The following is a 57237-nucleotide window of genomic DNA, read 5'->3' on the forward strand; positions in this document are numbered from 1 at the left end:
CGCCAGAGACCGTGATGTCAGCGACATCATCGCCATCGACATCACCATCGATGGTCACATCCGAGGTCAGCAACAAGTGTCCTGTCAACGTGATGGTTTGGCCGGCCAAGCTTGCGTCAAAAGTAATCGCGCTGGCATCTGCGTTGGAATTGGCTAAGGCCAACGCCTCGCGAAGGGAGGTTTCGCCATCACGACTATCGACAACATCCGAAGTGGTGTTGACAATCAGGCTCGGTGCTTCGGTAAGCCCTTCCAACGCTCCAAGATCACTGATATTGGCCCCGTTGTTTGCGACCGCCGCGTCATCGATGCGCGTTGCGCCGGATGCGTCGGTCGCAGGTGCAATGCTGTCATCGCCCGCATCCAGCGCGGGGTTTGCCGCGTCAAGCTTCAATGCAATCGTCTGCACCGGTCCGCCATTGTCTGCCAGCAAACCGCCAGTCCCATCCAATGTCGCAAAGACGTCTGCTGCCACCACGCCGCCGCCACCGGTCAGCGATGTCGTGGCCGAAACAGCACCGCTGATCTCGGCTCCACTGGTACCTGCCGTATTGCCAAGAACGATGCTGTTGGTCAGATCGATTGCGTTGGGGCTGCCATTTGAAAGCCCGCCGCCGAACCGTCCGGCAGAGTTGCCGCTGACCGTGCTGTTGGTGAGTGTCGTCGTCGCGTAGTCACCCGCGCGTATCCCACCGCCATCGTCGACGGCAGTATTACCGTTCAGCGTACTGCTCACCAATGTGGCCGAGCCAAGGTTGTGTATCCCACCTCCGGCAATCGCAGAATTGTCGTGCAGTGTGCTGTTGGTCAGCGACACAGTGCCAGAGTTCGCGATCGCGCCGCCGTAGGATCCGAAGTTGTTGCTGAGCGTGCTGTTGGCAATGTTCACATTGGCGCCGCTGGTGACATATAAACCGCCGCCACGCCCGCCAGTGTTTCCGCTAATCGTAGCGTTGGTCAGCGTTGCCGTACCGGTGTTATAAATGCCAGCACCCGAATGAACCGCGTTATTCCCGCTGACCGTGCTGTTGGTCAGTGTCACCGTGCCTTCGTTGCGGATACCCCCCCCGCGATAGGCGCTGTTTCCACTGATCGTGCTGTTGATCAGATGAACGTCAGAGCCACTTGTGATCTTCAGGCCGCCGCCGTTGTCGGATCCCGCATCGCCGTTGATGAGTGTCAGCGATTGAAGCGTTGCGTCGCTGCTCACAGACAACACGCGCGATGCATCATTGCCCGAGATCGTGATGTCCGCGATATCGTCGCCGTTGAGATCACCGTCAATGATCATGTCACTTGAGATGCTCAACTGTGTTCCACCCAGAACAATGGTCTGGCCAGACAGGCTTGCATCAAACGTAATCGTGCTGAGATCAGCATCCGAATTGGCCAAAGCCAGAGCTTCGCGCAGTGAGGTTAATCCATCATAACTATCTACAACATCCAAATTGGTGGTCACGTGCAGGCTGTCGGCTTCCGGCGCTTCAACAGCCCCCAGATCGCTGAAATTCGCGCCGTTGTTGGCAACATCCAGGTCAACACGCACGTTACCGGCAGCATCCGTCACCGGCGCCGCACTGTCATCCCCCGCATCCAGCGCCGGATTGGTCGCGCTTGTATTGAGAGCGATCGTCAGAACCGGCCCGCCATTGTTGGCCAGAAATCCGCCGCCAATGCCGTCCAGAGCGGCAAATACATCTGCCGCTATTCCGGAGGTGATAGAGTTGGTTGCGGTCACCGAGCCAGAAACATCATCGTCCCCTTCCCAAGCAGAATTGCCCAATACGATACTGTTGGTCAGCGCCGCCAGGCCATAGTTGTAAATCCCGCCGCCATGTCTCGCCGTATTGCCGCTGAGCGTGCTGTTGGTCAGCGCCGCCAGGCCATCGTTTAAAATCCCGCCGCCATATCGCGCATAATTCCCGCTGAGCGTGCTGTTCGTCACGTACAGAATCGCCGTGCTAGTGTTGTCAATCCCGCCCCCTTCCCATTCCGCCCAATTCCCGCTGAGCGTGCTGTTGGTTAGCGTCGCCGTGCCCTCGTTGATGATCCCGCCGCCATATCCCGCATAATTCCCGCTGAGCGTGCTGTTGGTTAGCGTCGCCGTGCCCTCGTTGATGATCCCGCCGCCATGGCGGCTCGCGCCATTCCCGCTGAGTGTGCTGTTGATAAGCGTCGCCGTGCCCTCGTTGAAGATCCCGCCGCCGTTGTACGCGCCATTCAAGCTGAGCGTGCTGTTGATAAGCGTCGCCGTGCCCTCGTTGAAGATCCCGCCGCCGAAGTCCGCGTCATTCAAGCTGAGCGTGCTGTTGGTCAGCGTCGCGGTGCCAGCAGCGCCATTGAAGAACCCGCCGCCGTAGTTCGCTTCATTCCCGCTGATCGTGCTGTTGGTCAGCGTCGCGGTGCCAGTGTTCACGATCGCGCCGCCGTAGGCCGCTTCATTCCCGCTGAGCGTGCTGTTGGTCAGCGTCGCGGTGCCACGATTGAAAATCCCGCCGCCGAAGTCCGCGACATTCCCGCTGAGCGTGCAGTTGGCCAGATCGACTGTGGCGCCGGAGACAACGAAAACGCCACCACCGGCCCCGGCGTAGCCATCCGTGATCGTCAGGGCGTGCAGGGTCGATGTTCCACCAGTCGCACTGAACACGCGGGAGGCATCGTTGCCCGAGATCGTGATGTCGGCCACATCGTCCCCGTCGATATCGCCGTCGATGGTCACATCAGTGGACAGAACCAGCTCGGTTCCGCCCAGCGTGATCGTCTGACCGGATAACGCGGCATCAAAGGTGATCGTGTCAACTCCGGCAACCGCATCAGCAAGGGCAATCGCTTCTCTCAGCGAAGTAACACCGTCAGCTGCATCCACGACATCCGAAGTTGTATCAACTATGAAATTGGCCATCAGGATACCTCTCCAAAAATGAAGGCATCCCCAGATCGGCATTGCTGCGCCCGGTACGGGCCATCAACAAGCGAATGCTATTTAAACTTGAAGAAGGTTAACGGAGCAGTGTTAACAAGGCAAAGAATATTTTGACAACAATGTCAGCACCTTAATCCTTGATCAAGATTGGCCCGTCGCGCTGATCACCCTTTCACAGTTGTCTCAGCGGCTTCCTGCGGTTTGGCAACAATACGGAAGGCGGCGCAGTTCTGCAGGTCCTGCCAGAACGACAGCCCGGCGTATTTCTCGAACACGTCGGGCGGCAGGATGGTCTTGCGCGGGCTCGGCTCGACCTTGGCACGCACCCGGTGCAGGCCGTCCAGCCCCAGTTGTTCGTCAAAGGCGGGCGCATCATGGGTCACCGCTTCGAAATCATGCGCGAACCGGGGCTCGCCGATATTGAGCGCGATATAAAAATTGTATCAGCCCATCCGCGCAGGGGGCGGCAGGGGCGTCAATCGAGAAAGCCCGGACAAGTGTGTGAAGCCGAAACGCACAGAGCACCGACAAGGATACCCCGTTGGACGCGAAAGTCGACTGATCTGGGATTGAAGTGGTAGCGGAGGAGGGACTTGAACCCCCGACACGCGGATTATGATTCCGCTGCTCTAACCACCTGAGCTACTCCGCCACGGTGAGAGGCGATTTAGGGGAGTCGGCAGGGAGGGTCAAGAGGGTATCTGGACTTAAGCGCGGATTGTTGGTCCACCTGTAATCCCGCACGATCTCAGGTGGTCCGTCCGACGCATCTTCTGGCGCAGGATGCGGCCATGCGACGGATGAAAGCCTCGCATCCGTCTGAAGCTGTGATCGGGATCATGTGGCCGGTACCGGGCAGCGTTTCATAAACCATTCCGTAGGCCGCCATAGGATCGCCATGCTTGGCCGGGGACAGCACGTTATCGTCGCCGCCAAACAGGACCCCGCCGGGGATCTTGAGTTCAGCGCCATAGCGGGGGGCCAGTCGTCGGATCGAACTGTCAGCCGCCACAAAATCTCCTGACGCTGTGATAAACGCTTTCGGCTTAAGGCCCAGGGCAGCGCCGCCACGGATCATGAAATCATCGGGGCAGGTATCGGGCCGAAACACCATCTGAAGCACTGCGGGGGCTGTACGTTTGGCCATCGGCACCGCAATTGTGTTGCCGATCAAGCGGCGCAAGAATGGTGATGTGACGGCCAGCCCCTTGAACGCGTCGGACGGGCTGTCTTCGGGATGTGTCAGCGGGCAGATCAGAGCCAGTCCGGCGGTTTTTTCGGGCCGGTTCAGCGCCATGGCAAGTGACACGCCACCACCCAGCGAATGGCCGACCAGAACCGGCTTGTCGACCTTTAGCTGATCCAGCAATTCGCCGATCATCCGCCCCTGATCTTCCAGATCTGCCAGCGCGTCACTGTCTCGTTCAGAGTATCCGCAGCCGGGTCTGTCCACCGCGATGACGCGGTAATCCTTGGCCAGTGCGTCGCTCAGGGCATAGGTCATATGCTGCATCTGCCCGGAGAGCCCATGGATCAGCACCAAAACCTGCCCGTCGCGGGGGCCGGTATCGATATAGTGCAGGGTGCCGCCATCAACCTTGGCAAGCTGGCCGAGTTGCGGCACCAGTGTCTCGGCATCTCGCCCCAGATATCGGGTCCACAGAAACGCGGCGGCCAGCAACAACAGAACGGCGAAGATCAGATAAAGCAGTACGGTCATAACCTAAAAACCTCTCATCAGGGCTCGATTTCGACAGGGCGGTATTGCTCTATCCCGGCGGCCCGCATGCGTTTGCGGTATTCACCAACAGTTCCGGGCCACAGCACCGGAGTATGACCGCTGGCATCCTGATACCAGGATGCACATCCCCCATTTTGCCAGACCGACTCTGACAGCCTGTCTGACATTTCACCAGCAAAGTCAGCCTGGGCGCTTTCCAGCGGTTCAATCGCAGCTGTGCCGCTTTGTTTCATCTGATCCAACAGACGGCAGATGTGTTCCACCTGCGCCTCGATCATCAGCACGACCGAATTGTGGCCCAGCCCGGTATTAGGCCCCAGCAGAAAGAACAGGTTCGGAAACCCGGCTACACTGACACCCAGATGGGCTGAAACGCCATCTTTCCAGGTCTCGGCCAGACTGTGCCCGCCGTCGCCCGTGATATCCAGACGTTCAAGGGCATCCGTGACCTGAAACCCCGTGCCCCAGATCAGAACGTCGGCTTCAATGCTTTCACCGGTTGCGGCGATCACGCGGGTCCGATCAATCCTGGCTACCCCGCTGGGGATCAGATCGACGTTGTCGCGTGCCAGCGCCTTGTACCAGGCGTTCGAACTCAGGATGCGTTTGCAGCCAATGCGATAATCCGGCGTCAGCGCGTTGCGCATCTCCGGGTCTGTGATCGACCGCTCCATTCCCTTGCGCCACAGGTTCATCGCGAAATTGACGGCCTTTTCCTTGCCCATGAAGACGCCATGGCGCATCTCCATCATGTGATAGATCGATTGCCGCCGCAGCTGACGCGTGAAGGGCAGGGCGCGGTAAAGCGTGCGCCAAATGGGCGAAATCGGGCCGTCAGGCCGCGGGATCACATAGGGCGCAGAGCGCTGGAACACACTGACCCGGCCAGCAGTCTTGGCGATCTCGGGCACGAACTGGATGACCGAAGCACCGCTACCGACAACGGCCACCCGTTTGCCCGTCAGATCGACGTCGTGATCCCATTGTGCCGAATGGAAGCACGGCCCTAAAAAACTGTCAGCCCCGGGGAGGGCAGGGATCTGCGGCACATGCAACGGGCCAAGGGCCGATACGAACACCTTCGCCGACCAGCGTTCGCCGCCTTCGGTGTCGATTTGCCATTGTGCGCCGTCCCATTTCGCTGATTTGAACGTCCGCTTGAACCTGCAAAGATCATACAAGCCCTCGTCCTGTGCGACGCGCTGGATATAGGCCTGAATTTCGCCGCCACCGGCATAGGCCGTCGTCCAGTCAGGATTGGGATGTGACGCCATCGAATACAGATGTGAAGGCACATCACAGGCGACGCCGGGATAGGTGTTCTCACGCCAGGTGCCACCAACCTCGTCAGCTTTCTCAAGGATGACAATGTCCCGGATCCCACGTTTTCGCGCTTCGATCGCCATGATCAACCCGCCAAAGCCTGCGCCCACGATCAAAAGGTCGGTCGTATTCTGGCCGGGCATGTCAGGGTCCTCGGATCGCGCAAAGATTGAATCAGTTTAGGCAATCTGCAGAGCAATGAAAGAGCGCATACCCGTGGTGACCCAACGTTGCCGGGGCTCAGGATGCGCCATCGGTTTCCAGCTGATCCAACGCGGGCCGAGGCAAAAGATCCAGCAGTTCGAACACCCGCGCGCGGCAGGTGGCTTCTGGCCAGTCCGGCGGGAAATAGTCGGCAGGCAAGTTCGGATGACGCAAAACAACCCGGCGCCAGCGATGTACGATCAACGCCCGCAACGTCGCGACCTGGCTGGGCGTCAGGGTGTGAGGGGCAGGGTGCAAGGCCAATACATGCTCAACATCCGCCAGCAATTGCGCGCATGCCCGCCTCAGGTCAGGTGGGCACAATCTGTTGCGCAACCACTCGGGAACCGACAGCGCCGTCACGTTCAGAACCAGAAGGTCGTCACAATTGTCGGGAATGGCGCCATGACCCAGGGCCGCGTTGCGCCCGACACTGACATAGTCGGCGGACAGCAATAGGTCGTCCAGCGTGGATTGTCCGGTCGCCTCATCCGCGATCAGAACGTGCCAGGATTTCGGAGTTTCGGGGTTTCGGTCATAGATGCGGGGTGTGACCCCGGCACTTTGCGCCCGGCCAAAGGCGGTCAGGAAATGCCTGCTGGTCCGACCGCGGCGCATGCTTTCGATCCAGCTGTCCTTGCGCAATCGATGCAGCGCCACGCGGATTGCATCCGGTTTCAGACCCATCGGCATCATGATGCGGGTCAAAGCGCCGCCGCTCAGCGTGTCACCGTCGCCTTGCGCCAGATCCCCAAACACCGACACGATCACCGACCAGACCCGCTGGTTCTGCGGGTCAGACAGGGTGCGTGCGGCCAACGTGAACCAATCTGGCGGGGCGTCGTTCATCGCGCGAACTTAAGTCGGAACCGGCGGCATTGCCATATGCGCATCCGCGTCGCGCGGGCACCGTGCGACGCCCGGCCCAACCAAAGGCGCGGCCCGTCAGGGCCGCAACGATGGGCGGGAGCGCTCACGTGCCCGGAACAAGGCCCAGCCTAATCAAAATCGCCCCGGTTTCATTTTCCCAACGGGCGCGCAACGCAGCGTTTTCCGTCTTGCGCAACCCCATGGATTTCAGGCTGTCTGCCCGCGACGACGCTGCAGACCCGAACGAGGCTGCCACCCGTGGCCACCAATAGTCGACACTGGCCTGCACGGCTTCAGGGTCGCTTTGCATCAACCGCTCGAAACCTTCTTGCGCCAACTCGGCATGGCGGGCTTCGAGCGGGATAACCGCGCGAAATGCTTCGGCCAACGGCTGATAGGACACCTGCGAAAACTCGGACAGTTGCACTCCAACAGCACGGCCCATCAGCAGGTTCATCACCACAGCATCGGTCCAGCCCTGCAATGGATAGTTGAACACGGCCAGCCGCATGTCATGTTCCGACCGGGTGGCCCCAATATCAGCGTCCCGCGCCAACCGGGCGGTCCAGGGGTGATGCGTGGCATAGCGCGCTGTATCGGCCCCGAAGTCGCCCATGATCTGCAAAACACGATCGGCATTGTCGGTCTTTTCCAGAACGATTTTGGCGGCCGCGATGCGTTCCTTGATGCCGGGACCCTGATTGATGATGTCGGCAAACCCGGCAGCCCCTGCCAGCTCACTGTCGACAAAGGTTGCCATCAGCTTCATCAGCTCAGCACGATAGCGTGGCGGCACATTGGTCGGGTTGGTCAGAACGCCGCCCGCAGCCAGATAGCTTTCAATGCTCATGTCTTCGGCCATGATCGGTCCCCCTCTATTGGTCGTAATCCACGACGACTTTGTCGGTCAGCGGGAAGGACTGGCACGACAGGACATAGCCCTGCGATACCTCATAGTCCTCCAGCGCGTGGTTTGCGACCATTTCGACCTCGCCCTCCAACACCTTGCAGCGGCAGGTCGAACAAACCCCGGCCTTGCAGGCATAGGGCGCGTCCATCGCGTTCTGCAATGCGGCATCCAGGATTGACACATCCTTGGGGCTGGTCACGGTCTGGGTCGCCCCATCCAACGTGATCGCTGCCGTCGTCTGATTGGCGCTGCTCGCAGCATCCACCGACACGACCTTGCGCTTCAGCCGACCAGGTTGGGCACTTGCGAACAGTTCGAACTTGATCTGGCTGTCGCTCAGACCTGCCGTACGCAACGCCGCCGCGATGCCCAACATCATCGGTTCCGGCCCACAGATGAACGCGGTGTCGACACTCTTGATATCAATCCAGTGTTCAAACAGCTGCGCGCATTTCTCTTCCGTCACCAACCCGGTGAACAGTTCGATATCCTGCGCATCGGATTCCAGCACATGGATCACGTTCAACCGTCCCATAAACTGGTTCTTCAGATCCTCCAGCTCTTCGCGGAACATGATCGTGTTCACACCCTTGTTGGCATAAACCAGCGTGAAACTCGACTTTGGTTCTCGTGCCAACGTCGTCTTCAGGATCGACAGGACCGGCGTCACGCCTGACCCTCCGGCAAACCCCAGATACTGCCGGGCAATGCCCGGATTGATCTCGGTAAAGAACGATCCCATCGGTGACATCGCCTGAAGCGTATCGCCGACCTGCAGATGCTCGTTCGCCCAGGTCGAAAACGCGCCGCCCTCGACCCGTTTTATGCCGACCTGCAGGATGCCGTCATCCTTGCCCGCACAGATCGAATAGGACCGGCGCAGTTCTTCTCCGTCGAAATCCCGACGGAAGGTCAGGTATTGGCCTTGGGTGAAATCGAACGCGTCTGCCGCGCCGTTTTCGGGCTTTAAAGTCACCACCACCGCATCGCGAATTGTCTTGTGGACGTCGGTGACGGTCAGGTCATGAAAGCGCGCCATGAGTGCTCCTTCCTCAGATGCACTTGAAATAATCAAAGGGTTCCAGACAGTCCTGACAACGCCAATGCGCCTTGCAGGGGGTCGAGCCAAACTGGCTGACCTTCTGGAGGTTCTTGCTGCCGCAATTGGGGCATTTCGCGGGCCCACCCGCCGGTTGCGGCGGGGCGATGCCATAGTCTTCCAGCTTTTTGCGGCCCTTCTGCGATAGCCAGTCGGTGGTCCACGCGGGCGACAACTGACGCCGCAACTCCAACTTGTCGATCCCATGGCCGCGCAAAGCGGTTTCGATGTCCAGGTTGATCACGCTGGTCGCCGGGCACCCGGAATAGGTGGGTGTGACCGATACGACCAGCGTGTCCTCCTCCCAGCGGACATCCCGGATGATGCCCAGATCGACAAGGCTGATCACCGGGATTTCTGGGTCGGGGACGTCATCCAGCCAGTCCCAGACCTGTTCTGTGCTTACCTGCGCCATGTTGCGTATGTGTCCATCCCGGTCTCAACGCCAAAGATTTTTCGACGAAAAATCTCGGCACCCAGTATTTAGGTTCTACCAGCTTGCGCCCGGATAGGCGCGTTGCAGCCACTGCATCTGCGTCAGCAGATGGCCCAGATGCTCGGTATGCATCCGACCGTCGCGTCCGCCCTTGTGGGTGAACCGGCCATCCGGCAGGGTCAGCGTCGCTGTGTCCACAATGCGGCCAACCAAAGCGTCATACTCATCACGCAATCCGGCTGGATCCGGGGCAATCCCCGCGGCGACCATTTCGGCGTCGGTGGCATCGCTCAGAAACATCTCACCCACGTAGGGGTACAGATAGTCCAGCGCTGCCTGCATCCGGGCATGGCTTTCTTCGGTTCCATCAGCCAGACCGACAACCGTGTCGCCGGAGCGTTCCAGATGGTACGCAACCTCTTTGGACGCCTTTTCGGCAATCTCGGCCACTCGCGGGTCGGACGACGTGATCAACCGGCCCAGCATGATTGAATGCCAGGCATCAAACAGGAACTGACGCATCAGGGTCTGACCGAAATCGCCATTCGGCATTTCCACCAGGAGCACGTTGCGAAAATCCCAGGCGTCGCGCAGAAACGCCATGTCATCGGCGGTCTTGCCGTCGCCTTGCACGTCGGCCGCAAGGCCCAGCCACAGCTGAGTCTGACCGATCAGATCCAGCGCCGTGTTGGCCAGCGCGATGTCTTCTTCCAGCACCGGCGCATGGCCACACCATTCGCTGACCCGGTGGCCAAGGATCAGGGTGTTGTCGCCCATCCGCAGCAAGAACTGCAGCAATGCTTCGTCGTGGGTCATCACATCGCCCCCACGTCGTCGGGAATGTCGAAGAATGTCGGGTGCCGATACACTTTGGACTCGGACGGCTCGTACAGTGGCCCTTTTTGCGATGGTGACGACGCTGCGATGTTGGCGGCCTCCACCACCCAGATCGACACGCCTTCGTTGCGGCGGGTGTACACGTCGCGGGCGTTCTTGATCGCCATCTCGGCGTCGGGCGCATGCAGCGACCCGACATGCCGGTGGCTCATGCCATGCTGGCCACGAATAAAGACTTCCCACAGGGGCCATTCATTGTTCATCAGGGGTCCTCCTCCTGGTCCCGTGCCTGCGGATGCTGGCCGGGTTTGGGTCGTTCGGGGCGGCAGGCAGAGTTACTCAGCCGCCATCCGGGATACGTTTTTCTTGCGAGCGTGGGCAAGCAGGCCGTCCCGGACCCATTTGCCATCGTCCCAGGCTGTGTTGCGGGCCGCCATGCGGTCTTTGTTGCAGGGGCCATTGCCGCGCAGCACATCAAAGAACTCGTCCCAATCGGGTTCCGAAAAATCGTAATGCCCGCGTGCGTCGTTCCACTTCAGGTGCTCATCGGGAACGGTCAGGCCCAGATATTCGGCCTGCGGCACGGTCTGGTCGACGAATTTCTGGCGCAGCTCGTCATTGGTGTTGATCTTGATGCCCCAGGCCATCGACTGGGTCGAATGCACGGATTCCTTGTCAGAGGGTCCAAACATCATCAGCGACGGGAACCACAGCCGATTCAGCGCGTCCTGCGCCATCGCTTTTTGCGCGGCAGTGCCCTGCGCCATCTTCATCATGATGTCATAGCCCTGCCGCTGGTGAAACGACTCTTCCTTGCAGATGCGGATCATCGCGCGGGAATAGGGGCCATAGGATGTGCGCTGCAGCGGCACCTGATTCATGATTGCGGCACCATCAACCAGCCAGCCAACCGCGCCGATATCGGCCCAGTTCAGCGTTGGATAATTGAAGATCGACGAATACTTCATGCGGCCGTCCAGCAGCATCTCGGTCAGCTCATCCCGCGACACACCCAAGGTTTCGGCGGCGCAGTACAGGTACAACCCATGCCCGGCTTCGTCCTGTACTTTGGCCAGCAGGATCGCCTTGCGCTCCAAAGTGGGCGCGCGGGTGATCCAGTTGCCTTCCGGCAACTGACCGACGATCTCGGAATGGGCGTGCTGACCGATCTGGCGGATCAGCGTCGCGCGATAATCTTCGGGCATCCAATCCTTGGGCTCGATCTTTTCGCCGGCGTCGATCCGGTCCTGAAAATGGCGTTCTTGTTCGGTCATCTCGGACGAGTCTTTCACGCCGGTTCCGGCGGTCTTGATCATCTGTGCATACATTTCAGGTTCCTCCCGACACATGTTGCAGGGTTAAAGCCGGGGGTCCCGACGCATGCAGCCTAGCACGACTGCCGCGCATTGCGCAGCGTTAAGACCCGGTTTCATATCCTGCGCAGCCCACCATAAGGCGACCGCTTGGTCGGGTTTTATGCCTGGCGCCGATTCGGATCAAGAGAAATGTTACCGAAAATGTCAGATCAATAAAATTCAGTAACGTATCGTCTCCATCATCCCGCCCCCACAATCGCAAACGCGGCCCAGTAAGACGGATGATGATGAAACGCAGGGCGCGCAGGATCGTCCAGCACAGACAGCACAGAGGCCCGCAACGCTGCAGCATGACTTTTGCCCGGATCGCGGGCCAAACTGTCGAACAGTCCGGTCGTGATATCGACGGCAGCTGCGGAATAGACCGACCAATGCGTCACCAACAACGACTGCGCCCCGGCCTGAAAGAACGCCCGCGCCAGCCCGGACAGCCCATCCGCATCCCGCCCGTCCCCGGCAGCCGTGTTGCAGGCGGACAGGACGACCAGCCCGGCATTCAGATCCAGCGTCGCGATCTCGCTGGCGCTTAACAACCCGTCATCCGCACCCGTCGCAACGGTTGGCGGGGTCAACACCAAACCCGGGCTGGCCGCGCCAGTTTCACCCGCCGTCAGGCCATGGGTGGCAAACACCAGAACGTCATATTCTGCCAAAGCGCCCGAGGCGTCCAAAGTCTTGACTTCGGTCTCGGTGGCGGCATCGCCCAGCACCACGCGGGACGTGTCATCAAACGCGGTCCGGATCGCCTTCAATTCGCATCGCGAATCCGCCAACCGGGGCAGGCTGGTTAGAAATCCGACATCGGCAAGGGGCAAGCCATCTGGTGTCGCCTGATCCGACAAAGGTGTCTCCAAAGGCGGGATTCCACGCAGCGCGGCCACCTCGATGCCGCCGCAGTCGACCGACCCACCTGTTCCAATCACCGGGTCGCCGAATCCCAGCATCGATGTGAGCGCCCGGTCCGGTCTGTCCCCGCCCCGCAACGCCCGCAGGCTTGCGATTGACGGAAGAACCGACACCGAATTGCGACGGATCAGCCAATCGACGTCAGAAAGAGCATCAACCGGTTTGTCCGAGGTCACCAACGCCTCGTACGGCAGACGCAGCATGTCGGAAGGGGGCACGATGATCAGATGCGGATGATCGGCCAGCACCGCGTCGACACCTTGGAACAGATTGGAATACAACTCAAAAGCCGCGTCCAGATCGAAAAAACCACCCGGCAGAACATCGTCTTCCCCGCCCAGCATCGCGCCGCGTAGCCCCACGGCGCCACCATTTGCACACCCCGGGTCACTGATCGCCACGTCACACCGAAACGCATTGATGCGCTCGTTTAACCGGCGACGGCTGATTTCACCCATTTGCGCCACGTGAACTGCGCTCCGGGTCACCACCAGAACGTGGTTTGATGACCCGTCGACCCCCGGGATCACGTCAGGGTTCAGGCTGGGCAGCAGAAAGGTCACCAGCACTTCGTCCGGGGCCAGCAACGCCTGCGCGTCGGCCAATGCCAGCGGATCGACCTGACCGACCCCGCTGGTATCCAACCCCAGGGCGTCCAGCGTCGAATTCACCTCTGCCAGCTGGTTGTCGATCCCGGTCAATTGGGCGGATAAATCCTGAGCCGCAGGTTCTGCCCCCCCAGTGCGCGTCGCAGCCAGTCGGGATTGGACGTCTTCGAACGCGGCCACCAGATCCTGCCTCCGGCGCAACAAAGCCCCGCGCCCCGGATCATCAATCGCCAGCCGGGTTTCCAGAACGCCAAGCGCTTCGGCGGATCGGGTGATCTGGGTCCATTGCAACGCTTCAAAGGCCTCGGCGACACGCGCCTCAGTGCGGGTGTCGGGATCGGCCAGAAGCGCCCAGGCGAACAGCTCAAAATCCCAAGACACTTCCGGCAAACGATCGCGATAGGCCGGGGACTGTCGGGCAGCCGTCAGGGTCCGCAAGTTCTCGATTGTGGCCTCGTGATCCCCCAGCAACAGGTTCAACTGTTGCAGCATGGCAAATGCGTCCAAGGCCGCAGGCGTTGTTGCGGGCAGGGTCGTCGTGTTGATTGCGACGGCCTCTTGCACCAAAACGCGGGCGTCTTCAAACGCGCCGGCCATCGCCAGAGAGTTGGCCGCGTTTGCAAGATTCAGCGCGAACTCGGCATCCATCCCGCCGCCCAGCCGACGTTGATCGTCCAGGGCGGCCATCAGCTTGTCGCGGTCAATGCCGGGCTCACCCAGATCAGCGTTAAGCAGCGCCTGCAAGTTCAAGTATCGGATCTTCAGGGCCGATTGGCGTCTCGACACCGGGTCTGCCGCCAACAAGCGCCCAGCCTTGGCCATCCAGATCCGGGCCGAGACCAACTCGCCCAGATCAATGTGAAACTGCGCACGGTCAAGAGCCGATCCAGCGGCATCAAGTGGGGACATCGACAGGGCAGGGGCAGCATCACTTTGGGCAAACAGGACAGCCGCCTGATCCGATTGACCCAGAAGGTGCAGGTACCAGGCAAGTTCGGCCTGTGCTTGCGACAGGTCGGCCTGGCCTGCCTCACTGCGTGCCAGGATCGCCACCGCATCGCTCAAGTAATCAACGGCGCGCTCATACTGCCCAAATCGCGCTTCAGCGAGGGCCACAGCCCGCAAGGCTTGGCCCAGATCAACGTCCTCGGGCGCCTCGACCCCGCGCAACATGGTGATTGCAGTGCGTGCGGTTTCTAATTCGTCGAGGGTCCGAATTTCGGCCCCGTCGGCAAAGGCTTTGGCGGTGGACAAAATGCTGGTCACAAAGTCCTGTTCATCCGCGCTTAATGGCCCGGATGTAAGCCAAGCCGTCAACGCGTCCCGGGCGCGATCATGCTGGCCGGCCTGATGCAGTGCGAAGTACCGCTGGAACCGCAGGTTGCGGATGGCGCTATCCCTGTCTTCGGGCGCCACAAAGATGCGGGCGATGATGATCTTGGCTTCGATCAGCGCCGCCAGATCGCTTGCCCGGCCTTCGGTCTCGGCGTCTTCGATCAACTGGCTTAGCTTCACATAGGCGTCACCATAGGAGTTCCGGATCAGCTCAGGGTCCAGAAGCGCCATCTCCGAAAACGCGACAACGGCATCCTGATAGGCGCCCATGTCCAGCAATTGTGTGGCAGCGGCCCCAGCCACTGGGGCCTGAAATTGCGTTCCACGCGCGTCGCTCAAAGCCAGCGCAATCCGCTCCGCGGCAACTGCAGTCCGCCCTTGCCGGGCGTCCAGTGCGGCCAGTTGCATGGCCACGGTCAGCCCCGCCTGCGACGCGCGCAGATCGCGGGCGGTCAGAAACGCCAGCGCTTCCGCCCAAAGCGCTTCGGCTTCTGCGGTGTCCTTGCCTGCAGCAACCAGCAGAAACGCCACATTGTTCAACGCAAACGCATAGGCCTCCGGTTCCGGAGCCTCTATCCGGCGCGCAGTCTCCAGCGCGGCGCGCGCCCGGTCCATCGCCAGTTCCGCATCGCCCGACTGAAACGCCTCAAGCGTCGCGTCGTGCATCGCCTGAAGGTCGGTTTGCGCCGCCGCTGTGAATGCCGATAGTGCGAGGGCCAGTATCGGCCCGGCCCACCGCATCAGCATTGGCTCAGAACCCAGAGGGTTCTAAGCGCAACCCGGCCATCTGCCAGGCCTGCAAACCGCCGCGATACCAATAGACGTTGGTGAACCCAGCCGCCACCGTGCGCAGAACGGCGTTGTAACTCAGCCAGCAATACGGGTCGGCGCAATAGAGGATGATCGGGTAATCCGTGTCGCCTCGGGTGATCTCGCCCAGCCAGGTCTTGGCTTGCTGCTGCAGTCGGTCATTGAAGTGACCGGGGGTCGACAACGCCGGGGCCATCAGTGCACCGGGCAACCTGTAATCGCCGCCCAGCACATCGACCAGCACCAGGTCGATGCCGTCATTCATTGCCTGAACCAGACCCGAGGTGCTGACCACGGACGCGCCCGGCACAGTGCTGGGGGTCGGCGCGTGCATCTGACCCGACCGCAGTTGCGATGTTGGCGGCACACCGAAATCACGCCCTTCGAAATGGGCAATTGAATCGTCCACAGGTGGGCGTTGCGGCGGTGTGGGCTCTGGTTCTGGCTGAGCTTGTTGTTCAGGCTCTTGGCCGGGTCTGGGCGGGACAAAATCAGATTCAAAGCCGCCGCCCGAAAACCCGCTTCCACCGCCAGCATCGGGCTGAGACGGCGCCCCATTGTCAAAGCTGCCGCCAAACCCGTCATTCGTGCCTTGCGGAGGCGACTGCGGCACCGGTTGCGTGGTTGGCGGGGTAAAGCTTTCGTCAAAGCTCCCGCCGAACGCGGATTGTGCGCTAACGCTTCCAGAGATCAGCACAAAAGCAAGGGCCAGTTGCGCGGCCCGGGCGCTTGCCTTACCCCCGGACATGGCCGGAAATCCAGTCAAAGTACTGCGATACGCGTGTGTAAACACCATACAGGCTTTCGTGGCCGCATTTCCGGTCCGACCCGATCGGCGACCGGTTCCAGCTGACCACTCCAACCTGCACCCAGTTCCCGTTTGGCGCCTTGACCATCAGCGGCCCGCCACTGTCGCCGTTGCACATGGTGCGCTGACCCGATGATGTCCCGGCGCAGATCATGTTCTCGGTCAGTGAGTTTCCAAGGTTTTGGGACAGGATGGCAAAGGCCTGCTCCAGCGTTTCCAGCGGGATCCGGTTGACCTCGCCCATGCCCAGAAGAAAACCGCCCATGTCGCGCCGGGTCTGTTCTGCCATGCCCTGATTGCAGGTTCCGTTCGGCACGATGTCGATATCTGTTTCCATCAGTTGAATGGGAAACTTGCCGTCTTCCATCCGGCCCCACCCGATCACTGTCGCAGGTCCGACCGGGGGCTGTTCGCCCTGGCTCTGGACGTTGATCGCCCCCACCGGCCCCGAACTTTGCGTGATCGGTTCGGCCAGCTGAACCAACGCGATGTCATTATCGATGGTGACCGGATTGTAATCCTCATGCGGGATCACGCGACTGACTTTACGAAAATCGCCGTTGCGCATGTCAACCGCGCCCGACCGGATCAGGATGCTTTCGGGGGCCGAGGGCCGTCCGTCATCACCAACGACGCAGTGCGCCGCCGTCAGCACCCACTGGCGCGCAATGATCGTGCCACCACAGAACTGCGACTGAAACCGGCCTTCGGGCGACCCATCCACGGCCTCGGCCGAATGCAGCGAAACCTGTGCGGGCCATGTCCCGTCTTGCGCTGCGCGACCACCGAAGATCCGGGTGACGTCGTCTTGCATGCCGGCTTGCTGTTTCAGCGCCAGAACATGGGCGCGGACCTGAACCTCATTCGCGCCTTGTGGGATTGCAATGTCCTTAAGCCCACCATCCTGTGCCTCAGCACTGAACGCCAGACACCCCAGCAACAGACCAAGGACAAGTCGCTTGGGTTTGGCAAATCCGGTTCCGGTCATAAGATCCTCCACTTTATTCTGATATTCTAATCTTACCTGTCATTTGTTCAGGGCGATCCCGGCACGGGCAAACGCCTCGGGTTTGGGCAAGACCCGCCAGTCAAAACGGCTGACCCAGATGTTTTCCACCCCGACCGATCCGAAATTGCCGCGTGTGCCGGGCCGCTCGGATAGCTTGGCAAGAAAATCAACCACGTCGTTCTGCGCCGCACTGCGGGTTGTCCGGCCAAGCTCTCCGCAGGTTTCGACCAGACCCTGCAGGTTCAGGGCCTCGGCATTGGGTTTGGCTTCGGTGACGATCACGAACATGCGTTCTTCCCCGGCGGAATACCCGTCAGGGCAGTCCGAACACAGCGTCATATCCGTCCCCAGACGCCGCGCGGCGTTGGCATCTTCGATTTGTTCATAAGCCGCGTGCACGCAGAACTTGGCATCAATATGCACCCGGTTCACATCCCGCGCACCAGAAACGACCCCCCGGGCCAGAACCGTGACCTGATCACATTGCTTCAGATCGGCGCTGGGCGGCAGCGGGCCCGATTGCCCCTCAACGGCGCGCAGAGCCGCGCGACATTCGCGGCGCGGTGACACACCCGCATCGGGCAGCGCCAGATCGGCGGCATTGACCTGCACCAAATCCACGTCAATTTCGACCGGATTGGGGTTCAACAGCGATCCGCCGCCCGACACCGACCCCAATAGCCGGGCCAAATCTTCGGCCCGACCAATCCGGGTCAAGGCCACAACAAGCGTGCTGGCCTCGGGCGCGACGTTCAGACCGACCGGCTGGCCGCCAATCTCAGCCCGTGGACCGAACCATAATTCAGTGCCATCCCAGATGCTTTCGATATCGAAAGTCGCGCCGTCCAGTTCGATTTGTGCGGCCCCCGAGGCATTGACGGTTTCGACCGCCTCGCGCAGCGCTTGAACCGGCGCAGATCCTGGATCCAGCAATGCTCCATCCATCAGTCCGCGGGGTGGGGCAACGCGGATCACAAGGTCGACAGGCCGGGCGACAACCTGTGCATATGTCGCCGCAACCGGCAGCGCGCCGTCCAGCGGGCAGGGTGTGGCCTGCGTAGGTACACAATCGCCGGACACCGGGCGCAGAAACGCGCGGGTGGCTTCGGTGTCTTCCATCTGGGCATAGCCGATGATCGCATCCGGCGCATCGGCGGCGTCGGCCACAAGGCCCAAAACCGTCCCGTCGCCCATGCCATGCACCAGCCCGGCCATGACCTCATCCCCTTGAACCGCAAACCGGCGCACACCTTTGGTCGCCCGTCCGCCGAAGACAGCGGCATCAATCATCGATCCTTCCCACAAGGGGGTCTGCAACCGCGCCCCGCCGGGAAGGCCGGTGTCATTCATGTCGCTCAGCACCGCCTGGAACAGCTGCCGGTACGACAGCCCCGAGGTCTCGGCCAGTCGCGCAGCCAGTTTGGCCGTGAACAGGCCGTACCAGGCGGCATCATCGCCTTCTCCGGCAAAATCGATCTCACGCGCCACTTCTGACGACCGCGCGGCATAAAACGCCAGCAATCCACCGGGTGGTTCCGGCCCGTCGGTCTCGATAATCTCGGCCTCGGTCTGGCGGCTGGCATCGACATCCACGCCCAGAACCTTTGGATCGACAAAGCGTGACGCAGTGCGCGGGCTGGCCGCGCGCAGGCCGGACCCCGAATGACAACTGTCCAGCACCAGCCAGACATCCGCCCCGGTTTGCCGGATCGCAGTGACCGCGCGGCCCAGTTCATCATCGACAATGGCGTTGGGGATCATGTTGCTGCCCGCTTCGGCCCGGGCCGTGTCGGCGGGCAGGAACACTTCGTCCAACCCGTCGGTCTCATCGCCTTCGCGATCCGCCTGCCGGGTGCCATGACCGGACATGTGGATATAAACCAGATCGCCCGCACCGGCGCGCCCGGCCATGTCGGCGAACGCCCCCAAGATCGCGTCACGGGTCGGTCTGGTGCCGCCGTCAACGGCATCCGCCAGAACCGTCAGGTCGCTTACACCCCGCTCGGTCAGGATAGTTTGCAGCAGGCGCACGTCATTTGCCGGACCCTGAAGATCTGCCAGATTGATGGTGTCATCATAGTCGGACACCCCGATAAGAATCGCGCGGGTCTCGGCCGAAACGGGCGTAGAAAACGCGGCCATCACGGTGATCAAAAAGGCCAGAACCGGCACAAAAAAGCGTTTTTCACACATAGTCATCGTCATAAATCAATTCTTATGTTCAAGATCATGGCACAGAAAACTGCTCTGTGCATATTGATTCGAATTGTCATTGAGCATGACATGGGACAGCGGGAATCCTGAAAAATTTTTCGGAAAGGGTGCAAAGTATCGTGAACAGAGCATTTTTCGGAGCCATTCTGGCCTGCGGGCTGGTCCTTGGATCGGGCGTAGACGTCAAAGCCCAGGAAGATCCCGGTTTTGCCACGCTGGCTTATCTTGTCGATGCCGACCCCGACGCAGCACTGGACCGGATCAGCGATTTACTGGACGCCGCACAGGCCGAGGCAGACGCTGACCCGCGGGTGATTTTTGACCTCTACCGGCTTGCCGCCGACCTTCTGATCGAAGGCGCCCAGATCGAACAGGCCGCGCAGATCATCGCACAACTTGCCGCTTTTGCGGTCCGGTTCCGGGACACGCTTGACGTCGACCCGGTGCCCTTGTTCGCCGAAGCTGCTGCTCTGATGGAAAGCGAAGATAACCAACGCGGCGCGCGGGACGTTTTGATCACAATGCTGGACCAGCAGCGTGACGGGGCTGAACCTGCCACGGCAATCGCCGACACCATCCGCGACATCACCCGCCTGTCCGAGGCGTTGAACCTGCCGCTGCCTCCGTCCGCACAGATAGCAGCAGAAGGGGCCATTGACGGCACGCGCAGCGATGGCACAGGCGGCTTTCGCGAGGTCGATGTGTATTACGCCACCGACCGGGCGCAGTCTGGCAAGGACAGGCCCTCCGAATTTTACGGCAACGGCCGGGGCGATCTGGAACTGGGCGTCGCAACCGTAACCGTGCCCGAGATCCACACCCCCGGCGTGCTAGAGGCTCCGTCGATCTGGCGGTTGGAATTCCGGGCCGACCCGGCCAAGCATGTGGTTTTGCAAAGCATCGAACCGCTGGACCCGGACAGCTTTTATGGCCGCTTGCAGGGGGAATTCACCGACCGCCCCGAACGCGAGGCGTTCGTGTTCATCCACGGCTACAACGTGCGTTTTGATCAGGCCGCCCGCCGGGCCGCGCAGATGGCCTATGACATGAACTATGATGGCGTGCCGGTTCTGTATTCCTGGCCGTCGTTCGGATCGACCGTGAAATACGTTGCCGACACCGCCGTCGTGCGTCTCAGCGGGCGTCGGCTTTCGACATTCCTGGAAGAGTTGCTTGAACGGTCAGGGGCCGAAACCATCCACGTGGTGGCGCACAGCATGGGCAATCGCGCCCTGACCGATGCGCTTGAACTGATGGCGCTGCGCATGGGCATCAAGGAAGGCGACGAGCCGCTGCTGGGGCAGGTGGTGTTTGCGGCACCTGACGTCGACGCCGGGCTGTTTCAAGAGATGTTGCCGACCATCCACCCGCTGGCCGAACGGCTGACGCTTTATGCGTCCGATCAGGACTGGGCGCTGACCGCGTCACGCAAACTGCATGGCAACGCCTTGCGGGCCGGTCTGGGTGGGCCGTTTACGCTGACCAATCCTGTTGTCGACAGCGTGGACATGTCCCAGCTGGGCGATGACATGCTGGCGCACAGCTATTTTGCCGACGACAGTTCAGCGCTGGCCGACATGATGACCCTGTTCTGGCAAAACGCAGATCCGATCGAGCGTTGCGGCATGCAGGAAGACCGCGATACTGACGATGGCCTGCCAATCTGGCGCTATCAAAGCGGTGTCTGCGCCGACCGCAACTTGCTGAGCGTTCTCGCCCATCTCAGGCGCGCGCAGGTGACGTCGCCGCTGGAAGTGCACGAGATCATTCTGGACACGGTTCTGGACGTTGACCTGGCTCAGAAATTGGAAAGCGTCGTGTCGGGCATTTTGGGCGAATAGTCCCCATAGATCAGGTCCAGATCCCCAAACAGCGGATACAGCACCAGATAGCTGATCACGCACCACAGCACGATCAGAATGGCAGCGCGCCGCTTCAGGTGCCACGAAAAGTTGCGGGTCTCAAGCCAGCGGCGCACCTGTCCTTCTGATCCGCCCATGGCACGGACATCCTCGACCGCAGCGCGCAGCCCCTGAAACGCCTCGTTAAAGGCGACAAAGGTGATCACCGTGTTCATCGAATAAAAGAACATCACCAGCAGGCGCGGAATGGTAAACGGATAATCGTTGTTCGGGTCGGCAAAGAACACCAGAACGCCAACCATGATCGCATGGGCATAAACGACCCGATGCCACAGCGTGTCGATCCTCAGGTTCAGCTGCATCGCAAGCGTCAGCAGGTCTTTCAGCTCAAGGCCGGGCTGATAGGCTCCAGCGCCTTGTACATCGTCCTGTGACGCGTCTTTCATCCCCAAACCTCCGCTGGCTTCTGGCCCGAGCTTATCAAAAACCCGCGCCCGAACCAATCGGGCTCAAAGTTCGCCGGCTTCTTCCAGAACCTTGCGGGCGGCGCGGAAGCATTCCAGCCCCTGCGGCACCCCGCAATAGATCGCGACGACGTGGATGATGGCGCGGATTTCCTCTTTCGAGACGCCGTTGTTCAGGGCACCCCGGCAATGGATCTCCCATTCGTTCATCTTTCCAAGCGCGCCCAGCATCGCCAGATTCATCATCGAGCGAGTCTTGGGTTCGATCACATCGTCGCCCCAGCCAAACCCCCAGCACCAGGCTGTCATCGCTTCCTGAAACGGGCGGCTGAAATCGTCGGCTGCGTTCAGCGATTTCTGGACGTATTCATCGCCCAATGTCCCTTTGCGCTGCTCCAGCCCCTTCATGAACAGGTCTTCGTTGAACAGATCGGCCATGGCGCATCTCCTCTTGCGTTGCGTTTGATATTCCATTCAGAGCCATTCCGCGCATTTGGAAAGCGCGAAACCGTGGCTTGTCCATGGTTCGCATCCGATGATGCACAATCGCAACCCTGTTGCCTTTGCACTTGCAGCATGACTAAATCGAACCATGACCAGTGACTTACCCGAACCAGACCATCAATGACGCGTCCCGACCTGATCGTGTTTTCCGACCTTGATGGCACCCTGCTGGATCACGACACCTATTCCTTTGACGCCGCAAAACCGATGCTGATCCGACTAAAACATCTGGGATTCCCGGTTGTCCTTGCCAGTTCCAAAACCGCGCCCGAGATGGTTCCGATCCGTCAGGCCATGGCGCTGGGACCGGTCCCGATGATCTGCGAAAACGGCGCGGGGTTGGTTGACGCAGATGTCCAAACCGTACGAACCGGCCCGGAATATGTACGGTTGCGGTCCGGTTTGGACGCCATCGACGCCCGCCTGCGCGCCATGTTCGAAGGGTTCGGCGATATGGGCGCTGAGCGGATCGCGGACGTGACCGGCCTGACCCGACAACAGGCCGACCTGGCCGGGCAACGCAGCTTTTCCGAACCCGGGCTGTGGCACGGATCAGCCGACCAGCAGGACCGTTTTGTTGACGCGTTGCGCGGACAGGGCATAGCCGCGCGCATGGGTGGGCGGTTCCTGACCCTCAGCTTTGGCGCAACCAAGGCGGACCGGATGCACAATATCGCGGCAGACTATCAAAATCCGCCAAGTGTCGCGCTGGGCGACGCTCCGAATGATCTTGAGATGCTGAACACCGCCGATTATGGCATCATCATCGCCAACCCGCACCGGCCCCCGCTGCCAGAGCAACCGGGCGAGGCGCAGGGGCGAATCTGCCGCACAACCCAAGCTGGCCCCGCCGGTTGGACCGAAGGTCTGACCGCGTTACTGTCAAAACTGAACATCGAAGATTAGGAGCGCTTGCCGTGGCAGACTTTCAACAGAACGGGAATATCGCGACCCTGCACAACCTGCGCTCAACCTCGCCCGATGCGATGACCCACGCGGTGTCGACCTTTGCACAGTTTCGCAAGATCACGCTGATCCTGCCATCGCTGTACTCGGAACTTGAAGCACCGGCTTTGTCGCATATCGTCGACGAGCTGTCCCAGGTGCCTTACCTGCACCGCATCATTATCGGGTTGGACCGGGCTGATCTGGATCAGTACCGCCACGCAGTCGACTATTTCAGCCGCCTGCCGCAGGATCATGTGGTGATCTGGAACGACAGTCCGCGCCAGAAAGAGATCGGCAAACGCCTTGAACAGATGGGTCTGGGCCCAACTGAGCCCGGCAAGGGCAAGAACGTCTGGGGGTGCCTTGGCTATCTGATGGCGTGTCAGGACAGCGCCGTGGTCGCGATCCATGATTGCGACATCACCACCTATAACCGCGATATGCTGACCCGGCTGGTCTATCCGGTGACCAACCCGAATTTCCCCTATCAGCTGTCCAAGGGCTATTACCCCCGCATTGGCAACGGGTCGATGAACGGGCGGGTCACGCGCCTTCTGGTCAGCCCGTTGCTGATCGCCCTGAAAAAGGTGATCGGAGATCGGGATTACATCGATTACCTGCGCAGCTTCCGCTATCCGCTGTCAGGTGAATTCGCCATGCGCACGTCGATCCTGCCGGATCTGCGGATGCCGTCCGACTGGGGGCTGGAGATTGGCGTGCTGTCCGAAGCATGGCGCAACCTTGCGCCGAAAACGGTCTGTCAGGTCGAAATTTCGGACGCCTATGATCACAAGCATCAGGATCTGAGCCCCGAAGACAAGGATGCCGGGCTGAACCGTATGTCGACGGACATCTGCAAGTCGATCTTCCGCAAGCTGGCCGCCGATGGCACCGTGTTCACCACCCATGTGTTCCGCACGCTGAAAGCAACGTATTACCGCTCGGCGCTGGATCTTCTGGAAAGCTATTACAACGATGCTGCGATGAATGGTCTGACGATTGATCGACATAAAGAAGAGCAAACGATCGAGCTGTTTGCCGAAAACATCATGCGCGCCGGAGAAGTGTTCCTGTCGAATCCGTCCGAAACCCCGTTCATCCCGACCTGGAGCCGTGTGCACGCGGCCGATCCTGACCTGATGCGCGACATGCTGAAAGCCGTGGCGGACGACTACGACGATCTGGGGTAGGGGCCGGCCGGCGGGCCGGTTGGGGCGCTGCCCCAAACCCCGGAGTATTTGCAAAGAGAAGAAAGGGATCAGGTCCGGTTGGTGATCCACCGGCACTGGTAGGGGCTAAAGCGGATCGGCGTATCGATCGGGTTCACGCGCTCGCCGCTTAGCAGATCTGTCCATGTATCGCCATCGATCATGTTCAGCGCCACCGGGTCGATCTCGATCTCTTGATCCGACACATTGTGCAGGGCAAAGATCGACTGATCACGATCCAGGCTTTGCCGCCAGACACCAAAGATCCGGTGATCGACCTGCAGCGTGAACTGCGTGGCATTCGGGTGGAAGGCGGGTTGTTTGCTGCGCAATTGCAGGCGGGCTTTCAGGGCGCCGAGCACCTTTGAGGTATTGCTTTCAGGATCGGCCAGCCGCGCGCGCAGCGTCGGGTAATCCCAGTTGTGCCGGTTCAGAGCCCGCTTCATGCCGGTCTTTTCGAACTTGTCGTGATCGTTCGGCGTCGCCAGCAGGGCGTGGATGTAAAAGGCCGGGATGCCTTCAAGCGACATCACGATGGTTTGCGAGGTCAGAAAACGCGGGATGTGCCAGTCATCCTCGCCGTGCAACGTGCCTTTCATCGCCTCGAAATAGGTGATGTTCAGCTCATAAGGTTTTTCCTTGCCGCCCCCCAGGGCGCGCATCGACACCTCGCCGCCGAAACGTCGGACAGCATCAATCATCGCGTCCTGTTCCGCGTCGGGCAGGATGCCTTCGGCGGGGCGCATGCCGACACCGTCATGGCTGGCCGAGAAATTCAGATAGGCACAGCCCAGTTGCGCAGGGGGCATTGTGGCCTGCCACCGGTTCAGATATCGCGCCGTGCCTGACAGCATCGCATGCAGGATCAGCGGTGGCAGCGGGAAGTTATAGACCACATGCGCCTCATTCCGGTTGCCGAAGTAGCTCAGGTTCTCAGCGCTGGGCACGTTGGTTTCGGTCAGCAGGATGACCGGTTCCGTTGCATAGTCACACAGCAGCCGCATCAGGCGCACAACCGCGTGGGTCTGGGGCAGGTGGATGCAATTGGTGCCGATTTCTTTCCATAGGAACGCCACCGCATCCAGCCGCAGGATCCGCACGCCATTGTCGATGTGCAGCCGCATGATCGCCAGAAATTCCAGCAGCACATCGGGGTTGCGGAAATCCAGATCGACCTGATCGTGGCTGAACGTGCACCAGACATGGCGTGGTCCGTTCACCGTTTCGGCTTCGCGCAACAGGGGGTGGGTGCGGGGGCGCACAACCTCGCTCAGGTCATCCTCGGGCGAGGCCTCGAAAAAGAACTGGTCATAGGGTTCATGGCCCTGCAGGTATGCGTTGAACCAGTGGCTTTGGCTGCTGACATGATTCAGCACCAGATCCGACATCAGCTTGAATTCATCCGCGATCCGGCTGATGTCGGGCCAGTCGCCCAGCACCGGGTTCACCGCGCGATAGTCGCTGACGGCAAATCCGTCATCCGAGGTGAACGGGAAAAACGGCAGGATATGCACGCCGTTCACGGTGCCGCGCAGATTGTCGTGCAGGAAATCGCGCAGCAGATCCAGCGGCTTATGCTGTCCATCAACAATTGAATCGCCATAGGTGATGACCAGTGCATCATGTTCGGACCAGAAATTGTTGCCTGGCGGGCGGGCGCGTTTGCGGCGCGGTGCGTTGTCGGGCCAGAAGGCATCGACGATCTGGCTGGCCAGAATGTCGGCGGGCAGATCAGGATAGATCGCACTGACCAGCTCGGTCAGCCTTTGGGAGAACACATCGCGCATGACCGTCAGAGGGCCGCAGCTTTGGCCGGGCGCGACAGGCCGCCCAAGGCAAGGATGTGATCGACAACCGTGTCGACGCTTTGGCCGGATTTCAGCGCGGCAAAGACGAAAGGCCGTGCGCCCCGCATCCTTTTGGCGTCCCGATCCATGACGTCAAGCGAGGCGCCGACATAAGGCGCCAGATCGGTCTTGTTAATGATCAGCAGGTCCGATTTGGTGATCGCCGGGCCGCCTTTGCGCGGGATTTCCTCACCCGCAGCCGTGTCGATCACATAGAGCGTAATGTCGGCCAGTTCCGGGCTGAACGTCGCACTCAGATTGTCGCCACCGGATTCGATCAATACGATGTCCAGATCCGGGATTTGAGCGTTCAGCTCGGCGATTGCGGCCAGATTGATCGACGCGTCTTCGCGGATGGCGGTATGCGGGCAACCGCCGGTTTCCACGCCTTTGATCCGCTCCAGCGGCAGGGCCTGCATCCGCATCAAGGCTTCGGCGTCTTCCTGCGTGTAAATATCGTTGGTGATCGCCGCGACCGAGAAATCGTTGCGCAGCGCGCGGCACAGGGCAGCCGTCAGTGTGGTTTTGCCAGCACCGACAGGGCCGCCGATTCCGATGCGCAAGGGTCCGTTGGGTGAGCTCATGACTGGAACAGCCTCGAATATTGGGTTTCATGTTTCATGGATGCGACGTCGGCCATCATGCAGGCACTGCCGAGATCCTCAACCGTCAGCGTTTGCACATCGGCGGCCAAATCGGCGCACAACGGGGCAAGGGCGGCCAGAATGGTCTGGCCTTCGGTCTGCCCCAGAGGCACCAGCCGGATCGATGCCGAGGTCAGATTGGCGGCAAAGGCATGGGTGTACAGCAAGACCGTTTCGGGCAACGGCAGGTTCAGCATCCGCGCCGCCCAGCCCACCGCCACCGGATAGGTATAGGCAGGCAGGGGCAGGGACCAGACGTCAGCCGTGACCCGTGCAAAAGACTGGCCTTGCTGTTCGGTTTCCAACGCGCGTTCACGCGACGGCGCCAAAGCGCGGGCCAGATCGTCAATGTCGTGGCAGCTCTGATCATCCGGTGCGCGCCACGCCTCGGCCAGCAAAATCGCATCCGTGCGTCCGGCCCCATGGATCAGGATCTGTTCCAGCCAGGCCTGAAAGCTTGGCCCGTCATGGATCTCACCCACCTCGACCGCCCATTCCAGCCCGTGCGAATAGCTGAACGCGCCCACCGGATAGGCAGGTGACAGCCATTGCGCGAGCGTCAGAAGCGGGGCGGGGTCAATGGGCATGGGCATGCCCGTTGCCATGATCATGGGAATGCGTGCGCCCGTGGCCATATGCGCCGCCTTCGGGCGTGAATGGCTCAACCACCTCGCGGGTTGTTGCGCCCAGCAGCTTCAGCATGTCGCTAATGACATGATCGCGCTGGATCAGCAGGCGCGTGGGTTCGATCTGGCAGGGGGTGTGACGGTTGCCGACGTGCCAGGCGATGCGGATCAGATCGTCGGCCGTGACCTCAAGCAGCGGCTCGGGGGCTGCCACAATCGCGATCTCGTCGCCGTTCTCAAGGATCAGCACGCCGCCGTCATCCAGCGATGTGGTCTTGGGCAGGTCGACAAGAACCGATCGTCCATCGTCAAGCCGCAGAACCTTGCGGCGCAGGAAACGGCCGTCATAGTCCAGAGAAACGCGCCCTACCGGCGTGGGCCGGTGGGCGTGCGCGTCGTACTTAAGGGTGGTCAGAGACGGGGTGCTCATACGCTGCCCCCATCGTTTGCCGCATTGGCCCTGTGACGGGCCGTGCTGTTGGTCAGACCCAGTAGCAGTTCTGGAACACGTAACGTGCGATATCTTCGCGCTTCAGGCCGCGTGCTTCCAGCTCGGCGTCGCTCAGTTCCATCAGAGCGTTGATCTGACGGGCTTTGGCGCTGCTTTCGCCAAGGCGAACCAGAACCGAAAAGAACGAGTTGAAAACCCGGCTGATGCTGTCGAGAACCGATGCAGAAGCCGGAGCGTTTACAGTGGTATGTGCCATTGGACATGTATCCTTGTTTGTACAGTCGCTCCCAATGACAGGGAAGATATGCTGCACCTGCAGCATAAACCAGACCCATGGCGGAATACCCGCTGTGCGTTTGGTGCAAGTCTAGGTCAGTCATGATTACCTTTTGGTTCCTCAAAACAGAAAATAGCGCTGCGCCATCGGCAGAACTTCTGCCGGTTCGCAGGTCAGCAGTTCGCCATCGGCGCGCACGTCATAGGTTTCCGGGTTCACTTCGATCTCGGGCGTGGCGTCGTTCAGGATCAGATCGGACTTGCCGATGTTGCGGGTGTTGGTCACCGCCACGGTCTGCTTGGCCAGCCCCAGCGATTTGCCGATGCCTTCGGCCTGCGCCGCCTCAGAGACGAACACCACGGCTGAGTTTTCCACTGACCGACCAAAAGCCCCGAACATCGGGCGCGAATACACCGGTTGCGGCGTCGGGATCGACGCATTCGGGTCGCCCATCTGCGCGCAGGCGATGGTACCGCCGATCAGCACCATTTCGGGTTTCACGCCGAAAAACGCAGGGTTCCACAATACCAGATCGGCGCGCTTGCCTTCCTCGATGCTGCCGATCTCCTGGCTCATCCCGTGGGCAATCGCCGGGTTGATGGTGTATTTCGCGATGTACCGACGCACCCGGAAATTGTCGTTCTCTCCGGTTTCTTCCGCCAGCCGTCCGCGCTGTTTCTTCATCTTGTCGGCCGTCTGCCACGTGCGGATCAAAACCTCGCCGACGCGTCCCATGGCCTGACTGTCCGACGCGATGATCGAAAACGCGCCCATGTCGTGCAGGATATCTTCGGCGGCGATGGTTTCGCGCCGGATGCGGGATTCGGCAAAGGCCACGTCCTCGGGGATGGATTTGTCCAGATGATGGCAGACCATCAGCATATCCAGATGCTCTTCCAGCGTGTTCACGGTGAAGGGGCGCGTCGGGTTGGTTGACGAGGGCAGCACGTGCTGCTCACCGCAGATCTTGATGATGTCCGGTGCATGGCCGCCGCCCGCCCCTTCGGTGTGAAAGGCGTGGATGGTGCGGCCCTTCATGGCGGCCACGGTGTTTTCCACAAATCCGGATTCGTTCAGCGTATCGGTGTGGATCATCACCTGCACGTCCATCGCATCCGCAACGCTCAGACAGCAATCGATGGCTGCCGGGGTGGTGCCCCAATCCTCGTGCAACTTTAGCGAACAGGCGCCTGCCTTGACCTGTTCCTCCAAAGCGGCGGGGACCGATGCATTCCCCTTGCCTGCAAACGCCAGGTTCATGGGGAACGCATCTGCGGCCTGCAACATACGGCCAAGGTGCCAGGCACCGGGGGTACAGGTGGTGGCCAAGGTTCCGTGGGCTGGCCCGGTGCCTCCGCCCAGCATGGTGGTCAGGCCCGAATGCAACGCGTCTTCGATCTGTTGCGGGCAGATAAAATGGATGTGGCTGTCAAACCCGCCTGCGGTCAGAATGCGCCCTTCACCGGCAATCGCTTCGGTGCCGGGACCGACGATGATATCCACGCCGGGCTGTGTATCGGGGTTGCCTGCCTTGCCGATCTTGGCAATGCGCCCGTCCTTCAGTCCGACGTCTGCCTTGTAGATGCCTGAATGATCGACGATCAGAGCGTTGGTGATGACCGTATCCACAGCCCCCGCCGCCCGCGTGGTCTGAGCCTGCCCCATCCCGTCGCGGATCACCTTGCCACCGCCAAACTTGACCTCTTCGCCATAGATCGCGGCGTTGTCCCCGCTGCCGCCTGTCGTGGCCGCTCCAACAGCCAAAGCTGTCAGATCCTTTTCGACCTCAATGATCAGGTCCGTATCGGCAAGCCGCAGCTTGTCCCCGGTGGTGGGGCCGAACATGGCCGCATAATCGGCACGGGAAATGGTTGCGGGCATTGATCAGTCCTTGTTCAGTCCAAGTAGGGTTCGTCGGGGCGTGTCGCGATGGCGATACAGTTTGCGCGCCCACCATGCGTAGGCGAAAGTCAGCACGCCTGCGTCGATCTCGATCCGGTCCGTCAGGCGGGAACCGTTTTCTGTTTCGGTCACGGTGATGGTGTGATTCCAACTGCGCACGCCAGAGCCGCTCTCGGTGGTCTGGGCCAACATGGTGTCGTCATCGCAGGTTAAGACCTCGATCCGATAGGGCTGGGATGGCAGGACACCATAAACTGAAACGCGCGTTTCAATCACCAGACCGGTGCGCAGACGACCATCGGGCAGTGTAGAAAACCTGATCAAAGGGGCATTCATCGTTTCAAGGTGATCCAGATTCGTTGCCAGAGCCCAAAGTTGCTTGGCCGGAACGGGGTAATCATGGGTTTCCTCTACAACTTGCACGCCGATTACTCCTTGAACGCATCATCGACAGGCGTCTGCAGCCCAGTGACCAGCGCGTTTGTTTGAGCGGCCATGCCGATCACGGCCAGCAATTCGCCATGCATCTCGGGTGTCATGCCCTTGGCCCGCGCTGCGGCCGTGTGCGAATGCACGCAGTATTCGCAGCCATTGGCCGTTGATACCGCGACATACAGCATCTCTTTGACCAGCGGATCCAAGGCTCCGGGGGCCATCACGACTTTCAGCCGGTCCCATGTCGCGCGCAACAGGGCCGGGTCATGCGCCAGCGAACGCCAGAAATTGTTGATGAAATCCGTCTGGCGGACTTCGCGGATTTCGGTGAAGACGGCCAGCGCGTCTGCGCTGACCTCTTCATCCGACAAAAGCGGAACAGTTCCCATATCTTACACCATCGCAAAGATGCGTGCTGGCCCGCCCGAGCCGCCGCGATGATTGGGGGCACCGACGACCAGTGTCGCGCCCGCCGCCGGAACCTTGTCGAGCCCGGTCAGGTTTTCGATGCCATAGCGGTTGGTCGGCAACCAGGCATAATGCGTTGCGAAATCCGCCGACGGTCCGTGATCCAGTGACAGAGTGTCCACTGCAAGCGCCACGGCGCCGGTGTCTTCCATCAGCATCTTGGCGGCTTCGACATGGAAGCCGGGGAAATGCATCGCCTCATCCGCGCCGACATTGCGAAAGCCTTCACTGCCAACCTTGGGCGCCCAGCCGGAATGCATCGCGATACAGGCCCCATCCGGGATCGGGCCGTTGGCATCGGTCCAGGCCTTGATGTCATCCGGGGTGACTTGGGCATCGGCGTTCTCGGCAGCCTTCGCCGCAATGTCGATCACCGCCAGCGGGCAGACCAGATTGGACACCGGGATCTCATCCACCGACTGACCGTCGGCCGAGAAATGCAGCGGCGCATCAATATGCGTGCCGGTGTGTTCATTGATCGCAAGGTTGAACAGGTTGAACCCGCTCTCCTTGAAGTTAAAGGCCTGTGTGGCCTCAAAGCCGGGCACACCGAAATAAGTTGGGAAGTCGGCGTCCAGCACATGGGTCATGTCCACCACGCCGCCATGTCCGGCGGCCATCGCCGGAGTTGTCGCCCCAGTCGCCAAAGCGGCGGCCCCGGCGGTCGCCGCAGCAGCCGACGCAAAAAAGGCACGCCGACTTAGCATGCGGTCTTTCACGGAATTTATTACACAGATATCACACATAGAATTCACTCCCTGAAGTTGTCGTTATCCTGCGCTTCGGCAGGTTTCGCCTGTTTCTGCCAAACCTGAGCGTAGCACCGGAGCGACCCTTGAGGGGTATTTTTCCCTAGTCGAGCGGTCCCATGACCTTTTGATTGAATCCGAACACCTGACGCGCCCCTGTCAGCGGGATCAACTGGACCTCGCGGCGCTGACCGGGTTCGAACCGCACAGCAGTGCCCGCTGCAATGTCCAGACGGTGCCCCATCGCGGCATCACGATCAAAGTCCAGCGCGCTGTTGGATTCGGCGAAATGATAATGCGAGCCCACTTGCACCGGGCGATCCCCGGTATTGGCGACCATCAGGGTGATTGCCACGCGCCCCGCGTTCAGGGTCAGCTCACCCTCGGCCGGAAACAGCTCTCCGGGTATCATTTCTTGCGCACCCGCATCAACGCAGCGGCCCCGGCGCCAATGCCGATCAGAGAAAAGCCCAGCAACAGGGTCATGCCATCCGTTTCGTGGAAATGGGCGTGGCCAGCCGAATGGGCAAAGGCCGGTCCGGCGGTCAGGGTAGCAGGGATAAGGGCCAGTCGGGTCATAGCGGTGTGCTCCTTGGGATAAATGTCAGCGGATTGGGTTGTGGACGGTCACCAGCTTGGTTCCGTCCGGAAAGGTGGCTTCGACCTGCACTTCGTGGATCATCTCGGCCACGCCTTCCATGCATTGATCGCGGGTGATGATCTGGGCGCCGGCCTGCATCATCTCGGCGACAGAGCGCCCGTCGCGCGCGCCTTCGACCACCGCGTCTGTGATCAAGGCAATCGCCTCGGGGTAATTCAGGCTCACGCCGCGGGCCAGCCGCTTGCGGGCCACTTCGGCGGCCATCGCAATCAGCAGTTTGTCTTTCTCGCGGGGGGTCAGTTGCATGGTCAGATCATCCAGGTTCTTGGGATTTGGTCACCGCTTAACAGTTGGATCAGCGGTTGAAGGGTACGGCGCAATTCAAAGGAATCGGTCGCCAGAAGACGGGCAAACAAAAGGCCGGTCCGGATCAGGCTGACGCCACCAGTTGCAGGCATCAATGCTTGCGCCGGGGCCAGAAAACGATCCGCATCCGGCGCGGCCAACAGAACGCTGGCCATCGCGGCACAGTCTTTGGCGGTGGCAAGGCCACGCAGCGTTTCGGCAATCTGCCCATCCAGACGGGTACGATCGGCAAACAAAAGTCGCCCGCCCCGGTAAAGATCAACACGGTCCCGAAACGCGCCCCGCGCCACGGTTTCGCCCATCGCGACACGTCCAAACACCACGGGTTCACACATCACGAACCGGGCGGTGTCGGCCATATCAATGGTCAACTGCCGATCCAGCGCGCTGTGATCATAAAGAAGGGTTTCCTGCGGCAGCCAGTCGATTCGGGCCCCTTCATCCACTGTAAGTCTGGTCGACACACGCCCGGTTTCGCCGGGTTGCGCGCGATAGGCACGCTCGGCGGCTTGCGTGGTCAGGATCAGGTGGCAATCGGTCCGGGCATGGGCGTTAATGTCAAAGCGGTCACCGCCAGTGATACCGCCTGCCGTGTTCAGAAGCACACCTGTCATGCTGTTGCCGGACGTGCGCGGAAACAGCACTTTCATCGACCCCTTAAGGTACATCTCGTCCAGAACCGTCAGATTGCCACGCGCCTTTACACTCAGACGCGCCTCGCCACGGGCACGGGGCTGCAGCGGGGCAACAGGCCGGGGCGTGATATGTGCGGCAATTGAAATGAAGTTCTCCGGATTCGCGCTGTGTCGATGCCCATCATTTGACCGTCAGCGGCTTCGGACAACAGAGCAACCGCCCCAAATGCCCAATCTCACGGCGCTTGCGGATTAATTATTGTGCAGTTGTGGGGTTTTCGGTCAAAATTTGTGCAAGCGATCAGTTGTTCACGGCCAATTCGGGCCGTTCGGTTGCGATCAAAGGGCCTGTCCCCCCTGAATGCACCTGCTTGATCACGTCGCCGCACTGCAGCGTGCCGGATTGGGTGTGTGACGACCACCAGATGTGGGAATCGAAACGGCCGTCACACGGTTTGCAACTTAACGTCGCAAGACGTACCTAGGTCGGCTTTGTGTTCCGCACAAGGTGTCCACAGCGTGCGCTTGCCCTGGAGGATCTCCATGACTTTCACCAAAACAGCCCTGGCCGCATCGCTGGCATTCAGCGCCCTCGCGGCACCGGCCTTCGCTGAAGACCCGATCAAGGTCGGCGTCCTGCACTCGCTGTCCGGCACCATGGCCATTTCAGAAACCACTCTGAAAGACACCATGCTGATGCTGATCGAAGAACAGAACAAAGCGGGTGGCATCAATGGCCGCATGCTGGAAGCCGTCGTGGTCGACCCGGCATCCGACTGGCCCCTGTTCGCTGAAAAGGCCCGTGAACTGCTGACCGTCGAAGATGTCGACGTGATCTTTGGATCCTGGACCTCGGTCAGCCGCAAATCGGCGCTTCCGGTTCTGGAAGAACTGAACGGCCTGATGTTCTATCCGGTTCAATACGAAGGCGAAGAATCGTCCAAGAACGTGTTCTACACCGGCGCCGCGCCCAACCAGCAGGCGATCCCGGCCACCGACTATTTCCTGGATGAACTGGGCGTCGAGAAATTCGCGCTGCTGGGTACCGACTATGTCTATCCCCGCACCACGAACAACATCCTCGAAAGCTATCTTCAGCAAAAAGGCATCGCGGCCGAAGACATCTTCGTCAACTACACGCCATTCGGCCACTCTGACTGGTCCAAGATCGTGGCTGACGTTGTCGCGCTGGGCGCAGACGGCAAGAAAGTCGGCGTGATCAGCACCATCAACGGTGACGCGAACATCGGCTTTTATAAAGAACTGGCTGCTGCAGGCGTGTCGGCTGACGACATCCCCGTTGTTGCCTTCTCGGTTGGCGAAGAAGAACTCTCCGGTCTCGACACCACCAACCTTGTTGGCCACCTTGCTGCCTGGAACTATTTCCAGTCCGCAGACAGCGAACTGAACGATGAATTCATCGCCAAGTGGAAAGCCTTTGCTGGCGAAGATCGTGTGACCAACGACCCGATGGAAGCCCACGTGATTGGTTTCAACATGTACGTCAAAGCGGTCGAGGCTGCGGGCACCACCGATGTCGATGCAGTGCGCGAGGCGATGTACGGTCTTGAGGTTCCAAACCTGACCGGCGGCACTGCCGTGATGCTGCCGAACCACCACCTGGCCAAGCCGGTTCTGATTGGCGAAATCCAGGATGACGGTCAGTTCGACATCATCAGCCAGACCACCGAAGTCCCGGGCGACGCCTGGACCGATTTCCTGCCGGAATCGGCTGTGCTCAAGTCCGATTGGAAAGAACTGGGTTGCGGTATGTACAACACCGACACCAACACCTGCGTTCAGATCCAGTCCAACTACTGATCCAGACCCGAAAGGGGGCTTTGGCCCCCTTTCATCCAAGGAAAACCCCAACATGCGGCATCTACTTGCGGCCCTGGTCGCCCTCGCCCTGCTGATCCCAGTCCCCGCCTTCGCTGGCCCCGTGCAGGATCTGTTGCAGGCCCACGGGTCCGCGATTATCAAAAGCTCGCGAAAGACCATCCAGCCGACGATTGACGCCATGGCCGCCAGCGGCTTGCCCGAGGTCCAGCTGATCCTGCAAAAATGGCAGGCCCGCGAGATTTGGCAACGCAAGGAAGACGGCCAGTTCTTTATCGGCGAAGAAGTCGAAAAGCGCGTCTATCGCCTGACCGATTTCGATACCGGCGAACGCGTCGGGGATTATCCCAAGAAAGAGCTCAAACAGGTCAAACCCAACAGCGGCGTGCAGGCAATGATCGGCACTGCTCTGGTCCAGTTCCAGCTGACCGACCCGGATCCGTCACTGCGCGCCGCGGCGCTCGATTCGATCCAGCGTGACCCCGCGCCGGAATTGCTGCCCCCCCTGCGCGCTTCGATCGAAAGCGAAACCGATCCCACGCTGAAAGCGCAGAAGGATCGTCTGAACACGCTTCTGACCATCAGCTACGGCGCGGATGATGCCGAACGCATCGTCGCCATCGACAGCATGGCCGGCGATCTTGGTGTTGACGTGCGCGCCACGCTGAACCCGCTCTTGGATACAACTCGCAAGATCGCCGATGGCGATACCCCGGGCACAGAAAATGTCGCCAAAGTTCTGGTCCCCGGCACCGACCTGACCGAAACCGAGGCCTATGATCTGATCGTGGCCGCCTGGCTGGCCCCGGCCCGGATCGAACCCGACGATATCCGCAACGCTTTGGCCGCCCATATTGACGGCGGCACCGTCGGCAGCATTCCGGTCGCCACCCTAAGTGATCCGGCAAAACGCGTACTGGCCTATGATGCGCTGGCCGCAAACGGGACGGTGCCGCCTCGCGTCACACCCGCCGATCAGCAGGCCGCGCTGGCACAATTCACCATCTATGATGCCTATCTGGAACCGTCCCAACAGGTCACCGACGCCGCGCAGGATGCGCTGACTGATATCGAACTGAACGTCAGCCTGTACCAGACTCTCGACCTCAGCCTTGATGCGCTCTCGCTTGCCTCGATCTATTTTCTCGCCGCCATCGGCCTTGCTATCACCTTCGGCGTGATGGGGGTGATCAACATGGCACACGGTGAATTCATCATGATGGGCGCCTATACCGGCTATGTGATCCAGCAGATCATCCCCGACTACACGCTCTCGATCATCGTCGCGATCCCGGTGGCCTTTCTGGTCACCTTCGGGGCAGGGGTGGCGATGGAGCGTCTGGTCATCCGCTGGCTCTATCACCGCCCGCTGGAAACCCTGCTGGCCACCTTCGGGATTTCCATTGCCCTGCAACAGATCGCCAAGAACATCTTTGGCACACAGGCCCGCCCGCTGACGTCACCAGCATGGCTGGACGGGGCGTGGGTGATGAACGACGTGGTCTCAATCTCCTACATCCGCATCGCGATCTTCTGCCTGGCAATGATCTTCCTCGCCGTGTTCCTGTTCATCATGAACCGCACCCGCCTTGGCCTCGAAACCCGCGCCGTTACGCAAAACCCGCGCATGGCGGGCTCTATGGGCATCAACCCGGATAAGGTGAACATGCTGACCTTCGGCCTTGGGTCGGGGATTGCCGGCATCGCGGGCGTCGCCATCGGGCTCTATGCCAAGGTCACCTCCGAACTCGGATCCGATTACATCGTGCAAAGCTTCATGACCGTGGTTGTGGGCGGTGTTGGCAATATCTGGGGCACGCTTCTGGGCGCGGGCATGATCGGCTTCCTGCAAAAGGGCATCGAATGGATGAACCCGTCCAACACGCTCGCGGCGCAAACCTATATGATCATCTTCATCATCATCTTCATCCAGTTCCGGCCAAGGGGCATCATCGCCCTCAAAGGCCGTGCGGCAGGGGACTAAGCCGATGCAACACGTATGCACAACTGCTTTTCCTCTTGCTCAAAATATCCCGGGGGGTCTGGGGGGCTGGCCCCCCAGCCACCGGATCGGAGGCACCACATGAGCCGTTCATTCTTCCTTAAAAACCCCTCCGTTCTGGTCTTCATCGCCTGCCTTGCGCTGTTCACGCTGGGCGCGACCATCCTCAGCGACGGTTTTGGCGTCGGACTGATCTCGACCAGCTTCATCAAGACGCTGGGTAAAACGCTCTGCCTCTGCCTCGTCGCTATCGCGATGGATCTGGTCTGGGGCTATGCCGGTATCCTCAGCCTTGGCCACATGGCGTTTTTCGGGCTTGGTGGCTATATGATCGGCATGTGGCTGATGTATGAGCGCACGCGCCTGATCATCACCGAAAGCATGTCCAACGCCGCCATCCCCCCCACCGATCAAGAGGTCGTGGATGCCATCGGCACCCAGATCTTTGGGGTCGTCGGCAGTTCTGATTTCCCGACGATCTGGCTGTTCTCGGCCAGCCTGCCGATGCAACTGGCGCTGGTTGTTCTGGTCCCGGGCCTGCTGGCGCTGATTTTCGGCTGGCTGGCGTTTCGCAGCCGCGTCACCGGTGTGTATCTTTCGATCCTGACACAGGCCATGACACTGGCGCTGGCGCTCTATCTCTTCCAGAACGACAGCGGGTTGCGCGGCAACAATGGCCTTTCGGGCCTGCAAAACCTGCCCGGCCTCGACGCCGTGCCGCAATCCACCCTGTCGGTCTGGTTCCTCTGGGCCTCGGCCCTCGCCCTTGGCCTTGGCTATGTGCTGATCGCCTGGGTCGTGTCGGGCAAATTCGGCAGTGTCATCCGCGGCATCCGCGATGACGAGGCGCGGGTGCGCTTCCTTGGGTATTCGGTCGAAGGCTACAAGCTGTTCGTCTTTGTCCTCACCGCCATCATCGCCGGGATCGCAGGCGCGCTGTATTATCCGCAGGCGGGCATCATCAACCCGGCCGAAATGGCCCCCATCGCGTCGATCTATCTGGCGGTCTGGGTGGCCATCGGCGGGCGTGGCCGGATCTATGGCGCAGTCATCGGTGCTGCCTTGGTCAGCCTGGTCTCGACATGGTTCACCTCTGGTCAGGTGCCATCGATCAACCTTGGCGTCTACACGGTCAACTGGGTCGACTGGTGGCAGGTGGTTCTGGGCCTCAGCTTCGTGCTGGTCACACTCTACGCGCCCAAAGGCATCGGCGGTCTGTTCGACCTGATTTCGGGGCGCACCCCACCCAACCGCCACGGCAAGGATCTCGGCCCCGATGCCGGATCGCTTCAGGAACAGGAGGCCGAGCAATGAGCACCCTGTTGGAAGTCTCCGGCGTTTCAGTCTCGTTTGACGGGTTCAGGGCGATCAATAATCTCAGCTTCAAGATTGGCCCGGCAGAAATGCGCGCCATCATCGGCCCGAACGGCGCAGGCAAGACCACCTTCATGGATATCGTCACCGGCAAGACCCGCCCTGACGAGGGCCGGGTGATCTGGGGCGACAAATCCGTGAACCTTCTGAAAATGTCCGAGGCCAAGATCGCCCAGGCTGGGGTGGGCCGCAAATTCCAGCGCCCGACGGTGTTCGAAGACCAAAGCGTGTTCGACAACCTGATGATGGCCATCAAGAACGACCGCACCCCATGGGGCGTGCTGTTTTTCAAACCGAAATCCAGCGACAATGCCCGGGCTGAAGAACTGGCCAGCGAAATCGGCCTTGCCGACCAGCTGCACCGCAAATCAGGCGAGCTCAGCCACGGCCAGAAACAATGGCTCGAAATCGGCATGTTGCTGGCGCAGGACCCCCAGCTTTTGCTGGTCGATGAACCCGCCGCCGGGATGACGCTGGAAGAACGCGAACACACCACCGCGCTTTTGGCCGAAGCTGCCAAAACCCGCGCCGTCGTGGTCGTGGAACACGATATGGAGTTCGTGCGCCGTCTTGAGTGCAAAGTCACCGTCCTGCACGAAGGCTCGGTTCTGGCCGAAGGATCGCTGGATCACGTCACACAAAATCAGGACGTCATCGACGTCTATCTGGGGCGCTAACCCATGCTTAAGATCAACGACCTCACCCTGCATTACGGTGGATCACAGATCCTCTATGACATCTCGATGCAGGCCGCCCTTGGCCGCGTTACCTGTGTCATGGGCACCAATGGCGTCGGCAAAACCAGCCTGCTCAAGGCGATTTCCGGCACCCATCCCCGGTCTGGCGGACAGATCAGCTTTGACGGACAAGAGATCGGCAAACTGCCCGCGCACGCAATGGCACAAATGGGCGTCGGATACGTCCCGCAGGGCCGCGACATCTTTCAGTTGCTGACGGTGACTGAAAACCTTGAAACCGGCTTTGCCTGCCTGCCGAAATCCGAACATGTCATCCCGGATGAGATTTACGACCTTTTCCCCGTGCTCAAAGACATGTCTGGCCGTCGCGGCGGTGATCTGTCGGGCGGGCAACAGCAGCAACTTGCCATTGCGCGCGCCCTGATCACCAAGCCGAAACTCCTGCTGCTGGATGAGCCGACCGAAGGCATCCAGCCCAATATCATCCAGCAAATCGGGCGCGTCATCGACTACCTGCGCGATCGCGGCGACATGGCGATTGTTTTGGTCGAACAGTATTTCGACTTTGCCTATGACCATGCCGACGACTTCGTCATCCTGCGCCGGGGGCAGGTGATCTCGAAAGGGGACAAGCAGACCCTCAGCCGCGACGATCTGGTCGCCGCCGTGTCTGTCTGAATGCGTCCAGACCGCGAGGGGTACCCATGTGCCGAGCGATCAACCGACCACACTGCGCTGTACCCCTACAACCTGCGCCCGAGGCCAGAGTCGAATTGTGAGTATTTAAAAAGAGAAGATATGGGCGTAACCGCTATGTCTTCTCTTTCCGAAATACTCTTGCCAGAGGCATCCGCCGCAGGCGGATTTCAGGTTTTGGGCTGAGCGGACTCAAAAAACTGGGCAAGGCCCTCGGCAAATCTCGCCTGATCTGACCGTGTTTTGAGCGTTTGGAAGGCCTGCGCCGTCCTTTCGGGGCCCAGCAGATCGCTCATCTCTTCGGTCAGCGCATGTATGAACGTGGGAGACATTTCCGGATGATGCTGGGTCGTCATCACGCTGTCTCCGATCAGCATTCCACTGGCAGGGCAGCCGGGGCCACTGGCCCACACGCGCGCGCCCTCGGGCAAGCGGGTCACTTGTTCTGCGTGGCTGCCATACAGATGAACCGGATCGGGCAGACCGACCGCCCAGTCGGGGCGTGCTTCCAACCGGTTTTCGGTCAATCCGTGCACCCACCCATCCGGATTGCGCCCGACCTCTCCGCCCAAAGCCAGCGCAATGACCTGATGGCCGAAGCAGGCACCAAACACGGGCACACGGGCCCAAACCATCTGCCGGATCAACTCCTGCAACTGGTCCACCCACGCCTCACCGCAATGAACCGACGTCGGGCTTCCGGTGATCATGGCCCCGTCACATCGCGAAAGGTCCGCGGGAAACACACCGTCTTTGACCGGGAATACGTCAGTTGTCCAACCCGGTCGTGCCATCTGGATCAGCGCAGTGAACTTCTCACCATCCTTGGGGTGTTGCTGCGCAAATTCGCTTTCGTCGGTGTTGGTCATGAGTATTGTCAGGCGCATGTGCTTTTTCACCAGGCTTCCGTCTGCAAAACGATAGGGCTGATCATTGTTCGAAACACCCGGCAAGGATAGCCTGATTTTGATCAGACCAGCGGCCTTCAAGGGCAATATCAATCTCACCTGCCCAAAAAAACCTGTGCTGCGTTTTTGTCGGTTTGCCCGGAACGGACCAGATGGCTGTGACCGGTCGGTTTCAATCACCGGCAAATTGGCGCTTCGGTGGCTGACTTGCGCTTGCTTTTCGCTCGACGGCTCCGCAGGATGCGCGCAGCAAGAGCAGAACAAGAGGATCGGCAATGACCGAGCAATCCCAATCCCCGGAAATCGCCGCCGAATGCCTGGGCGTCAAGGTTCCGGCTTCCGACTTCCTGAACGACAAGCGGATCGAACGGATCAATGCCGCGCGCTATGAAGGTCAGGAAATCGCCGGTGCGCTGCATGTGGTGTGCGAAGACGATGTGGTGCTTGAAATCGGCGCCGGGATCGGCGTAGTGGGTGCCGTGGTTGCGCTCAACCGCTCCCCCAAATCGGTGCATTCCTACGAGGCAAACCCGAACCTCATTCCGACAATCCGCGCGCTGTATGCCGCCAACAGTCTCGAAGACCGTATCAGCGTGCAAAACACGGTTCTGATCAGTGGTACGGACCGGCCGGACACGATCCCGTTCTATGTACATAACAGCTATCTTGGCTCATCGCTTGACGGCGACCCGGATCGCGCCATGGAAAAGGTCGACATCGCCACAGCCGATTTCGCCACGGTTTGCGACGACCTCAAACCCACCGTCCTGATCATGGACATCGAAGGTGGAGAACTTGAGCTGCTGCGTCACGCCGACCTGGCCGCCTTCCGCGCCATCGTGCTTGAATTCCATCCCGGTGCTTACGGCAAGGAAGGCGTGGCTGAATGCAAGACTATCCTGAAATCAGCGGGATTTGCCAAGGTTGACAAAAAATCCACCCGCTTTGTCTGGACCTGCGAACGCGCCGCTCAAAGCGAAGAAAGCGCCGCCTGACAGCCGCGCCTTTCCTTCTTCTCTTTGATAAATACTCCGGGGGAGTCGCACGCATGTGCGACGGGGGCAGCGCCCCCGCCCGGCCGGTTGGCCCTGGCTGAACGTCTCCCGCTTGCACACCAATGACGCAGCGTTTTACGGCGTGGTGCCGGATCTGTTTGACGGATCGGTCCGGAACGGTATCGTCAATCCCGACTGAAACGCCGGCATGTCCCGGCACTGCGCTGCTGTCATTCGGTCGCGGCGTTCCAGTGTGCGCGGCGGGAATGTGGCTTGATCTTTGATCTGAGTCGCGAATAGTGTCGCGCAGGTTTTGCGGAAAGTTATTCTGCAATGTGAAATGCGCGGATCTGGGAGGAGGACCCCGGGCCCGCGCAAAGCTTGCACTGTGACAGGGGGCCATCCCCTGCGCCACAGTCGGGAAATGGTCTGATCGCGCCGCAATTCAAACGGCCACGATCAAGAAACAGGGGAGGACGGACCAGATGTCTCAGGTCATCCAATACGAACGCGTCGGTGATATTGCCGTACTGGCGTCAAACAATCCGCCGGTCAACGCGCTGGGCTATGATGTGCGCATCGGCCTTGTCGAAGGTATCGAACGCGCCGAACAGGATGGGGCCAAAGCGGTCCTGATCTATGGCGAAGGGCGCACCTTCTTTGCCGGTGCCGACATCCGCGAATTCGGTAAGCCGCCGAAAGAACCCTTCCTGCCTGACGTCTGTTCGCGCATCGAAGCGTCACACCTGATCGTTGTGTCGTCATTGCATGGCACCGCGCTGGGGGGCGGGCTTGAGATCGCTCTGGGCTCGCATTACCGCATCGCGGTCCCGTCGGCCCGCGTTGGCCTGCCCGAAGTGCTGATTGGCGTGATGCCCGGCGCTGGGGGTACCCAGCGTCTGCCGCGTCTGATCGGCATCGACGGATCGCTTGATATCATCACTTCCGGTCGTCAGGTCGGTGCGAAAGAGGCGCTGGATCTGGGGATCCTCGACAAGGTTGCCGAAGGCACCCCGCGCGAGATCGGTCTGGCCTATGCGCAAGAGCTGCTCGATAGCGGTGCTGGGCGTCGCCCGATCCGTGACATGGATGCCCCTGCCGCGGTGGATTTCGACGCGCTCTACGAGGCTGTTTTGAAAAAATCGCGCGGCCAGCTGGCTCCGGCGGTCGCCGTGCGCGGCATTCAGGCCGCCTGTGAATTGCCCTTTGACAAAGGCATGAAGCGCGAGCGCGATTTGTTTATGGAACTGATGGCCACCGACCAGCGTCAGGGCCTGATCCACGCGTTCTTTGCGGAACGCACCGTGGGCAAACTGCCGGAAATCGACGGCATCGCCCCACGCGATCTGAACGCCCTTGGCGTAATCGGAGGCGGCACCATGGGCGCGGGCATCGCGACCTCGGCGCTGCTGTCTGGCCTGAACGTCACCATGCTTGAAATGACCCCCGAGGCCGCAGCCGCTGCCAAGGGGCGCATCCAGAAAAATCTTGGTGGAGCCTTGAAGCGCGGCAAAATCAGCCAGGACAAATACGAAGACCTGACCGAAAAAGCGCTGTCCCTGACCACCAGCTATGATGATCTGGGCGATGTCGATCTGGTGATCGAAGCCGTGTTCGAAGACATGGACGTGAAGAAAACCGTCTTCACCCAGTTGGACGCCGTCTGCAAGCCGGGCGCAATCCTGGCCTCGAACACGTCGTATCTGAACGTGGACGAGATTGCCGCCGTCACCAAACGTCCGCAAGACGTGATCGGGCTGCACTTCTTTTCGCCCGCACATGTGATGAAGCTGCTGGAGGTTGTCGTTGCCGACAAGACGGCCCCCGACGTTGTCGCCACAGGGTTCGCTCTGGGCAAAAAGATGGGCAAGGTCTCGGTTCGGGCCGGTGTCTGCGACGGGTTCATCGGCAACCGGATCCTGTCGACTTATCGCACCTGTGCTGACCACATGATCCTGGACGGCGCCTCGCCCTATCAGATCGACGTGGCGCTTGAGAAATTCGGCTTTGCCATGGGGCCTTACGCGGTCGCCGATCTGGCCGGACTGGACATCGGCTGGGCTGTGCGCAAACGCAAACGGGCCGAAGGGCTTGATCCGGCGGCGCGGGATTCGACCTATGCCGACAAGATTTGCGAAGACGGGCATTTTGGTCAGAAAACCGGCATGGGGTATTATGATTATTCCGCCGGACCAAAGTCGCGCGTGCCAAACCCTCAGGTCATCCCGCTGATCGAAGGCGACCGCGATGCGCAAGGCATCAGCCCCCGCGAATTCACCGAAGACGAAATCGTGCGCCGGTATATGGCGTCGATGGTGAACGAAGCGGCCAAGGTTGTGGGCGAAGGCATCGCGCTGCGCCCGCTCGATGTTGATGTGACGCTGCTCTATGGCTATGGCTTCCCGCGCTATCGCGGCGGGCCGATGAAATGGGCCGACATGGTTGGCCTGCCAGAGCTGCTGGCCGATATTCAGAAATGGGCCAAGGACGATCCCTATTTCTGGCAGGCCGCCCCGCTTCTGGAACAACTCGTGGCCGAAGGCCGCACCTTTGACGATCTCAACAAGGAGGCCTCATGATGAGACAGGCTGTTATCGTATCCACCGCCCGCACCGGGCTGGCGAAATCTTTCCGCGGGTCGTTCAACATGACCCACGGCGCGACCATGGGCGGCTCCGCTGTTGCGGCGGCAGTTGCGCGTTCGGGCCTTGACGCGGGCGAGATCGAAGATTGCATCATGGGCTGCGGCGCCCCCGAAGCCGAAACCGGCAGCAACATCGCGCGCCAGATCGCGATCCGCGCCGGCCTGCCGACCAGCGTGTCGGGCATGACCGTGAACCGGTTCTGTTCGTCCGGTTTGCAAACCATCGCCCTGGCCGCAAACGCGATCATGGCGGGCGGCAGTGGGCCGATCGTGGCAGGCGGCGTTGAAAGCATTTCGATGGTGCAGCCCAAAGCACGCCATGCACCCGACGCCTGGCTCATGGAGCATTACCCGTCGATCTACATGACGATGATCGAAACCGCCGACATCGTCGCCGAACGCTATAACGTCAGCCGCGAATACCAGGATGAATATTCGCTGCGCAGTCAGCAGTTGATCGCTGCGGCGCAACAGGCCGGGAAGTTCGCGGATGAGATCGTGCCGACCGAAACCGTAATGGCGGTCAAGGACAAGGAAACCGGTGAGATTTCGACGAAAGCCGTCACCGTGGATCGTGACGAATGCAACCGCCCGACCACCACGCTGGAAGGGCTTGCCAGCCTGACTCCGGTCCGGGGCGAAGGCAATTATGTGACTGCCGGTAACGCCTCGCAACTGTCCGATGGTGCGGCCGCCGTGGTCGTGATGGAGGCCAGTGAGGCCGAAAAACGCGGGCTGGAACCGCTGGGCGCGTTCAAGGGATTTGCCGTTGCAGGCTGTGAAGCCGACGAAATGGGCATCGGCCCGGTCTTTGCCGTGCCGCGCCTGCTGGAACGTCAGGGCCTGACGGTCGATGACATTGACCTGTGGGAGCTGAACGAAGCCTTCGCCAGCCAGTGCCTGTACAGCCGTGACCGTCTGGGCATCGATCCGGAAAAATACAACGTCAACGGCGGTTCCATCGCCATCGGCCACCCGTTCGGCATGACCGGAGCCCGCACAACCGGCCATCTGTTGCTGGAAGGCAAACGTCGCGGTGCCAAGCTGGGCGTTGTCACGATGTGCATCGGCGGCGGCATGGGTGCCGCTGGCCTGTTCGAAATCTACTGAAGCCAAACGGCGCGGGCCCTGCCCATCGAGGGCAGGGCCCGCGCGGCCCGGTTTCCCGGGCCCCCCCTGGCATGACCGTTGCAAGAAAGGATCGCCGGTATGGATCTGGCATATACAGCCGAGGAACAGGCATTTCGCGAAGAGGTGCGGGTGTTCCTGGATGAAAAGGTTTCGGACGAACTGCGCGCCAAGGCCCGCGGCGAGGCCTCGCTGTCCAAACAGGACATGGAAGACTGGCACGCCACTCTGAACGAAAAGGGATGGTTGGCTCAGAACTGGCCGAAGAAATTCGGTGGCGCCGAGTGGAACGCCGTGCAGCGTCACATCTTTGAAGAAGAGGCGGCGATGGCCAATGCGCCACGCATTATTCCTTTTGGGCTGGCGATGCTGGCGCCTGTGCTGCAGAAATTCGGCTCGAAAGAGCAGCAGGATCATTACCTGCCGCGCATCCTGAGCGGCGAAGACTGGTGGTGCCAGGGATATTCCGAGCCCGGCGCCGGATCGGACCTTGCGTCGCTGAAAACCAAAGCCGTGCGCGATGGCGATCACTATGTGGTCAACGGTCAGAAAACCTGGACCACACTGGGCCAGCACGCCAACTGGATCTTCTGCCTTGTGCGCACGGATTCGGACGTCAAACAACAGGAAGGCATTTCCTTCCTGCTGATCGACATGGACACCCCCGGCATCGAAGTGCGCCCGATCATCCTGCTGGATGGCACGCACGAGGTGAACGAGGTGTTCTTTGACGACGTGCGCGTGCCCGTCGAAAACCTTGTCGGCGAAGAAAACAAGGGCTGGACCTATGCCAAGTACCTGCTGACCCATGAGCGCACGAACATCGCGGGTGTTGGCTTTAGTCAGGCGGGTCTGGACACGGTCAAGCGGATGGCGCGGGCCGAGATGTCGGGCGGTCGCCCACTGATCGAAAACCCGCATTTCATGGCGCGTGTCGCACAGGTCGAAATCGACCTGATGGCGATGTCCACGACCAATCTGCGCATCGTGTCGCAAGCGGCCGCAGGCAGTGCGCCGGGCGTCGAGGCCTCGATGCTGAAAGTCAAAGGCACGATCATCCGTCAGGAAATCAACGACCTTGCCCGCCGCGCGGCAGGCCCTTACGCGATGCCGTTCGCCTCGGAAGCGATTGAGGGCGACAACGATCCGATCGGGCCGGACTATGCCACCGCCGTATCGCCGCACTATTTCAACAACCGAAAACTGTCGATCTTTGGCGGATCGAACGAGATCCAGCGCGGGATCATCGCCAAAGTTAAGATGGGAGGCTGAGCCATGGATTTTCAACTGACCGAAGAACGTCAGATGCTGCAGGACACATTGCGGCGCTTTCTGTCTGATCGCTACACAACGACCGTGCGCAACGAGATCATCGAATCCGACACCGGCCTCAGCGCCGATATCTGGAGCGAACTGGCCGAACTGGGCGTCATCGGCGCGCTGTTTTCGGAAGACGATGGCGGATTTGGCGGCGCCGGGTTCGATCTGACCACCGTGTTCGAAGAACTGGGCCGCGCAGGCGTGGTCGAACCCATCCTTGATACGGCGATCCTGGGCGGCGGGCTGCTTGTGGCTCTGGGCAATGACGCACAGAAGGCGCTTGTCGAGGACATCGTAGGCGGCGGTCTGCACCTGGCGTTTGCGCATGGTGAACCGACCAGCCGCTATGACCTGAACCGGGTCGAAACCACGGCGAAACAGCAGGGCGACCAGATCGTCCTGAACGGTCGCAAAGCGGTTGTCGTCAATGCCGAAGCCGCCGGTCAGCTGATCGTCTCGGCCCGCGAAAGCGGCGCTGCTGGCGACGAAAGCGGGATCTCGCTGTTTTTGGTGCCTGCGGACGCTGCCGGTGTTTCGATGCGCGGGTATCCCCTGCTGGCAGGGGGCCGCGCTGCCGAGATTGTTCTGGACGAGGTCAAAGTTGGCCCAGACGCGCGTCTGGGCGCGGCGGGCGATGCCTACCCGGCCATTCTGGATGTCGTGGCGCGGGCCAATGTGGCGCTGTCTGCCGAAGCATTGGGCGCGATGGAAACCGCAACCGAACTGACCCGGGAATACCTGATGACCCGCAAACAGTTCGGGCGTCCGATCGGCACCTTTCAGGCGCTGGCGCATCGGTTCTCGGATATGCTGATCGAACTGGAGCAGGCCCGTTCTGCCGTGATCAACGCCGCCGGTCATCTGGCCGAAGGCGCAACCCTGCGCGACCGCCACATCGCCTCCACGCGCAACCTGATTGGCCGCGTGGGGCGTCTGGTCGCCGAGGAATCGATCCAGATGCATGGTGGCATCGCGATGACGCAGGAATATGAACTGGCCCATATCGCCAAGCGGATCGTGATGACCGATCACCGGTTCGGAGATACCGATTACCATCTGGAGCGGTTCATTGCCCTCAGCGCCGCCTGAATACGCGTCGCTGAACGACATCCCCGGTGCGCGTGAACTTGTCGGGTACCGGATCAACGCAGGCGCACCGGAGGAGCCGGTGCGCGTCACGCTTGATGTCGATCCCAAGCATGCCAACCGCGTCGGGATGCTGCATGGTGGCATCATCGCCATGATGCTGGACGCGGCCTGCGGGTTTGCCGCGTCCAAACATTTTGGCAAGGGCGAAGCTCTGACCCCGCTTGTGACCCTGACGCTGACCACCAGCTTTGTGGCCGGGGCCAAGATCGGAAGCCGGGTCACTGCGGTTGGTACGGTCACAGGCGGTGGTCGCAAGATCGCCTATGCCTCGGGTGAACTGCGCGACGATGCGGGCCAGATTCTTGCCACGGCACAGGGGTCATTCCGCGCAATCAAGTATGAGGTCGAAATATGACGCTTGCCCGGTTCGACGTTCAGGGTGATCGCGTGGTGATCGTCAACATGAACACCACACGGCGCGGGGCGCTGTCGGATGACCTCTATGAGGCAATTCAGGACGGGATTGCAGCGGCGAACGCGCCCGAGATCCGCTCGGTTATTGTGACCGCAGAAGGCGGCTATTTCTGCGCCGGTGGCAACCTGAACCTGCTGCGTGAACGCCGCACCATGACGGAACAGGCGCGCCGTCAAGCCGTCGATGATGGCTTGCATGCCTCGATCCGGGCGATCCGGTCCAGCCCGGTTCCGGTGATCGCCGCTGTCGAAGGCGGCGCTGCCGGGGCAGGGCTGTCCATCGCTCTCGCCTGCGACATGATCGTGGCGGCCGAGGATGCGCAGTTTCTGGCGGCCTATGTCCGCGCCGGGCTGGTCCCGGATGGGGGGCTGACGGCATCAATGGCCCGCATTCTGCCGCGTCCCATCGCCATGGAAATGTGCGTTATGGGTCGGTCCGTCGGGGCGTCTCGCATGGCAGATCTGGGCGCGATCAATCAGGTTGTCGCCAAGGGCGCGGCTGAGGCTGCGGCGCATAGATATGCCGATGCTCTGGCCAAAGGCCCGCGTCAGGCGCAAGGCGTGATCCGCGCCATGGTAAACGATGCCTATGGCACATCGGAAGAGGCTCAGCTTGACCGCGAACGTGACGCCATGGCCCATGCTGCTGGGGGCGGCGAAGCCGCAGAAGGCATCGCCGCGTTTCTGGAAAAGCGCAAACCGGATTTCTCCTGATCAGGCGCCGCGCGGTTTTGCGAGAAAGAGTTTTGAGTATTTAAGAAAGAGAAGAATTAGGGGCTTTGGGGCTTCTTCTCTTTCCAAATACTCAAAAAACACCCTCAGAAACGGGCGCGGGGCCGTCAATTTGAGTGCGCCGGATCAAGACGACTAGACGTAGATGCCTTCCGCCGCGGTGCGGATGGCGCGGATGTTTTCGCCATAGACGTCGGGGTTGGATACAGATCCGCCACGGAACACGGCTGAGCCTGCAACCAGCACATCGGCCCCTGCATCCGCCACCAGCGGCGCGGTTGTCGGGTCGACGCCGCCATCGATCTCGATGTGGATCGGGCGGGTGCCGATCATCCGACGCAGTTCTTTGACCTTCTCGACCTGGCTGTGGATGAACTTCTGCCCGCCAAATCCGGGGTTCACGGTCATCACGCAGATCAGGTCCACCATATCCAGCAGATATTCGACCGATGCGGCGGGCGTTCCCGGGTTCAGGGCAAGGCCCGCCTTGGCCCCTGCCGCGCGGATCGCCTGGAGCGTGCGATGGGTGTGCGGTCCGGCTTCGATATGGGCGGTGATGACATCGGCCCCAGCCTTGGCGAAGGCCTCGATATAGGGATCGACGGGCGCGATCATCAGGTGCACATCCATCACGCCTTTGATATGCGGGCGGATCGCGGCGCAGGTGGCCGGGCCGAAGGTGATGTTGGGCACAAAATGCCCGTCCATCACATCCACATGCACCCAATCCGCGCCTTGCGCTTCGATCGCCTCGCATTCAGCGCCGAAATTGGCGAAATCGGCGGACAGGATCGACGGGGCAATTTTGATCTTGCGGTCAAAGGACATGGTGGCCTCCTACTGGGGTGAGTCGGCGCTGATCTACACCGATCCAATAGTCGCGAACAGGGGTCAGGCGGGAATCAGCCGCAGGGGAAGCCGGTCCAGCGGGTGCATGGCGTTGTTGGGCCGCCAGACCGCCTCTGCGGTTGGTTCGATACGGGCGACCTTGCGGGCCAGGGCCGACAGAAACGCCTGACCTTCGGCGCGGGCCAGGTTCTGACCGACGCAACTGTGGATACCGGCCCCAAGCGCCAGATGGCCGGCCACCTTGCGGGTGATGTCAAATCGGTCGGCGTTTTCCCACTGTCCGGGGTCCAGATTTGCGGCCCCCAACACGCACAGGATCTTGGCGCCTTCGGGGATGGCGACCCCTGCGACCTCGGTATCGGCATTGGCTGTGCGGCAAAACGCCGACACCGGCGAGGTATAGCGCAGGGTTTCCTCGAACGCGTTGGTGGCAAGGCTCGGTTCGGCGCGCAACGCATCGAACTGATCGGGGTTTTGGGACAGGCACCACAGCGCATTGCCAATACCGGTCACGGTCGTATCGACGCCCGCAGACAACAGCGAACGCACCAGAAGACCCGCTTCGCCCTCGGTAATGTCACCCGCATCTGCGGCCTTGTAGATCGTCATCGCCATCCCGTTGGGGGCGAGGTTGGCGCGTTCGCATTGCGCGGCGATCCGTGGAACGATGTCACCTGCATGAGCCATTGCGGCGCGGCGAGTTTCATTGTCGGGGCCCAGCGCGTTGAACACCATCGATCCGTAATCGATCAACACCTGCCGGTCGACCGTCAGCAATCCCATGGCCTTGGGGAAAACGGTTGTGGGAAACGTCTCGGCCAATGCCGATACCGCCTCGATCTCGGGCGTCTCTATCACCTCATCCAGCAACGCGTCCGCAGCGATTTGAAAGCTGTCGCGCATCTCGGCCACGGCCTTGGGCGACAGCGCCCGCATCAACGCCCGCCGGGCCTTTCCATGCTCGGGCGGGTCGACTTCCAGCACGATCGAGGGCGGGCGCCAAGGTGAGTCCAACTGGAAATCCTGCAGGCCAACGCCCCGCGATGACACGAACCGGCTGTGGTCGGAAAATACCTCGCGGGTTTCAGCATAGCGGCCACAAGCCAGCATGCCATAGCGGCTGAGATACACAAATGGGCCTTTGGCGCGCAACGCGGCATAGAAGGCGCTCGGAGATCTTTGAACATCCGGATCGTAAGGGTCGATGTCCCAGATTTCGACGCCCGGTGGTGCGTCAATCGCGCGATGACCTTCGATCAGTGCCACGATGGAGCCCTCCCCTGCCGCCAATCCTTAAGGCATCCTGCCCCAAGACAGGGTGTCGAGACAATGACCGGTATGCGCAAAGATGCGCCTTGAAAACCGCTCACCGCATCGACACCTGTCGTTTTGAGGACAAGCCTCGGTCATCCTTGGCATCCCCTTGGCGATCCTGGCCTCTGTAGTCCCTGACGCGCCGCCTCCGGCGGGAGTATTTGACCAAGAGAAGAATGAGGTGCGTCTTGCTTTCTTCTCTTTTCAAATACTCAAACTGAAAGCCCAAAACAAAAAGAAACCGGCCCGCTCTTGCGGCGGGTCCTGCGTCGGGCTAGCTCGACTGACATGACTGATACGCCTCTCTCCCTTGGTACCCGCGATGGTCTGCCCGAAGCCTTGCGCGTACTGGTAAATGAAATCCCGCGCGATGTGTGGAGCGCGCATCCGGATTTCGGCGGGATGGTCGCCTTCTGGCTGGACCGTCACATGATGTTTCGCAAGCTCCTTGGTATTCTGGAAACCGATGCAAAGGCGCTGGTCGGACAGACCATCAGCTTTGAGGAGTATGCCCCACGCCTGTCGCGGTATGGTGGCATGTTCCTCAATGAATTGCATGGTCATCACCAGATCGAGGACACGCAGTATTTCCCGCGCCTGTCAAAACTCGACCCGCGGATCGAAGCCGGCTTTGCCCTTCTGGAAGCCGATCACGAGGCGATGGATGGGTTGCTGCACGATATGGCCGGGGCCGCGAACGCGGTTCTGCAGGGTGGCACGCCGGAACGCTTTACCGATCACCTGATCCCGTTTCACCGGATGTTGGACCGGCATTTGCTGGACGAAGAGGATATTATCGTTCCGGTGATCCTGAAATCGGGGTTCACCGGCTGAGCGCCTGATTCATGTCCTCGGCGTTTACGGTCAGGGTCACACGGTCGCCTGCGAACCACGTGCGCCCGAACTCGATAGGCTGACCATCTGCATCGATATTGATGCCTTCGGTGCGCAAAATCGGGGCGCCCTCGGCGATCCGAAGTTGACCGGCCTGCGTTGCATTGGCGTGTTTGGCGGTGATCCGGGTCGACTGGCGCGTGAAATCAGGCACGCCGCAATCCTGCAGGGCTTGTGTCACCGACTGGCTGTTTTGTAGCGCGCTCAGCAAACCGGGCAGGCGTTCGGCCGGGAAAATGCTCTGGAACCGGGCCAGCGGCAGCCCATCCGCGAGTGATATCCCGTCATAGACATGCACCGGGCTGCCGGGGTCCAGCCCAAGCGCCTCGGCTTCGCGGGGGTCAGCGGCGCGGGTGTCCAGCGCGAGGATCTGCTTGGCGGGGGTTTGTCCGACGGCTGTGATGTTCTGGTGATACCGCACGCGGTTGCCAATCGGATAGTCGGTGGGTGTTGCGGCCACGAACACGCCCGCGCCACGCCGCGCATGGACCAGCCCCTGACCGGCCATTTCGGACAGGGCGCGCCGCACCGTGTGCCGGTTCACGCCGAAGGTTGCAGCCAGATGCGCTTCGGTCGGCAATTGATCCCCCGTGACATACCGGCCCTCGGCAATATCCGTGGTCAGCGAGATCGAGATCGATTTCCAAAGTGGTGTGCGGGCCATGTTGTCAAACTTTCCCCAATGAACAATTGCGTCCAAAGGATTGCGGGGTTATTATTTGTCTAGTTGTATAGAATATGCCGACAACTCAGACAACTCGAAAACCCCGGCCAAGAGGCAATTATGGAAAACCCTGGCGAACCCGTTGACCCGGCCCGCAAAACCTGGATGAGCCTGCTGGCAACAGCCCCGGGCGCGCGTCTGTTGCAGCTGTGGCAGGCCTACGGCGGTCAGCCGGACTTCAACTGGCTGCGCCCGCCCGAAATCGGCGGTGTGATGGTGCGGGGTCGGATGGGGGGCACCGGGGCGCCGTTCAACCTGGGCGAAATGACCGTTACACGCTGTTCGGTTGTACTGAACGATGGCACGGTCGGGCATGGATATGTACAGGGGCGGGATAAGCCACGGGCCCAGGCCGCCGCCGTGATCGACGCCCTGATGCAGACATCCGCGGCCCCAGCTGTTCGCCGCGCCATTCTGGAGCCGTTGACCACCGCCCGGCAGGCCTCCCGTCAGGATCGCGCGGCCAAGGCCGCAGCGACCAAGGTCGAATTTTTCACGATGGTGCGGGGGGAAGATTGATGAACACGGCGACCCGATCAGTCTTTGACGGTGGGTTTCAGGATCCGCCAAAAGACGCGGCCCGTGCGTTTCGTGCCGCGATGCGGGCGATGGCGCGCCCCGGTGATCTCAACACCCTCACCGGGGCCACGCCGCCCGCGCCGTTGTCTCAGGCGGCTGCCATTCTGCTGCTGACGCTGTGTGATCCGGACACCGGTGTCTATCTGGCCGGACCCTGCGATTGCGAGGCCGTCCGGGGCTGGTTGCGCTTTCACACGGGCGCGCCGTTTGTTGGTCCGGCGCAGGCGGACTTTGCTGTGGGGGCTTGGGATGATCTGTTGCCGATAGACCGGTTTCGCATCGGTACGCCGGAGTACCCTGACCGCTCGACAACTTTGATCGTCGAGATGCCCTTGCTTGACGCCCAAGGTGCCGTCCTGCGCGGCCCAGGTATCAAAGACAGGGCAACCCTGTCGCTTCCAGATGTCCGGGCGATGCAAGACAACAGCGTGCTCTACCCGCTGGGGCTGGATTTCTTCCTGACGTGCGCAGACAGGGTCGCAGCCCTGCCACGCAGCACGCAAATCACCGAGGTCTGACAGATGTATGTCGCAACCAAAGGCGGTGAGCGCGCAATCGAAAATGCCCATGCGTGGCTGGCCGAAGAACGCCGGGGCGATCCGGATGTCGCCGAACTGGGGCTGGAACAGATCCAGCAACAACTCAGCCTTGCTGTGACCCGGGTGATGGCCGAGGGGTCGCTATATGATCCGGACCTCGCGGCGCTGGCCATCAAACAGGCGCGTGGCGATCTGATCGAGGCGATCTTTCTGATCCGCGCCTATCGCACGACCCTGCCAAGGTTCGGGCTGACCAACCCGGTTGAAACCGCTGATATGGCCTGTGACCGGCGGATTTCGGCGACCTTCAAGGATGCACCGGGCGGGCAGGTGCTGGGCCCGACTTTTGATTACACGCATCGGCTGCTGGATTTCAAACTGGCGGCTGACGGCGATGTGCCCGACGCGCCGCGCGCCGACCCCCGAATGGAACCGACGCCACATATCACCACATTCCTGCAGCGCGAAGATATCATTCAACCCGAACCCGGCAGCGACGAAACCCCCGGCGATCTGACCCGCGAACCGATGGCCTTTCCGGCAGATCGTGACATCCGCCTGCAATCACTGGCGCGCGGGGACGAGGGGTTCTTGCTGGGCATGGCCTATTCCACCCAGCGTGGATATGCTCGCACCCATGCGTTTGTTGGTGAGCTGCGGATCGGAAAGGTGCCGGTCGAAATGGAGATCCCCGAGTTGGGTTTTGCCATCGAGATTGGCGAGATCGACCTGACCGAATGCGAAACCATCAACCAGTTCAACGGCTCAAAAACCCAACCGCCACAGTTTACCCGGGGCTACGGGCTGGTGTTTGGGCAATCCGAACGCAAGGCCATCGCCGTGGCCCTGGTCGACCGGGCGCTGCGCTGGCGCGAGCTGGGCGAAGATAACCTGGGCGCCCCCGCACAGGACGAGGAATTTGTGCTCAGCCATTGCGATAACATTCAGGCCACCGGATTTCTCGAACATATCAAACTGCCGCATTACGTGGACTTTCAGGCCGAGCTTGAACTGGTCCGCAAATTGCGCCGCGAGACGATGGGCGACCCGCAGGAGGCTGCGGAATGAGCGCGTACAACTTCGCCTATCTCGACGAACAGACCAAACGGATGATCCGCCGCGCCATCCTGAAAGGGCTTGCAATCCCGGGTTATCAGGTGCCCTTTGCCAGCCGCGAAATGCCAATGCCCTATGGCTGGGGCACCGGCGGCGTGCAGGTCAGCGCGGCGACGCTGACGCCTGAGGATACGTTGAAAGTGATCGATCAGGGGGCTGATGACACAACCAACGCCGTATCGCTCCGCAAGTTCTTTGAACGCACGGCAGGCGTGCCGACCACAGAAGAAACCACCAAAGCCACCGTTATCCAGACCCGCCACCGCATCCCCGAGGTGGAACTGGGCGAAGACCAGATCCTTGTCTATCAGGTGCCGATCCCGGAACCGTTGCGCTTTCTGGAGCCACGCGAAACCGAGACCCGCAAGATGCACAGTCTTGAGGAATACGGGCTGATGCATGTGAAACTCTACGAAGACATCAGCCAGCACGGCGCGATTGCGACGTCTTATGCCTATCCCGTCAAGGTGGCCGGGCGTTACGTGATGGACCCGTCCCCGATCCCGAAATTCGACAACCCCAAGATGGAGATGGCCGCGATCCAGCTGTTTGGCGCGGGACGCGAACAGCGCATTTATGCGGTGCCACCCTATACGCAGGTGGTCAGCCTTGATTTTGATGATTACCCGTTCGAGCCGACCAAAGCCGATCACCCGTGTGACCTGTGCGGGGCCGAAGACAGCTATCTGGACGAGGTGATCATGGATGACGCAGGCACGCGCATGTTTGTGTGTTCCGACGCCGATTACTGCCGATCCCGGCGCGACACCGGGCACACCGTTACGGCAATTGGGGGGACGGTCTGATGGGGGCGGTGGAAAAATTTTCGACGAAAATTTTTGGCGCAAGAGGTGAGCGATGACTCCTTTGCTTCAGGTCCGGGACATTTCGCGGCGCTATGGGGCCCGGATCGGATGCTCGGACGTCTCTTTCGACCTGTTCCCGGGCGAAGTCATGGGGATTGTCGGGGAAAGTGGCTCGGGCAAATCGACGTTGTTGAACTGTCTTGCCGGACATCTGGCCCCTGATACCGGTCAGGTCATCTTTGACACCCGGGCCGATGGTCCGGTGGATACCGTCATCATGTCAGAACCCGCCCGCCGGATGCTGGGGCGCACGGATTGGGCATTTGTGCACCAGCATGCCCGCGACGGGCTGCGGATGGGCGTCAGTGCTGGGGGCAATATCGGTGAACGTCTGATGGCTGTCGGTGCGCGCCATTATGGAGACATCCGGGCTCAGGCCTCCGATTGGCTGGGTCGGGTCGAGATTGCCGAGGACCGTATCGATGACCGGCCAACGGCGTATTCCGGTGGCATGCAGCAGCGCTTGCAGATTGCGCGCAATCTGGTGACAGACCCGCGTCTGGTGTTCATGGATGAGCCGACCGGCGGACTGGATGTCAGCGTGCAGGCCCGTTTGCTGGATTTGCTGCGCGGTCTGGTGCGCCAGATGGGGCTTAGCGCGTTGATCGTGACCCATGATCTGGCCGTTGTGCGTTTGTTGGCGGACCGGCTGATGGTCATGAAAGACGGCCATGTGGTCGAAGCCGGGCTGACCGATCAGGTGCTGGACGATCCGCAACATGCCTATACGCAACTGCTTGTGTCGTCGGTTCTGCAGGTTTGAGTATTTGGAAAGAGAAGATGAGATGATCAGGGTAACCGACGTTTCCAAGACATTCACGCTGCACAATCAGGGCGGTGCGGTCATTCCGGTGATGCTGGGCGCGAAAGTGTCAGTGGAGGCGGGTGAATGCGTCGCGCTGACCGGTGCGTCAGGGGCCGGGAAATCGACGCTGATGCGGCTGATCTATGGCAACTACCTTGCCACTTCCGGGCAGATCCGGGTCGGTGATCTGGATGTGGCAACAGCCGCCCCGCGCGAGATTCTTCAGCTCAGGCGCGACACGCTGGGGTATGTCAGC

Annotated in this window: 57 protein-coding genes and 1 tRNA gene (1 of these 58 only partly in view); 23 read left to right on the plus strand and 35 right to left on the minus strand. The window is 60.8% G+C overall.

Annotated features, from left to right (window positions below):
* From FOY56_RS21350 to FOY56_RS21425, 16 genes are all read right to left on the minus strand, one after another.
* Positions 1-2902: beta strand repeat-containing protein (locus FOY56_RS21350; protein WP_222435019.1), on the minus strand; the 2902-nt coding region annotated here is incomplete at its 3' end.
* Positions 2903-3087: 185 nt separating this feature from the next.
* Positions 3088-3306: a hypothetical protein gene (locus tag FOY56_RS21355; protein WP_186766420.1), complete on the minus strand. Its 219-nt coding sequence runs from the start codon at positions 3304-3306 to the stop codon at positions 3088-3090.
* A 192-nt stretch (positions 3307-3498) separates the two neighbouring features.
* A tRNA-Met gene (locus tag FOY56_RS21360) sits at positions 3499-3575 on the minus strand.
* Between the two features lie 96 nt (positions 3576-3671).
* Positions 3672-4643: an alpha/beta fold hydrolase gene (locus tag FOY56_RS21365; protein ID WP_146348186.1), complete on the minus strand. Its 972-nt coding sequence runs from the start codon at positions 4641-4643 to the stop codon at positions 3672-3674.
* Positions 4644-4660: 17 nt separating this feature from the next.
* Positions 4661-6130, minus strand: coding sequence for a flavin-containing monooxygenase (locus FOY56_RS21370; RefSeq protein ID WP_146348187.1), 1470 nt, complete (start codon positions 6128-6130; stop codon positions 4661-4663).
* A gap of 97 nt (positions 6131-6227) precedes the next feature.
* Positions 6228-7040 carry a PaaX family transcriptional regulator C-terminal domain-containing protein gene (locus FOY56_RS21375; RefSeq protein ID WP_146348188.1) on the minus strand — a complete coding sequence of 271 codons (813 nt, stop codon included), beginning with the start codon at positions 7038-7040 and terminating at the stop codon, positions 6228-6230.
* A gap of 124 nt (positions 7041-7164) precedes the next feature.
* Entirely contained in the window at positions 7165-7923 is a 759-nt protein-coding gene (locus FOY56_RS21380) for a Phenylacetic acid catabolic protein (RefSeq protein ID WP_146348189.1), read from the minus strand.
* Positions 7924-7936: 13 nt separating this feature from the next.
* Positions 7937-9010: a 2Fe-2S iron-sulfur cluster-binding protein gene (locus tag FOY56_RS21385; protein WP_146348190.1), complete on the minus strand. Its 1074-nt coding sequence runs from the start codon at positions 9008-9010 to the stop codon at positions 7937-7939.
* 13 nt (positions 9011-9023) lie between these two features.
* Entirely contained in the window at positions 9024-9485 is a 462-nt protein-coding gene (gene paaD, locus FOY56_RS21390; RefSeq protein ID WP_146348191.1) for a 1,2-phenylacetyl-CoA epoxidase subunit PaaD, read from the minus strand.
* A 75-nt stretch (positions 9486-9560) separates the two neighbouring features.
* Complete coding sequence (gene paaC, locus FOY56_RS21395) at positions 9561-10322, minus strand: 1,2-phenylacetyl-CoA epoxidase subunit PaaC (protein WP_146348192.1); 762 nt, start codon at positions 10320-10322, stop codon at positions 9561-9563.
* Positions 10322-10606 (minus strand): 1,2-phenylacetyl-CoA epoxidase subunit PaaB, encoded by a 285-nt coding sequence (paaB, locus tag FOY56_RS21400; protein ID WP_146348193.1) that lies wholly within the window; start codon positions 10604-10606, stop codon positions 10322-10324. The genes paaC and paaB overlap by 1 nt, the downstream gene beginning before the upstream one ends.
* A gap of 72 nt (positions 10607-10678) precedes the next feature.
* Complete coding sequence (paaA, locus tag FOY56_RS21405; protein ID WP_146348194.1) at positions 10679-11671, minus strand: 1,2-phenylacetyl-CoA epoxidase subunit PaaA; 993 nt, start codon at positions 11669-11671, stop codon at positions 10679-10681.
* 227 nt (positions 11672-11898) lie between these two features.
* A complete protein-coding gene (locus tag FOY56_RS21410) occupies positions 11899-15315 on the minus strand; it encodes a CHAT domain-containing tetratricopeptide repeat protein (protein WP_146348195.1) in 3417 nt (1138 codons plus the stop codon).
* Positions 15316-15319: 4 nt separating this feature from the next.
* On the minus strand, positions 15320-16126 hold the full coding sequence (locus FOY56_RS21415; RefSeq protein ID WP_186766421.1) for a rhodanese-like domain-containing protein: 807 nt from the start codon (positions 16124-16126) through the stop codon (positions 15320-15322).
* Positions 16113-17174 (minus strand): S1 family serine peptidase, encoded by a 1062-nt coding sequence (locus tag FOY56_RS21420; protein ID WP_146348197.1) that lies wholly within the window; start codon positions 17172-17174, stop codon positions 16113-16115. Before FOY56_RS21420 ends, FOY56_RS21415 begins: the two co-directional genes overlap by 14 nt.
* 39 nt (positions 17175-17213) lie before the next feature.
* Positions 17214-19400 (minus strand): caspase family protein, encoded by a 2187-nt coding sequence (locus FOY56_RS21425; RefSeq protein ID WP_146348198.1) that lies wholly within the window; start codon positions 19398-19400, stop codon positions 17214-17216.
* Between the two features lie 128 nt (positions 19401-19528).
* Between FOY56_RS21425 and FOY56_RS21430 the strand changes: the two genes are divergently transcribed.
* A complete protein-coding gene (locus FOY56_RS21430; protein ID WP_146348199.1) occupies positions 19529-21250 on the plus strand; it encodes an alpha/beta hydrolase in 1722 nt (573 codons plus the stop codon).
* On the opposite strand, the gene FOY56_RS21435 is transcribed toward FOY56_RS21430, so the two are convergent.
* Both FOY56_RS21435 and FOY56_RS21440 read right to left on the minus strand, forming a co-directional pair.
* The gene (locus tag FOY56_RS21435) at positions 21208-21717 is read right to left on the minus strand and encodes a hypothetical protein (RefSeq protein ID WP_146348200.1); all 510 of its coding nucleotides are present in this window, start codon (positions 21715-21717) and stop codon (positions 21208-21210) included. The genes FOY56_RS21430 and FOY56_RS21435 overlap by 43 nt on opposite strands.
* Before the next feature lie 63 nt (positions 21718-21780).
* The gene (locus tag FOY56_RS21440) at positions 21781-22173 is read right to left on the minus strand and encodes a carboxymuconolactone decarboxylase family protein (protein ID WP_146348201.1); all 393 of its coding nucleotides are present in this window, start codon (positions 22171-22173) and stop codon (positions 21781-21783) included.
* A gap of 186 nt (positions 22174-22359) precedes the next feature.
* Between FOY56_RS21440 and FOY56_RS21445 the strand changes: the two genes are divergently transcribed.
* Complete coding sequence (locus FOY56_RS21445) at positions 22360-23145, plus strand: HAD-IIB family hydrolase (RefSeq protein ID WP_146348202.1); 786 nt, start codon at positions 22360-22362, stop codon at positions 23143-23145.
* Between the two features lie 11 nt (positions 23146-23156).
* Positions 23157-24377 carry a glycosyltransferase family protein gene (locus tag FOY56_RS21450; protein WP_146348203.1) on the plus strand — a complete coding sequence of 407 codons (1221 nt, stop codon included), beginning with the start codon at positions 23157-23159 and terminating at the stop codon, positions 24375-24377.
* A gap of 68 nt (positions 24378-24445) precedes the next feature.
* Here FOY56_RS21450 and FOY56_RS21455 read toward each other — a convergent pair whose 3' ends face one another.
* The 13 genes from FOY56_RS21455 to FOY56_RS21510 form a co-directional block, all read right to left on the minus strand.
* Positions 24446-26182: a sugar phosphorylase gene (locus FOY56_RS21455; RefSeq protein WP_146348204.1), complete on the minus strand. Its 1737-nt coding sequence runs from the start codon at positions 26180-26182 to the stop codon at positions 24446-24448.
* A 5-nt stretch (positions 26183-26187) separates the two neighbouring features.
* Complete coding sequence (gene ureG / locus FOY56_RS21460; protein ID WP_146348205.1) at positions 26188-26826, minus strand: urease accessory protein UreG; 639 nt, start codon at positions 26824-26826, stop codon at positions 26188-26190.
* Complete coding sequence (locus FOY56_RS21465) at positions 26823-27473, minus strand: urease accessory protein UreF (protein ID WP_146348206.1); 651 nt, start codon at positions 27471-27473, stop codon at positions 26823-26825. The genes ureG and FOY56_RS21465 overlap by 4 nt, the downstream gene beginning before the upstream one ends.
* Positions 27463-27942, minus strand: coding sequence for an urease accessory protein UreE (gene ureE, locus FOY56_RS21470; RefSeq protein ID WP_146348207.1), 480 nt, complete (start codon positions 27940-27942; stop codon positions 27463-27465). Before ureE ends, FOY56_RS21465 begins: the two co-directional genes overlap by 11 nt.
* Positions 27943-27994: 52 nt before the next feature.
* Entirely contained in the window at positions 27995-28219 is a 225-nt protein-coding gene (locus FOY56_RS21475; protein ID WP_146348208.1) for a DUF1127 domain-containing protein, read from the minus strand.
* Positions 28220-28360: 141 nt separating this feature from the next.
* The gene (ureC, locus tag FOY56_RS21480; protein ID WP_146348209.1) at positions 28361-30121 is read right to left on the minus strand and encodes an urease subunit alpha; all 1761 of its coding nucleotides are present in this window, start codon (positions 30119-30121) and stop codon (positions 28361-28363) included.
* A 3-nt stretch (positions 30122-30124) separates the two neighbouring features.
* A complete protein-coding gene (locus tag FOY56_RS21485; protein WP_146348210.1) occupies positions 30125-30565 on the minus strand; it encodes an SRPBCC family protein in 441 nt (146 codons plus the stop codon).
* Between the two features lie 5 nt (positions 30566-30570).
* Positions 30571-30966: a carboxymuconolactone decarboxylase family protein gene (locus FOY56_RS21490; protein WP_146348211.1), complete on the minus strand. Its 396-nt coding sequence runs from the start codon at positions 30964-30966 to the stop codon at positions 30571-30573.
* Between the two features lie 3 nt (positions 30967-30969).
* Positions 30970-31791 carry a cyclase family protein gene (locus FOY56_RS21495; protein WP_146348212.1) on the minus strand — a complete coding sequence of 274 codons (822 nt, stop codon included), beginning with the start codon at positions 31789-31791 and terminating at the stop codon, positions 30970-30972.
* Between the two features lie 106 nt (positions 31792-31897).
* Positions 31898-32206: an urease subunit beta gene (locus FOY56_RS21500; protein WP_146348213.1), complete on the minus strand. Its 309-nt coding sequence runs from the start codon at positions 32204-32206 to the stop codon at positions 31898-31900.
* The gene (locus tag FOY56_RS23695) at positions 32203-32373 is read right to left on the minus strand and encodes a hypothetical protein (protein ID WP_186766422.1); all 171 of its coding nucleotides are present in this window, start codon (positions 32371-32373) and stop codon (positions 32203-32205) included. The genes FOY56_RS21500 and FOY56_RS23695 overlap by 4 nt, the downstream gene beginning before the upstream one ends.
* Before the next feature lie 25 nt (positions 32374-32398).
* Positions 32399-32701 carry an urease subunit gamma gene (locus FOY56_RS21505; protein ID WP_146348214.1) on the minus strand — a complete coding sequence of 101 codons (303 nt, stop codon included), beginning with the start codon at positions 32699-32701 and terminating at the stop codon, positions 32399-32401.
* A 2-nt stretch (positions 32702-32703) separates the two neighbouring features.
* On the minus strand, positions 32704-33543 hold the full coding sequence (locus FOY56_RS21510; RefSeq protein ID WP_508619522.1) for an urease accessory protein UreD: 840 nt from the start codon (positions 33541-33543) through the stop codon (positions 32704-32706).
* 396 nt (positions 33544-33939) lie between these two features.
* On the opposite strand from FOY56_RS21510, the gene urtA reads away from it, so the two are divergent.
* The 5 genes from urtA (at position 33940) to urtE (ending at position 39987) form a co-directional block, all read left to right on the plus strand.
* The gene (gene urtA, locus FOY56_RS21515; RefSeq protein WP_146348216.1) at positions 33940-35217 is read left to right on the plus strand and encodes an urea ABC transporter substrate-binding protein; all 1278 of its coding nucleotides are present in this window, start codon (positions 33940-33942) and stop codon (positions 35215-35217) included.
* A gap of 52 nt (positions 35218-35269) precedes the next feature.
* Complete coding sequence (gene urtB / locus FOY56_RS21520; RefSeq protein ID WP_146348217.1) at positions 35270-37219, plus strand: urea ABC transporter permease subunit UrtB; 1950 nt, start codon at positions 35270-35272, stop codon at positions 37217-37219.
* 99 nt (positions 37220-37318) lie between these two features.
* Positions 37319-38551, plus strand: a complete 1233-nt coding sequence (urtC, locus tag FOY56_RS21525; protein WP_146348218.1) for an urea ABC transporter permease subunit UrtC — start codon at positions 37319-37321, stop codon at positions 38549-38551.
* Positions 38548-39288 (plus strand): urea ABC transporter ATP-binding protein UrtD, encoded by a 741-nt coding sequence (gene urtD / locus FOY56_RS21530; RefSeq protein WP_146348219.1) that lies wholly within the window; start codon positions 38548-38550, stop codon positions 39286-39288. The genes urtC and urtD overlap by 4 nt, the downstream gene beginning before the upstream one ends.
* A 3-nt stretch (positions 39289-39291) precedes the next feature.
* Positions 39292-39987 carry an urea ABC transporter ATP-binding subunit UrtE gene (urtE, locus tag FOY56_RS21535; protein ID WP_146348220.1) on the plus strand — a complete coding sequence of 232 codons (696 nt, stop codon included), beginning with the start codon at positions 39292-39294 and terminating at the stop codon, positions 39985-39987.
* Between the two features lie 188 nt (positions 39988-40175).
* Here urtE and FOY56_RS21540 read toward each other — a convergent pair whose 3' ends face one another.
* Positions 40176-40874: a type 1 glutamine amidotransferase gene (locus FOY56_RS21540; protein ID WP_246139557.1), complete on the minus strand. Its 699-nt coding sequence runs from the start codon at positions 40872-40874 to the stop codon at positions 40176-40178.
* 314 nt (positions 40875-41188) lie between these two features.
* On the opposite strand from FOY56_RS21540, the gene FOY56_RS21545 reads away from it, so the two are divergent.
* From FOY56_RS21545 to FOY56_RS21575, 8 genes are all read left to right on the plus strand, one after another.
* On the plus strand, positions 41189-41908 hold the full coding sequence (locus tag FOY56_RS21545; protein ID WP_146348222.1) for an FkbM family methyltransferase: 720 nt from the start codon (positions 41189-41191) through the stop codon (positions 41906-41908).
* Positions 41909-41963: 55 nt separating this feature from the next.
* Positions 41964-42107 carry a hypothetical protein gene (locus FOY56_RS23700; RefSeq protein WP_186766423.1) on the plus strand — a complete coding sequence of 48 codons (144 nt, stop codon included), beginning with the start codon at positions 41964-41966 and terminating at the stop codon, positions 42105-42107.
* Positions 42108-42393: 286 nt separating this feature from the next.
* Complete coding sequence (locus tag FOY56_RS21550) at positions 42394-44487, plus strand: 3-hydroxyacyl-CoA dehydrogenase NAD-binding domain-containing protein (RefSeq protein ID WP_146348223.1); 2094 nt, start codon at positions 42394-42396, stop codon at positions 44485-44487.
* Entirely contained in the window at positions 44487-45662 is a 1176-nt protein-coding gene (locus FOY56_RS21555; protein ID WP_146348246.1) for an acetyl-CoA C-acyltransferase, read from the plus strand. The genes FOY56_RS21550 and FOY56_RS21555 overlap by 1 nt, the downstream gene beginning before the upstream one ends.
* A 99-nt stretch (positions 45663-45761) precedes the next feature.
* Entirely contained in the window at positions 45762-46952 is a 1191-nt protein-coding gene (locus FOY56_RS21560) for an acyl-CoA dehydrogenase family protein (protein ID WP_146348224.1), read from the plus strand.
* A 3-nt stretch (positions 46953-46955) separates the two neighbouring features.
* The gene (locus tag FOY56_RS21565) at positions 46956-48089 is read left to right on the plus strand and encodes an acyl-CoA dehydrogenase family protein (RefSeq protein ID WP_146348225.1); all 1134 of its coding nucleotides are present in this window, start codon (positions 46956-46958) and stop codon (positions 48087-48089) included.
* Positions 48070-48504: a PaaI family thioesterase gene (locus tag FOY56_RS21570; RefSeq protein WP_186766424.1), complete on the plus strand. Its 435-nt coding sequence runs from the start codon at positions 48070-48072 to the stop codon at positions 48502-48504. Before FOY56_RS21565 ends, FOY56_RS21570 begins: the two co-directional genes overlap by 20 nt.
* Complete coding sequence (locus tag FOY56_RS21575; RefSeq protein WP_146348227.1) at positions 48501-49277, plus strand: oxepin-CoA hydrolase, alternative type; 777 nt, start codon at positions 48501-48503, stop codon at positions 49275-49277. The genes FOY56_RS21570 and FOY56_RS21575 overlap by 4 nt, the downstream gene beginning before the upstream one ends.
* Positions 49278-49430: 153 nt before the next feature.
* Here the strand turns inward: FOY56_RS21575 and rpe are convergent, their stop codons facing one another.
* Together rpe and FOY56_RS21585 are read right to left on the minus strand one after the other, a co-directional pair.
* On the minus strand, positions 49431-50123 hold the full coding sequence (gene rpe / locus FOY56_RS21580) for a ribulose-phosphate 3-epimerase (RefSeq protein WP_146348228.1): 693 nt from the start codon (positions 50121-50123) through the stop codon (positions 49431-49433).
* 63 nt (positions 50124-50186) lie between these two features.
* Complete coding sequence (locus FOY56_RS21585) at positions 50187-51410, minus strand: cytochrome P450 (protein ID WP_146348229.1); 1224 nt, start codon at positions 51408-51410, stop codon at positions 50187-50189.
* Between the two features lie 336 nt (positions 51411-51746).
* Here FOY56_RS21585 and FOY56_RS21590 point away from each other — a divergent pair, with 336 nt between their 5' ends.
* Positions 51747-52292, plus strand: a complete 546-nt coding sequence (locus FOY56_RS21590) for a hemerythrin domain-containing protein (protein WP_146348230.1) — start codon at positions 51747-51749, stop codon at positions 52290-52292.
* Here the strand turns inward: FOY56_RS21590 and phnF are convergent.
* Positions 52282-53016, minus strand: coding sequence for a phosphonate metabolism transcriptional regulator PhnF (phnF, locus tag FOY56_RS21595; protein WP_146348231.1), 735 nt, complete (start codon positions 53014-53016; stop codon positions 52282-52284). The two genes, FOY56_RS21590 and phnF, sit on opposite strands and share 11 nt — an antisense overlap.
* A gap of 120 nt (positions 53017-53136) precedes the next feature.
* Here phnF and phnG point away from each other — a divergent pair, with 120 nt between their 5' ends.
* The 6 genes in view from phnG to phnL are tightly spaced (at most 52 nt apart) and all read left to right on the plus strand, a layout consistent with a single transcriptional unit that may run on beyond the window.
* Positions 53137-53595, plus strand: coding sequence for a phosphonate C-P lyase system protein PhnG (phnG, locus tag FOY56_RS21600; RefSeq protein WP_146348232.1), 459 nt, complete (start codon positions 53137-53139; stop codon positions 53593-53595).
* On the plus strand, positions 53595-54173 hold the full coding sequence (phnH, locus tag FOY56_RS21605) for a phosphonate C-P lyase system protein PhnH (protein ID WP_146348233.1): 579 nt from the start codon (positions 53595-53597) through the stop codon (positions 54171-54173). The genes phnG and phnH overlap by 1 nt, the downstream gene beginning before the upstream one ends.
* Before the next feature lie 3 nt (positions 54174-54176).
* Entirely contained in the window at positions 54177-55262 is a 1086-nt protein-coding gene (locus FOY56_RS21610; protein ID WP_146348234.1) for a carbon-phosphorus lyase complex subunit, read from the plus strand.
* Positions 55259-56116, plus strand: coding sequence for an alpha-D-ribose 1-methylphosphonate 5-phosphate C-P-lyase PhnJ (locus FOY56_RS21615; RefSeq protein ID WP_146348235.1), 858 nt, complete (start codon positions 55259-55261; stop codon positions 56114-56116). Before FOY56_RS21610 ends, FOY56_RS21615 begins: the two co-directional genes overlap by 4 nt.
* A 52-nt stretch (positions 56117-56168) precedes the next feature.
* Positions 56169-56939: a phosphonate C-P lyase system protein PhnK gene (gene phnK / locus FOY56_RS21620; RefSeq protein WP_146348236.1), complete on the plus strand. Its 771-nt coding sequence runs from the start codon at positions 56169-56171 to the stop codon at positions 56937-56939.
* A 22-nt stretch (positions 56940-56961) separates the two neighbouring features.
* On the plus strand, positions 56962-57237 hold the beginning of the coding sequence (phnL, locus tag FOY56_RS21625; protein WP_146348237.1) for a phosphonate C-P lyase system protein PhnL. Its footprint extends 408 nt past the window's final position; only the first 276 of its 684 coding nucleotides appear in the window; the start codon lies at positions 56962-56964; its stop codon lies beyond the right edge, outside the window.

This window comes from Falsiphaeobacter marinintestinus, assembly GCF_007923355.1.
Lineage (GTDB): Bacteria > Pseudomonadota > Alphaproteobacteria > Rhodobacterales > Rhodobacteraceae > Phaeobacter_A > Phaeobacter_A marinintestinus.

Bases quoted from the DNA above. Each gene is read 5' to 3' on its own strand.
- FOY56_RS21365 (WP_146348186.1), bottom strand. From the start codon at position 4,643: ATGACCGTACTGCTTTATCTGATCTTCGCCGTTCTGTTGTTGCTGGCC.
- FOY56_RS21370 (WP_146348187.1), bottom strand. From the start codon at position 6,130: ATGCCCGGCCAGAATACGACCGACCTTTTGATCGTGGGCGCAGGCTTT.
- FOY56_RS21375 (WP_146348188.1), bottom strand. From the start codon at position 7,040: ATGAACGACGCCCCGCCAGATTGGTTCACGTTGGCCGCACGCACCCTG.
- FOY56_RS21380 (WP_146348189.1), bottom strand. From the start codon at position 7,923: ATGGCCGAAGACATGAGCATTGAAAGCTATCTGGCTGCGGGCGGCGTT.
- FOY56_RS21385 (WP_146348190.1), bottom strand. From the start codon at position 9,010: ATGGCGCGCTTTCATGACCTGACCGTCACCGACGTCCACAAGACAATT.
- paaD (WP_146348191.1), bottom strand. From the start codon at position 9,485: ATGGCGCAGGTAAGCACAGAACAGGTCTGGGACTGGCTGGATGACGTC.
- paaC (WP_146348192.1), bottom strand. From the start codon at position 10,322: ATGACCCACGACGAAGCATTGCTGCAGTTCTTGCTGCGGATGGGCGAC.
- paaB (WP_146348193.1), bottom strand. From the start codon at position 10,606: ATGAACAATGAATGGCCCCTGTGGGAAGTCTTTATTCGTGGCCAGCAT.
- paaA (WP_146348194.1), bottom strand. From the start codon at position 11,671: ATGTATGCACAGATGATCAAGACCGCCGGAACCGGCGTGAAAGACTCG.
- FOY56_RS21410 (WP_146348195.1), bottom strand. From the start codon at position 15,315: ATGCTGATGCGGTGGGCCGGGCCGATACTGGCCCTCGCACTATCGGCA.
- FOY56_RS21415 (WP_186766421.1), bottom strand. From the start codon at position 16,126: ATGTCCGGGGGTAAGGCAAGCGCCCGGGCCGCGCAACTGGCCCTTGCT.
- FOY56_RS21420 (WP_146348197.1), bottom strand. From the start codon at position 17,174: ATGACCGGAACCGGATTTGCCAAACCCAAGCGACTTGTCCTTGGTCTG.
- FOY56_RS21425 (WP_146348198.1), bottom strand. From the start codon at position 19,400: ATGACGATGACTATGTGTGAAAAACGCTTTTTTGTGCCGGTTCTGGCC.
- FOY56_RS21435 (WP_146348200.1), bottom strand. From the start codon at position 21,717: ATGAAAGACGCGTCACAGGACGATGTACAAGGCGCTGGAGCCTATCAG.
- FOY56_RS21440 (WP_146348201.1), bottom strand. From the start codon at position 22,173: ATGGCCGATCTGTTCAACGAAGACCTGTTCATGAAGGGGCTGGAGCAG.
- FOY56_RS21445 (WP_146348202.1), top strand. From the start codon at position 22,360: ATGACGCGTCCCGACCTGATCGTGTTTTCCGACCTTGATGGCACCCTG.
- FOY56_RS21455 (WP_146348204.1), bottom strand. From the start codon at position 26,182: ATGCGCGATGTGTTCTCCCAAAGGCTGACCGAGCTGGTCAGTGCGATC.
- ureG (WP_146348205.1), bottom strand. From the start codon at position 26,826: ATGAGCTCACCCAACGGACCCTTGCGCATCGGAATCGGCGGCCCTGTC.
- FOY56_RS21465 (WP_146348206.1), bottom strand. From the start codon at position 27,473: ATGCCCATTGACCCCGCCCCGCTTCTGACGCTCGCGCAATGGCTGTCA.
- ureE (WP_146348207.1), bottom strand. From the start codon at position 27,942: ATGAGCACCCCGTCTCTGACCACCCTTAAGTACGACGCGCACGCCCAC.
- FOY56_RS21475 (WP_146348208.1), bottom strand. From the start codon at position 28,219: ATGGCACATACCACTGTAAACGCTCCGGCTTCTGCATCGGTTCTCGAC.
- ureC (WP_146348209.1), bottom strand. From the start codon at position 30,121: ATGCCCGCAACCATTTCCCGTGCCGATTATGCGGCCATGTTCGGCCCC.
- FOY56_RS21490 (WP_146348211.1), bottom strand. From the start codon at position 30,966: ATGGGAACTGTTCCGCTTTTGTCGGATGAAGAGGTCAGCGCAGACGCG.
- FOY56_RS21495 (WP_146348212.1), bottom strand. From the start codon at position 31,791: ATGTGTGATATCTGTGTAATAAATTCCGTGAAAGACCGCATGCTAAGT.
- FOY56_RS21500 (WP_146348213.1), bottom strand. From the start codon at position 32,206: ATGATACCCGGAGAGCTGTTTCCGGCCGAGGGTGAGCTGACCCTGAAC.
- FOY56_RS23695 (WP_186766422.1), bottom strand. From the start codon at position 32,373: ATGACCCGACTGGCCCTTATCCCTGCTACCCTGACCGCCGGACCGGCC.
- FOY56_RS21505 (WP_146348214.1), bottom strand. From the start codon at position 32,701: ATGCAACTGACCCCCCGCGAGAAAGACAAACTGCTGATTGCGATGGCC.
- urtA (WP_146348216.1), top strand. From the start codon at position 33,940: ATGACTTTCACCAAAACAGCCCTGGCCGCATCGCTGGCATTCAGCGCC.
- urtB (WP_146348217.1), top strand. From the start codon at position 35,270: ATGCGGCATCTACTTGCGGCCCTGGTCGCCCTCGCCCTGCTGATCCCA.
- urtC (WP_146348218.1), top strand. From the start codon at position 37,319: ATGAGCCGTTCATTCTTCCTTAAAAACCCCTCCGTTCTGGTCTTCATC.
- urtD (WP_146348219.1), top strand. From the start codon at position 38,548: ATGAGCACCCTGTTGGAAGTCTCCGGCGTTTCAGTCTCGTTTGACGGG.
- urtE (WP_146348220.1), top strand. From the start codon at position 39,292: ATGCTTAAGATCAACGACCTCACCCTGCATTACGGTGGATCACAGATC.
- FOY56_RS21540 (WP_246139557.1), bottom strand. From the start codon at position 40,874: ATGACCAACACCGACGAAAGCGAATTTGCGCAGCAACACCCCAAGGAT.
- FOY56_RS21545 (WP_146348222.1), top strand. From the start codon at position 41,189: ATGACCGAGCAATCCCAATCCCCGGAAATCGCCGCCGAATGCCTGGGC.
- FOY56_RS21550 (WP_146348223.1), top strand. From the start codon at position 42,394: ATGTCTCAGGTCATCCAATACGAACGCGTCGGTGATATTGCCGTACTG.
- FOY56_RS21555 (WP_146348246.1), top strand. From the start codon at position 44,487: ATGAGACAGGCTGTTATCGTATCCACCGCCCGCACCGGGCTGGCGAAA.
- FOY56_RS21560 (WP_146348224.1), top strand. From the start codon at position 45,762: ATGGATCTGGCATATACAGCCGAGGAACAGGCATTTCGCGAAGAGGTG.
- FOY56_RS21565 (WP_146348225.1), top strand. From the start codon at position 46,956: ATGGATTTTCAACTGACCGAAGAACGTCAGATGCTGCAGGACACATTG.
- FOY56_RS21575 (WP_146348227.1), top strand. From the start codon at position 48,501: ATGACGCTTGCCCGGTTCGACGTTCAGGGTGATCGCGTGGTGATCGTC.
- rpe (WP_146348228.1), bottom strand. From the start codon at position 50,123: ATGTCCTTTGACCGCAAGATCAAAATTGCCCCGTCGATCCTGTCCGCC.
- FOY56_RS21590 (WP_146348230.1), top strand. From the start codon at position 51,747: ATGACTGATACGCCTCTCTCCCTTGGTACCCGCGATGGTCTGCCCGAA.
- phnF (WP_146348231.1), bottom strand. From the start codon at position 53,016: ATGGCCCGCACACCACTTTGGAAATCGATCTCGATCTCGCTGACCACG.
- phnG (WP_146348232.1), top strand. From the start codon at position 53,137: ATGGAAAACCCTGGCGAACCCGTTGACCCGGCCCGCAAAACCTGGATG.
- phnH (WP_146348233.1), top strand. From the start codon at position 53,595: ATGAACACGGCGACCCGATCAGTCTTTGACGGTGGGTTTCAGGATCCG.
- FOY56_RS21610 (WP_146348234.1), top strand. From the start codon at position 54,177: ATGTATGTCGCAACCAAAGGCGGTGAGCGCGCAATCGAAAATGCCCAT.
- FOY56_RS21615 (WP_146348235.1), top strand. From the start codon at position 55,259: ATGAGCGCGTACAACTTCGCCTATCTCGACGAACAGACCAAACGGATG.
- phnK (WP_146348236.1), top strand. From the start codon at position 56,169: ATGACTCCTTTGCTTCAGGTCCGGGACATTTCGCGGCGCTATGGGGCC.